The organism is Comamonas sp. BIGb0124 (assembly GCF_003752175.1).
In the GTDB taxonomy this organism is placed as follows: domain Bacteria; phylum Pseudomonadota; class Gammaproteobacteria; order Burkholderiales; family Burkholderiaceae_C; genus Comamonas_F.
The window spans coordinates 1-55,308 of sequence record NZ_RJVF01000016.1 but is presented as its reverse complement, the minus strand read 5'-3'; the positions used below and the strand labels follow the sequence as shown (position 1 = coordinate 55,308).

Below are 55,308 nucleotides of genomic sequence, written 5' to 3'. Positions count from 1 at the left end.
TTTGGGGACGGCAGCCGTTGTGCGGGACAGGCGTCACGTCCGAGATGGACGCAATGCGGATGCCCAGCGCAGCGAGTGCACGCACCGACGACTCGCGACCGGGGCCGGGGCCCTTGATCTCGACGTCGAGGTTCTTGATGCCCTGCTCGATGGCAGCGCGACCGGCGACTTCCGATGCGACCTGAGCTGCGAAGGGAGTCGACTTGCGCGAACCCTTGAAGCCTTGGCCACCCGACGAAGCCCACGACAGGGCGTTGCCCTGGCGGTCGGTGATGGTGATGATGGTGTTGTTGAAGGATGCGTGAACGTGGGCGATACCGTCCGAGATGTTCTTGCGAACCTTCTTGCGCACGCGTTGGGCTGCGCTGTTGTTAGGTGATTTAGCCATAAAGCTCTTTCAAGTTCCCGGATTACTTCTTGAGCGAAGCGGCAGCCTTGCGCGGACCCTTGCGAGTACGGGCATTGGTGCGGGTGCGCTGACCACGCAGCGGCAGGCCGCGGCGATGGCGGAAACCGCGGTAGCAGCCGATGTCCATCAAACGCTTGATGTTCATCGTGGTTTCGCGACGAAGGTCACCTTCGATGGTGAACAGAGCGATCTGGTCGCGGATCTTTTCCAGATCACCGTCGGTCAGATCCTTCACCTTCTTGTCGTAGGCGATGCCAGACGCTTCGCAGATTTGGCGAGCGCGCGTGCGGCCGATGCCAAAAATGGAGGTCAGGCCGATTTCCGCATGCTTGTGCGGCGGAATATTGATACCAGCAATACGTGCCATTTTGTTCCTCTATACCTTGTATCAGCCTTGACGCTGCTTGTGGCGTGCGTCGGTGCAGATCACGCGCACCACGCCATGGCGGCGGATGATCTTGCAGTTGCGGCAGATAGGTTTGACCGAAGCCGAAACTCTCATTGTCGTTTCTCCTAAAACTTTACGCTGTACCTGACATGCCGCTTCTTGCAGCACACCAGGTCAAATGGGGTTAACTCAACCGTGATCCGGTCACTTGCCGGTTGCGAGGGTCTGCACCCTGGCATCCGGTGGGGCATGTGACCCAGAACCACATGACCGATTCGAGCTGAACTCGAGCCTTGCTGCGGACGGAGCCATACGACACTCCGCCTGCATCTGGATGACGTCATCCCTTGCCTGGGATGGCCTGGATCTTCAAGCGCCCGGTGTGGAGCGGAAGTTGGCCTTCTTGAGCAAGGATTCGTATTGCTGCGACATCATGTAGTTCTGCACTTGCGCCCAGAAGTCCATGGTGACGACCACAATGATCAGAAGCGACGTGCCACCGAAATAGAACGGCACGTTGTACTCCAGGATCAAGAACTCGGGCAGCAGACACACGAAGGTAATGTACAGAGCACCCACCAACGTCAAGCGGACCAAGATTCTATCAATATATCGCGCAGTCTGCTCACCAGGGCGGATGCCCGGGATGAACGCGCCGCTCTTCTTCAGGTTGTCTGCAGTTTCCCGGCTGTTGAAGACCAGGGCCGTGTAGAAGAAACAGAAGAAGATGATGGCTGCTGCATAGAACATCACATAGATCGGCTGTCCGGGCGTCAGGGCTGCGGCGGCGTCTTTCAGACCCCGCTGGAACCAACCGTCACCGGTGCTCAGCCAACCCACGATCGTCGCGGGCAACAGGATGATCGAGGACGCAAAGATCGGCGGGATCACGCCAGCCATGTTCAGCTTCAGGGGCAGATGCGACGATTGACCGCCATACACCTTGTTGCCGACCTGACGCCGTGCATAGTTGACGAGGATCTTGCGCTGACCCCGTTCGACAAACACCACGAAGTACGTGACTGCAGCCACCAGTGCCACCACGATGATGGCCACCGGAATGCCCATGGCACCCGTGCGAACCAGCTCGAAGAGACCGGCGATGGAGCTCGGCAGACCTGCGGCGATACCGGCGAAGATCAGGATCGAGATGCCATTGCCCAGACCGCGCTCGGTGATCTGCTCGCCCAGCCACATCAGGAACATGGTGCCAGCCGTGAGGCTGATCATGGCCGTGATGCGGAAACCCATGCCCGGTGAGAGCACCAGGCCGGCCTGGCTTTCCAGCGCGACAGCGATACTGACCGACTGAAACAGAGCCAGAAGCAAGGTCCCGTAACGGGTGTACTGCGTAATCTTGCGACGGCCGGCTTCGCCCTCTTTCTTCAATTGTTCCAGGGTGGGCACCACATAGGCAGCCAATTGCATGATGATCGATGCCGAGATGTACGGCATGATCCCCAGTGCAAACACCGTGAAACGCGACAAGGCTCCACCCGAGAACATGTTGAACAGGTTCAGGATGCCGCCTTGTTGACCATTGAAGAGCTGTCGCAGCTGGTCGGGATCGATACCGGGCACAGGGATGTGTGCACCGATACGATAGACCAGCAACGCCAGCAACAAGAAGACCAGGCGGCGACGCAAGTCGCCGAACTTCCCGGTCTTGGCCAGTTGTGCTGCGTTAGTAGCCACAGTCAAAAGCCTTTTAGTGAGTCAGCTCAGGCTTCGGCTGCAGCAACGCTGCCGCCTGCGGCCTCGATCGCAGCCTTGGCACCGGCCGTGGCGGAAACGCCAGCAGCCAGCTTCACGGCCGCGGTGATTTCACCCGACTTGATGACCTTGACGTTCTTGATCAGCTCGCCGACCAGGCCGGCGTTCTTGAGCGCCAGCAGATCGACTTCAGCCAGACCCAGCTGTCCCAGGGCGGTCAGGGTCACTTCTGCGTTGTACTTCAGCAGATGCGACTTGAAACCGCGCTTGGGCAGGCGACGCTGCAGAGGCATTTGACCGCCTTCGAAGCCCACCTTGTGGTAGCCGCCCGAACGCGACTTCTGACCCTTGTGACCGCGACCTGCAGTCTTGCCGAGGCCGGAGCCGATGCCGCGGCCGACACGGCGCTTGGCATGCTTGGCGCCTTCACCAGGCTTAATACCGTTCAATTCCATATCAACCTCTGCTTACAGAACTTTCACGAGGTAGCTGATCTTGTCGATCATGCCACGCACTGCGGGGGTGTCCTGCAGTTCACTCGTGCTGTTGAGCTTGCGCAGGCCCAGTCCACGCACGGTGGCGCGGTGGTCCTGCTTGGTGCCGATCGGGCTGCGAACCAGCTGGATCTTCACTGTTTTTTGAGTCGTCATTTCTGTTCTCCTCGATCAGTTCTCAAGCGGAGAACAGTTCTTCGACAGACTTGCCGCGCTTGGCTGCCACTTGCGAAGGCGTGGTGCTGTTACGCAGGGCGTCCAGAGTCGCACGAACCATGTTGTAAGGGTTCGAAGAACCGTGGCTCTTGGCCACGATGTCCGTCACGCCCATCACTTCGAACACGGCACGCATCGGGCCGCCGGCGATGATGCCGGTACCCTTGGGGGCAGGAGCCAGGAAAACCTTGGCTGCGCCATGCTGGCCGGTCACGGTGTGATACACGGTGCCGTTCTTCAGGGAAACCTTCAACAGGTTGCGGCGGGCTTGCTCCATGGCCTTTTGCACGGCCACGGGCACTTCACGGGACTTGCCCTTGCCCATGCCGATGCGGCCGTCACCGTCGCCGACCACGGTCAGTGCAGCGAAGCCGAGGATACGGCCACCCTTCACCACCTTGGTGACGCGGTTGACCGCGATCATTTTTTCACGCAGACCGTCGTCGCGAGCTTCGTCTTGCACTTTTGCTTGAACTTTAGCCATTTGTTTATCCTCAGTCTGCTTAGAACTGCAAGCCGGCTTCGCGGGCCGCGTCAGCCAGTGCCTTCACGCGACCGTGGTAGGCGAAGCCCGAGCGGTCGAAAGCGACCTTCTCGATGCCTGCGGCCTTGGCACGCTCAGCGATGCGCTTGCCGATCACTTCGGCTGCGGCGACGTTGCCGCCCTTGCCGGAGCCGCCCAGCGACGCACGCACTTCGGCTTCCGCCGTGGATGCGCTGGCCAGCACCTGGGTGCCGTCGCCAGAGATGACGCTGGCGTAGATGTGCAGGTTGGTACGGTTGACCAGCAGACGCACGACACCTTGGGTGGCGATACGGATGCGGGTCTGACGTGCCCGACGCAGACGCTGCTGTTTTTTGGTCAAAGACATGATGCAGGTCCTTATTTCTTCTTGGTTTCCTTGATCACGACCTTCTCGTCCGAATAACGGATACCCTTGCCCTTGTAAGGCTCGGGCGGACGGATGGCACGGATCTCGGCAGCCACTTGGCCAACACGTTGACGGTCGGCACCCTTGATGATGATTTCGGTCGGTGCCGGTGTCGCCACCGTCACGCCTGCAGGCATCTGCTTGCTGACCGGATGCGAGAAACCAACCGCGAGGTTGAGCTTGTCGCCCTGGGCTTGGGCCTTGTAGCCCACGCCGATCAGGTTCAGCTTGCGTTCGAAGCCTTTGGTCACGCCAGTGACCATGTTGTTGACGAGCTGACGCAGCGTGCCGGACATGGCATTGGCTTCGCGCGAGTCGTCGACCGGCACAAAGCGCAGCGCGCCGGATTCGTTGCTGACCTTGACCAGCGCGTTTTGCGCCACGGCCAAGGAGCCACCAGTACCCTTGATGCCGATTTCGGCAGCGGTGAGGGAGACCTCAACGCCGGCCGGAATGGCAACAGGCAATTTTCCTACTCGGGACATTCTTGTCTCTCCTTAGCCTGCATCAAGCCACGTAGCAGAGCACTTCGCCACCGACACCGGTAGCACGTGCTTTGCGATCGGTCATCACGCCCTGGGGCGTTGTGACGATGGCCACACCCAGTCCGTTCTGGACTTGGGGGATGGCGCCGCGGCCCTTGTAAACACGCAGACCGGGGCGGCTCACGCGCTCGATGCGCTCGATGACCGGACGACCAGCGTAGTACTTGAGGGTAATTTCAAGTTCGGACTTGTTACCGTCGGTCTTCACTTCGAAGCCGTCGATATAGCCCTCGTCCTTCAGCACCTGGGCGATGGCGATCTTCACTTTGGAAGACGGCACCGACACGGAAACCTTGGACACCATTTGTGCATTGCGGATGCGGGTCAGCAGATCGGCAATGGGATCACTCATGCTCATGTTTAATCTCTCCTGCCGACTTACCAGCTGGCCTTGGTGACACCGGGGATGGCGCCAACGAAAGCCAGTTCACGCACTTTTGCACGACCCAGACCGAACTGGCGGAACGTGCCACGGGGACGGCCCGTGATTTCGCAACGGTTGCGCTGGCGGGTCGGGCTCGCGTTACGGGGAAGCTTTTGCAGTGCCAGACGGGCAGCTGCGCGCTCTTCTTCGGCACGGCTCAGATCGGTCGACACGGCTTTGAGCTCGGCGCGCTTGGCGGCGAACTTGGCCACCAGCTTGTCACGCTTGAGTTCACGCTGTTTCAAAGCAAGTTTTGCCATGAATAACCTCAGTTCTTGAACGGGAAACGGAAGCCGGCGAGCAGCGCCTTGGCTTCTTCGTCGGACTTGGCCGTCGTCGTGATGCTGACATTCAGGCCGCGCAGGGCGTCGACCTTGTCGTACTCGACTTCCGGGAAAATGATCTGCTCTTTGACGCCGATGTTGTAGTTGCCACGGCCGTCGAAGGAACGACCGGACACGCCACGGAAGTCACGCACGCGGGGCAGAGCCACGGTGATGAAACGATCCAGGAATTCATACATCTGGGCGCCACGGAGGGTCACCATGCAGCCGATGGGCAGCTGCTCGCGGATCTTGAAGCCGGCGATGGCCTTGCGGGCCTTGGTCACGACGGGCTTCTGGCCGGCGATCTTGGTCAGGTCGCCGACGGCGTTGTCCAGGATCTTCTTGTCGGCAACCGCTTCACCCACACCCATGTTCAGGGTGATCTTGGTGATGCGCGGCACTTCCATGGGCGACTTGTAGTCGAACTTCTTGACGAGTTCGGGCGCCACTTTTTCACGATAGAGTTTTTGGAAGCGAGTCATGATTACGCCACCTTGATTTCTTCGCCACTGGACTTGAAGACGCGGACATTGACCAGCTTGGTCTTGCCGTCGACTTCTTTTTCCACGCGCTTGATGCCCACACGGTCAGCCTTGCCCGTGGAAGCGTTGAAAATTGCCACATTGGATTGGTGAATCGGGGCTACCTTTTCAACAATACCGCCAGTGGTGCCCTTGAGCGGGTTGGGCTTGGTGTGCTTCTTCACCAGGTTGATGCCTTCAACCAGCAGGAAGGAGTCGTCCTTGCGCAGCGAAACGATGCCACGCTTGCCCTTGTCGCGCCCCGCGAGCACGATGACTTCGTCGCCCTTGCGAATCTTGTTCATGATGCGTCCTCAGAGAACTTCGGGAGCCAGGGACACGATCTTCATGAACTTCTCGGTACGCAGTTCACGCGTCACGGGTCCAAAAATGCGAGTGCCGATAGGCTCGAGCTTGCTATTGAGCAACACCGCAGCGTTGCCGTCGAATTTCACCAGGGAGCCGTCGCCACGACGGATGCCCTTGGCCGTGCGGACCACCACTGCACTGTAGATCTCGCCTTTTTTGACGCGACCACGGGGAGCGGCTTCTTTCACGCTTACTTTGATGATGTCGCCGACGCTGGCGTAGCGACGCTTGGAACCGCCCAGCACCTTGATGCACAGGACGGACTTGGCGCCAGTGTTGTCGGCGACTTCGAGTCGAGATTCAGTCTGGATCATTTCAATAGTTCCCAACTTGAACCAAGAAGGCAGCTCTTGAATCCCGAAGAATCGTCGAACTGCCACTCAGCCAGTCTTGGGCCCGTCGTCCACGCCGCAAACCACTTGCAACGCTTCCGCTGGGCAGATAGATTTCGCCTTTGAGAGCGAAGCCGACTATTGTCTCAGACCCCCCCTTCTACGTCAATAGCCTGGGCAGGGACCGTGACCAACTGTTGTTCCTGCAACAGCAGGGTCGGGAAGCACCTGCACATGGCCCCCGGATGCTATCTATTCAGGAATTTTCGGTGTGGTTTGTTCAGGGGTCGTGACGGCATAGGCAGCCGCCAGTGCCTGAAATTCGGCCAGCGCAGGCTCTCGCTGCAGTTCCTCGTGCAGGATGCGGGCGACCTCCGGTGCAAGCTGGGCAGCCAGACCTGCGTCGAGGAACAGCAGTCGCGAACGGCGTGCCAGGACGTCCTCCACGGTCCGCGCGTATTCGTGGCGGGCGGCATACCGCACCATGGCCTCGGTCAGGCCCCAACCCAGCTCCCGGCCGGCACCGGGCAGCGCCTCGACGTCGGCGGCATCCGCACCGTAGAGGTGCCGGCCCGGCGTGTCGCTCAAGGCCACCGGGGCCCTGCCGCCCTGGCCGGGACTGCCCTGGAGCGGCAGGCCGGTGGTGACGTCGCCGGCGCGGCGCGGCAGCAGGCGGGCATCGAAACAGTGCTCGAGCACGTCTTCGGCCATGGCCCGATAGGTCGTCCATTTGCCCCCGGTCACGGTGACCAGGCCCCCGGGGCCGACCAGAACGAGGTGTTCGCGGCTGATCTTGCGGGTGCTGCCGTCCGCACCGGAGGGCGGCTTGACCAGAGGGCGAAGCCCGACCCAGGTGCTGCGCACATCGGCCAACCGGGGCGCACGGGCCAGGTAGCGGGCCGCTTCGCCGAGGATGAACTCGACTTCGCCCGCCAGCGGACGCGGCTCGCGCGCCAGGTCCCGGCGTGGGGTGTCGGTGGTGCCGAGCACGGTCTTGCCCAGCCACGGGACGGCAAACAGCACCCGGCCATCGCGGGTCTTGGGCACCAGCAAGGCATGCCCGCCGGGCCAGAAGCTGCGGTCGACCACCAGATGCACGCCCTGGCTGGGCGCCACCAGGGGCTCCGGTGCCGGCTGACCGGCTGCACCGTCCTGGCCGCGCAGGGCGTCGACCCAGACACCGGTGGCATTGACCACGCAGCGCGCCCGCACCGTGTAGCGCTGCCCGGTCTCGCGATCGCAGGCCACCACGCCGGCGACTCGGCCGTCCTCGCGGCACAGTTGCTCGACGGCACAGTAATTCAGCACCAGCGCACCGCGGGCGGCGGCCGTCCGTGCCAGGGCAAGCGCCAGGCGGGCATCGTCGAACTGGCCGTCCCAGTACTTGACGCCGCCGCACAGCCCGGCCGGCTGCACGTTGGGCAGCAAGGTCCGCGTCTGGCGAGCCCCCAGCAATTGCGTGGATCCCAGGCCGGCCGAGCCGGCCAGCGCATCGTAGGCCTTGAGTCCGGCGCCGTAGAAAGGCGCTTCCCACATCCGGTAGCCCGGCATCACGAAGGGCAAGGGCTGGGCCAGGTGCGGCGCATTGCGCAGCAGCGTGCTGCGTTCGTGCAAGGCCTCGCGCACCAGGCCGATGTTGCCCTGGGCCAGGTAACGCACACCGCCATGCACGAGCTTGGTGGCGCGCGACGAGGTGCCTTTGGCGAAGTCGTGCGATTCGAGAAGCAGCACGGAAAAGCCGCGCGCGGCGGCGTCGAGGGCGACGCCCAGGCCGGTGGCTCCGCCGCCGGCGACCACGAGGTCGAAGACCTCTCCGTCGTTCGCGGCGCGGGCCAGCCTGGCGATGAGTTCGTTGCGTTGCATGGTCTGACACTTCCTGCAGGGTCTGGCGGTTGACCGGGCCATCATGTCGCGGTTGCCGGTTTGGGTCCAGTCAGCGCACACCCTGTGTGGCCGGGCCAAAGCCGTGCGGGTACAGGGGTCGGCAGCCACGGGCCGGCGCAGTGGCGGTGGAATAATGTGCCGTCGCGTCCCGACCCTTCCATGACCTTCTCCTGCAGCATGACTCACTCTTCCCCGTCCCATCCCATCATGGCCTTCATCGGCGGCGGCAATATGGCCGGCGCCATCATCGGCGGGCTGATCAGCCAGGGCCATCCGGCCGGGCGCATCGTCGTGGTGGAGCCCTTTGCCGAATCGCGCGAACGGCTGGCCGCCCAGGGCGTGCAGGCCCTGGCCGAGGCCGGCGACGCCCTGCGCCAGGCCGATCTGGTGGTCTGGGCCGTGAAACCTCAGATGCTGCACGAAGCGGCACAGCCGGTGCTGCCGTATGTCGGCGGCGCCTTGCACCTAAGCATCGCGGCAGGCATCGGCCTCGGGACGCTGGCCCGCTGGCTGGGCACCGAACGCGTGGTGCGCGCCATGCCCAACACCCCCGCCCTGGTCGGCCAGGGCATGACGGGGCTGTATACCCCTGCGGCGACCCCCGACGCCGACCGCGAGCTGGCCGAATCGGCGCTGCGCTCGACCGGCCAGTTGCTGTGGGTGGACGACGAGGCCCTGATCGACAGCGTCACGGCGGTTTCCGGATCCGGTCCGGCCTACGTGTTCTTTTTCATCGAAGCCCTGGAACAGGCCGGCGTGGAGATGGGCCTGACGGCAGAGCAGGCCCACCAGTTGGCGGTGGGCACGTTCACCGGCGCCTCGGCACTGGCTGCGGCCTCGAACGACACGCCGGCCGTGCTGCGGCAGCGCGTGACGTCCAAGGGCGGCACCACGTTCGCCGCCATCTCCAGCATGGAAGCCGACCGGGTCAAGGACAGCATCGTGCGGGCGCTGCATGCGGCACGCCTGCGGGCTCAGGAATTGGAGCAGGAATTCGGACGCGCCGATTGACTCCAACGACAACGGGGCTGGCGCAGCCCCCAGGAAAAACATCCGAACAGGAGTCCATCATGTCGACCGATCTGATCCTTGACACCCACGCCGCGGTGGGCATGCCGTCCGCGCCGGCCCGGCGCGCGCAGTCCGGCGCCTGGCGCTGGGCCACGCTGATCGCCGTGCTGGCGGTGCTGCTGCTGCAGGCCGGGTGCGCGTCGACCCTGCGCAGCAACGTGACGACCTTCCAGCGCTGGCCGGCCGACGCCCAGGGCGCGACCTTCGACTTCCGGACCGATCCGCGCTATGCCCAGGATCTGGAATACCAGAGCTATCAGCAACGCATCGCCGACGAATTGCAGATCCAGGGCATCCGGCTGGCGCGTCCCGGTGAGAAACCGCGTTTCTGGGTCGGCTTCGACTACGACACGGCCACGCGCCGCATCCAGGTCCAGGAACCCATCTTCGACGACCGCCGGGTCTGGGTGTCGCCGATCTGGGTGCCCAACGTGGGCTGGCGCGGGGGCTACTGGGCCAGCGATCCGTTCGGACCGCGGGTGGTGGGCTCGCGCACCGTGGAGCACGATGTGCGCACCCGGCGCCTGCAGGTCGAGATCAGCGACGGCGAGCGCCGCGTCTTCGAATCCACGGCACAGACCGAGGCCGGCGGCAGCGGCCCCATCAATACGGTCATGCCGTATCTGATCCGCAGCGTCTTCGCCGATTTCCCGGGCCGCGACGGGCAGACCCGCACGGTCGAATTCGACACCGAGACCCGCGCCATCCGCCGCTGAAGGCCCGGCCGCACGGCGCCCGACCCCGACCACCGGCGCAGGGGGTCGTGGCGGGCGACAATGCAGGCATGCCCAAGCCCCAGAACCCCGACTCTCCTGCCTATCCGTCGTCGACCCCGTCGGACGACGACACCGGGCCACCGGCCGAAGGTCATGCCTACGGCGCATTGACGCCCGATACGGTGCTCGATGCGCTGGCCAGCGTCGGGCTGTACGGCGACGGCCGCCTGCTGACGCTGAGCTCCTACGAGAACCGGGTCTACCAGGTCCATCTCGAGTCGCCCTACGACACCGGAACCGAGCACTGCGCCGCGGTGGTGGCCAAGTTCTACCGTCCCGCACGCTGGAGCCGCGAGCAGATCCTCGAGGAACACCGGTTCGCCGCAGAACTGGCGGCCGACGATGTGCCCATGGTCGCCCCGCTGGTGCTGGCCGGCGACACCCTGAACGCACATGCCGGCTTTCTGTTTTCGGTCAGTCCGCGCCGCGGCGGCCGCACGCCCGAACTCGAGGACATGGCGGTGCTGGAGTGGATCGGCCGCCTGATGGCCCGTCTGCACAACGTGGGCGCCCGCCAGCCGTTCCGCCACCGCCCGGCGCTCGACGCCGCGCAGTTCGCCCGCGAGCCGCGCGACTGGCTGCTGCAGCACGACATCATCCCGCCCGATGCCAGCCATGCCTGGCGCTCGGCATTCGAGACCGCCCTGCCCCTGATCGAACGGCATGCGGTCCTGGGCCCCCGGCCCCCGGCGACGGGACGCCTGCGCCTGCATGGCGACTGCCATCCGGGCAACATTCTGTGGACACCCGACCAGGGACCTCATTTCGTGGATCTGGACGACGCCCGCATGGGCTGCGCGGTGCAGGATCTGTGGATGCTGGTCAGCGGCGACCGCCGGCAGCGCACCCAGCAGTGGAGCGCGCTGCTCGACGGCTATGAAACCCTGCGCGATTTCGACCGCCGCGAGCTCGCCTTGATCGAGCCGCTGCGCACGCTGCGCCTGATCCATTACAGCGCCTGGCTGGCCAGGCGCTGGGACGATCCGGCCTTCCAGGCGAATTTCCCCTGGTTCGGCTCCAGCGCCTACTGGCATGGCCAGGTGCAGATGCTGCACGAGCAGATCGCCGCCATGCAGGAGGAACCCCTGCATGCCTAGTCCCGGGCTGCGGCCATGAAGCTCAAGCACATCGAAGTCTTCAACGCCGTCATGCTGACGGGCAGCGTGAGCGCGGCGGCACGCCTGCTGCACGTCACCCAGCCGGCGATCACCCAGACGCTGCAGCACGCCGAGCTGCAACTGGGCTACGCGCTGTTCACGCGCCAGCGCAACCGGCTGGTGGCGACGCACGAGGCCCAGACGCTCTACCCGGAGATCCAGCGCCTGATGTCGCAGCTCGAGGCGGTGCGGCGCCTGTCCCTGGCCCTGGGCCGGCAGGGGGGCGTGGGCCTGCGCATCCTGATCGTGCCGTCGCTGGCGGTGCGGGCCCTGCCCGAGGCGCTGGCGCGGTTCCGCAAACGCCATCCCGAGATGCCGATCTCGGTGCGCAGCCTGCACTCGCGCGAAGTGGCGCAGTCGATGGCGCTGCAGGAAGGCGACGTCGGCATCGTCTACGGCCGCATCACCCATCCGGCGCTGCATGTCGAGAAGCTCGCCACGGGCCGCCTCGTGTGTGTCTCGCGGGCCCCCGAGCCGCGCGGGCGGGCCCGGGCGACGGCGAGCACGCGCACCGCCACGGTGGCCCTGGAAGACGTGCTGCGGGCCCCGTTCATCCGCATCGACGAAAACGACCCGCTGGGCGCGATGCTCGCCGAACAGTGGTCGCGCCACGGCCTGCAGAAACTGGCCGAGCGCAGCGCCGACATCACCGTGCAGACCCACCACATCGCCATGCTGCTGGCCGAGCAGGGCCTGGCGCCCGCCATCATCGACTCGTTCACGGCCCGGGCCAGCACCGCGCCGGCGCTGCGCGCGCGGGTGATCCAGCCCGAAGTGCCGGTCGAGCTCAGTGCGCTGCTGCCGCAGAACATCCGTTCGCCACGGCCCGTGGCCGAGTTCCTGGACGACTTCCGCGCCGTGGTGGCCGAAGATTGAAGGCCCCCGCGTCGTCCCCCCGATCAACCTTCCTGGAGATCCCCATGCCCATGACCCCCGTCTACGCCGCCGTCGAGCCTCTGCGCGACGAGGTCGATGCCCTGGCGCGGCAAGGCGCCGTGCTGGTGGAGTTCGGCGCCCCCTGGTGCCCCCACTGCCAACGCGTGCAGCCCTTGCTGCAGGACGCGCTGGAGAGCCGTCCGGCGCTCACGCACCTGAAGATCGAGGACGGCAGCGGCCGCCGGCTCGGCCGCAGCTTTCGCGTCAAGCTCTGGCCCACCCTGGTGCTGCTGCGGGAAGGCCAGGAGGTCGCCCGGGTGGTGCGCCCGACCACGGCCGGCGACCTTGCCCCGCTCTTCGCGCCGCAGGAGGATGACGGCTCCGGCGGCCGCTCGCCACCCACCGCTGCATGAGCCGGCCTGGCCATTTGCGTTAACCTGCGCCGGTTTGTCCTGCCACCCCAAGAAGCATCGCCCCAGCATGCCGCCCCAGGAGACAGGTGGCCCCGTTCCGACCCGTTCTCCCTGATGGATATGCCTGCGACCCCGACTCCTCCCCCTTTTCTGCTGCGTGTGCTGGGCCTGGCGCCCGCCGGCCTGCGTCATGGCCTGCGCCTGGCGCTGGCCGCCTGGCTGGCGTTTGCCCTGGCCACCGCGCTGGGACTGCCCAACGCATTCTGGGCCGCCATGCCGATCTGTGGGTGGTGGCCCAGGCCTCGCGCGGTCTGCTGATCGAAAGAGGCATCTGGCGCGTGGCCGGCACCTTGCTGGGGGCTGCGGTCGGGTTTGCCTTGCTGCGGCTTTTGCCTGACCCGGTGACCTCGGTGCTCGCGCTGGCCCTCTGGGTCGGCCTCTGCGGATGGGGCATGCACCGGGTGCGCGGGGTGCTGTCGTACGGCGTGATGCTGGCCGGCATGACGGCCTCGGTGGTCATGCTGCCTGCGCTCATCGTGCCCGAACACGCCACGGCGCTGGCGTTGTCGCGCGTGGCCTGCACCTTGATCGGCGTCTTGATGGTGACGCTGGTCACCGGCCTTTTCACGCCGCCCGCGCCACGCCAGGACTACGAGGCCCAATGGGCTGGGCTGGCCCACGAGGTGACGGCACAGGCCGGCCAGCCCCACGACCCCGTCCGGGAAAACGAGCGACTGGCGCAGTTGGTTCGGCTGGAAGGTCAACTGCCGTTGATGACGGCGGGGACGCTGTCGGCCCACCGTTCGCGCCCGGCCATCGAAGCCCTTCTGCGCGCCAGTGTCGCCGTGCTGGCCGAATGGCGCCGGCTGGGGCGTCGCTCGGCCGATGACGCCGGTCGGCCCGACCGGGATCCGGTCCGCGCACGATTGGCCACCGAGCTCGAGCGCCTGGCAGCGGCCAGCCGGGCTCTGGCGGCCGCCCGTTCGGACGCAGAGGCCACCACGGGCCACTTGCAGGCGCAAGGCGCCCTGCCCGGCCTGGCGGCCTACCACGACCGCACCCGCGCACGGTATGCCGGTCTGCTGACGGGCGGAGCCACGCTCGTGGCCGCCCTGCTGGGCCTGCTGTGGCCCGGTCCCGAAGGCGAGCTCATGGCGCTGGGCGTGTGCATCTTCTCGATGGTGCTGGGTTCGCTGCCGATGCCGCGGGCGGTCGCGCCCAAGCTGCTGACCGGCGTGGCCGTCGGCGTGGCCCTGGCGACGGCCTACCGCCTGCTCGTGCAGCCCTATGCCGACAGCGGCCTGCTGCCGCTGCTCCTGACCCTCGTCCCCTTCCTGATCGCCGGCGGACTGGCCCGCGCCAGCCTGCGACCGGGCATCGCCCTGCCCGCGCTGGACGCCAACATGTGCTTCATGCTGGCCAGCCAGGCCGGCATGCCGGTGGCCGGCACGGCGGCCATCCTCCATGGCAGCCTGGCACTGATGCTGGCCGCCGCGCTCACGGCGATGGTGGCCTGGGTCTTGCCCGAACACCCCAGGCGCCATGCGCGCGAGGCCATGGCGGCACTGAACACCGGCATCGAGCGGCTGTTGGCCCACCGGCCCCTCCCCGCCGGCTCCGATGGTTGGACGGCCTACGGCGCCCGCCACACCTTGCGGCTGGCCGCCTACTGGTCCCATGTCGATGCCGGGGGCTCGTCCAGCCCGCAAACGCCAGGCGGTCCGCTGGCCTGGTTCAACCTGGGGCTGGCCGTGCAAGACCTGCAGCACCTGGCCGCATCGGAAGCCATGTCGTCGCCCTTGGCTCGGGCTGCAGCCCAGGCGGCACTGGCCCGCATCCAGGCGGCGGTCGGCCAACCCGCTGCCGCGACGGCCGCGGCAAGCCATCTCCGGGGCCTCGCCGAGGATCTGCCGCAGGACGAGTCCGTAGCCCGGCTGCTGCTGCAGGACGGTGCACGCATCCTGCACGAGATCGCGGCCACGGGGGCTCCGGCATCATCACCGCCGGGCACGCGCCCATGAAAAAAGGGCCCGAAGGCCCTTGTTCAAACCGAATGCCCCCCGGCCGCCCCCTGAGCGGGCACGGACGGGTCGTCGGCGTCAGTTCTCCCAGCGGCGCAGCACCAGGCTGGCATTGGTGCCGCCAAAGCCGAAGCTGTTGGACAGTACGGTGCGCAGCGGTGCGTCGCGCGACACCTGCACCACGGGCATGCCTTCGGCTGCGGGATCGAGGTTCTCGATGTTGGCCGAACCGGCAATGAAACCTTCCTGCAGCATGTAGAGGCAGTAGATGGCTTCCTGCACACCCGTCGCACCCTGCGAGTGGCCGGTGAGCGACTTGGTCGACGAGAACGGCGGCACGGCGTTGCCGAAGACCTCGCGCAGTGCGCGCAGTTCGGGCAGATCGCCCACGGGCGTGGACGTGCCGTGCATGTTGATGTAGTCGATCGGACCTTCGACGCCGGCAATGGCCTGGCGCATGCAGGCCACGGCACCGTCGCCGGACGGGGCCACCATGTCGACACCGTCTGACGAGAGGCCGAAGCCCACGATCTCGCCCAGGATGTTGGCACCGCGCGCCTGCGCGTGCTCCAGGCTCTCGAGCACCACGGCACCGCCGCCGCCGGCAATGACAAAACCGTCGCGGCCCGCGTCATAGGGACGCGATGCCTTGTCGGGCGTGTCGTTGTAGGCGCTGGACATGGCGCCCATGGCGTCGAACAGCGTGGCCATGCCCCAGCTCAGTTCTTCGCCACCGCCCGCGAACATGACGTCCTGCAGGCCGAAGGCGATCTGCTGCGCGGCGATGCCGACGCAATGCGCGGATGTGCTGCAGGCCGAGGTGATCGAGAAGTTGATGCCCTTGATGGCAAAGGCCGTCGACAGATTCGCCGACACCGTCGAGCCCATGCAGCGGGTGACCTGGTAGGGACCGACGCGGCGGATGCCCTTGCTGCGCAGGACGTCGGCTGCCTCGATCTGGTTGGCCGGCGAACCGCCGCCCGAACCCATGATCAGGCCGGTGCGGGGGTTGGAGACCTGCTCGGGCGCCAGGCCCGACTGGGCGATGGCGTCCTTGAGCGACACGTAAGCGTACGCGGCGGCATCGCCCATGAAACGGCGCTGCTTGCGGTCGATCAGGGCGTCGAGGTCGATCTGCGGGGCGCCCGCGACCTGGCTGCGCAGGCCGAGCTCGGCGAACTCGGGCATGGCCCGGATGCCGGACTTGCCTTCGCGCAGCGAAGTCACCACGGCGGCCTGGTCATTGCCGATGCACGAGACGATGCCCGCGCCGGTGATGACGACACGCTTCATGCCGAGACTCCCGGGGCTGCTGCGTCGGTCTTGGGCTTTTCGAACAGGCCCACACGCAGGTCGTTGGCCACGTAGATTTCCTGGCCGTCGACCAGCATGCGCGCATCGCCGATGGCCATGATGAGCTTGCGCTTGATCACACGCTTGATGTCGATCTCATAGGTGACCAGCTTGGCCGTGGGCTGGACTTCGCCCGTGAACTTGACTTCGCCCGCGCCCAGGGCACGACCGCGGCCCGGCAGCTTGAGCCAGGTGAGGTAGAAGCCGATGAGCTGCCACATGGCATCCAGGCCCAGACAGCCCGGCATGACGGGGTCGGTGCGGAAATGGCATTCGAAGAACCAGAGATCGGGGCGGATGTCGAGTTCGGCACGAATCTTTCCCAGCCCATGGGCGCCGCTCTCGTCGTCGATGTGCGTGATGCGATCGAACATCAGCATGGGCGGCAACGGCAGACGGCCGCTGTCGGGGTTGAACAGCTTACCCTCACCCGAGGCAATCAGTTGTTCGTAGGAAAAAGACTCAACCATTCTCAGTAATGCTCCAGATGGGCGACCGGCTGGCCGACCGCCGCGATGTTGTGGGTCCGGGTCTTGAGTCCGGCTCGCTCCAGGGGTCTCGACTGCGGGATGCGCAGGGCACGTGCACCGCAACCCGGCTTTCAGCGCCGTTTTGGCCACGCACAGGGCTGAAGTATGCCAGCCACGCCTGATGCGACCGTGTCCGGACCGCTCGAGACCCCCATTATGACGGCCAAGTGCGTCAAAACCCGCAACGAGAACCCGTAACGGCAAGCCGTGGGGGCCTCGCCCAGCGCCCTTCCGGGCCCGGAAACGGTGGAGCCAGGCCTGCGGACTCCGGGTTATCCCGGGGGTTCAGGCCACTTGTCCGGCCGGGGCAGCGGCATGTGCGCCGCCCAGGAACAGCCGTTCGATGTGCGGGTCGTTGAGCAGTTCGCCGGCCGGCCTGTGCAGGACGAGACGGCCCGATTCCAGCGCGATCGCTTCGTCCGACACCTTGAGCGCGCTCTTGACGTTCTGTTCAACCATGAGCACGGTGGTGCCCTGATCGGCCAGACGGCGCAGCAGCTTGAAGACGTCCTGCACGACCAGGGGCGACAGGCCGATCGAGGGTTCGTCGATCAGCAGCACCTTGGGGCGCAGCAACAGGGCGCGGCCGATTTCCAGTTGCTTCTGCTCTCCGCCCGATAGCGCCGAGGCCATGCTGTGGAGGCGTTCGCGGACGCGGGGGAAGAATTCCAGCACCTCGGGGATGCGTTCGTGCGTCACCGCCGTGCCCAGGGTGATGCCGCCGAGCTCGAGGTTCTGCCACACCGTCAGCTGGCCGAACAGGTTGCGGCCCTGGGGCACGAAGGCGATGCCCTGCGCCAGCAGCGCTTTGGGGCTGGCGCCCGCAATGCTCTGGCCGTCGAGCAGGATGCGGCCCTGGCGCACCCGCAGCAGGCCGAACAGGGTCTTGAGCACGGTGGACTTGCCCGCGCCGTTGGGCCCGAGCAGCAGCGTGATGGCCCCGCGCCGGGCCTTGAAGCTCAGGTTGTTGAGGATCATGAAGTCGCCGTAGCCGGCCACCACATCGTCGAACTCGATGGCCGCCGACGCCTGCGGCGCAGGGCTTTGCGGTGCGGATGAATGCAGGGACGTGTCCATGGTTCAGCTCCCGAGATAGGCGTCGAGCACCTGTTTGTTGGCGCGGATCTCGGCCGGCGTGCCCACGGCCATGACTTCGCCTTCGACCATGACCATGATGCGGTGGCAGAGATCCATGACGAAGTCCATGTTGTGTTCGATGACCACGAACGAGCCCTTGCGGCTCTGGTTGAGTTTCTTGAGCAGGGTCGAGATCCCGCCGACCAGGCTGGGGTTGACGCCGGCGCAGGGCTCGTCGAGCAGGACCAGGTCGGGGTCGCTCATGAAGGCCATGGCGATGTCCACCAGCTTCTGCTGCCCGTAGCTGAGGCTGCCCGCCGGCTTGTCGGCCACATGGCGGATGCGGAACAGGTCGATGAGCTCGTCGGCCTTGTCGCCCAGGCCGGAATCGCCCGGGACAAACATGCGCGACCACAGGCTGCCCCGGTGCTCCTGCGCGGCCACCAGCAGGTTGTCGCGCACGGTCATCTTGCCGAAGACCTGCAGGGTCTGGAAGGTGCGGCCCACCCCGCGCCGGTTGAGCGCCAGCGGGCTCAGGCCCGCGATCGATTCGCCCTTGAGTTCGATGCGGCCCTCGTCGGGCCGGATCTGGCCGAGCACGCTGTTGAACATCGTGGTCTTGCCGGAGCCGTTCGGCCCGATGACACCGAAGATCTCGCCCGGCATGACCTCGAAGCTCACGCCGTTGACGGCCTTGATGGCCCCATAGGATTTGCGCAGGCCGCTGACTTTCAGAAGCGGATGGCTCATGGTTGCACTCCCGTGGAAGAAGGGGCGGCTGCCTGCGCCGCCGCGCTGCGGGCCGCACTGGCCTGGCGGGACTGGCGTTTGGCCCGGATGCGGTCGGGGATGCTCAGCAGGCCGTCGGGCAGCCAGGCCATGAGGACGACCACCGACACACCGAAGATGGCGAGGTACCAGGCCTGCGCGAAGCGCAGCCACTCGGGCAGCAGCACGCCGACCGCAGCACCGAGCACCGGTCCGAAGAAGTAGCCCGGGCCGCCCACGACGACCATGAGATACATCATGATGGACGAGGCCACCGTGAAGGGCGCAGGCTCGATGAACTCGACCAGCGAGGCGAACAGGCCGCCGGCGATGCCGGCATAGGCGGCTCCGATGGCAAAGCTCAGCAGGGTGTAGCTGCGCACGTCCACGCCCAGGCTTTCGGCCCGGATGGGGTTGTCGCGCAGCGCCGTGAAGGCCTTGCCCCAGGGCGAGCGCAGCAGCCCCCACAGCAGCAGGCCCAGCAGCACCGCCACCGCCAGCACGAAATGGTAGTAGGCCAGGTTGCCCGACAGCGACAGGCCCAGCAGCTCGGGCCGGGTGATGCCGTTGATGCCGAAAGTGCCGCCCGTGAGCCATTCCTCGTTGCGCATCACCAGCCATACCGCGGTGTTGAAACCCAGGGTGGCGAAGGCCAGGTAGATGGTCTGCACCCGCAGCGCCGGGAAACCCAGCACCAGCCCGGTGAAGAAACAGATCAGCGCACCCAGGGGCAGGCCGATCCAGAAGCTCACGCCGGCTTTCACCAGGATGGCCACGGTATAGGCGCCGATGCCGAAGAAGGCCGCGTGCCCCAGCGACTTCTGCCCGGCGTAACCCACCGTGAGGTTCAGCCCCATCGTGGCGATGACGAAGATCAGCCAGTAGGTCAGCAGATAGATGCCGTAGTTCTTGAAGAAGTGCGGCAGGGCCAGCAACAGGGCCAAGCCGACCAGAAGCAGGATCAGGTGGATTTTTTTCATTTGAGGGGTCTCCTGCCGGTCATACCTTGCGTTCGATCTTCTTGCCCAGCAAGCCCTGCGGCTTGAACAGGATGACCACCATGAACAGCACCAGCGCCACGGCGTCCTTGTACGACGGCGAGATGTAGGCCGCGGCCAGGTTCTCGCCCACGCCCACGATCAGCCCGCCCAGCAGGGCGCCGCGCGAGTTGTTGAAGCCGCCGATGATGGCCGCGAAGAAGGCCTTGGTGCCCAGGCCCTCGCCCATGTCGAACTTGGCCAGATAGGTCGGCGTGACCAGCAGCGCGGCCGAAGCGGCCAGCATGGCGTTGATGGCGAAGGTGTAGAAGATCATGCGCGGCACGTTGATGCCCAGCACCGAGGCGCTCTCGGTGTTCTGTGCCACGGCCTGCATGGCCCGTCCCGTCACCGTGCGCGACAGGAAGGCCTGGGTGGCGACGACCAGCAGCATCGCCAGCACGAAGGTGCCGACGTCCTGCAGGGTGATGGTCACGCCGCCGATGTTGAAGAGCCGGTCGGCGAACAGGCTGGGGAAGGGATAGGCTTCGGCGCTGTAGCCGGCCCGCACGCCGTTGCGCAACGCGATGGCCAGGCCGATCGTGGCCACCACGATGGGCATCATGCCGTAGCGAAAGAGCGGATCGACGATGCCGCGCTTGAACAGCCAGCCGAGCACGATCACCGACAGCACCACGGTGGCGGCAAAGGCCACGGCCAGCGGCGCGCCGACATGGATGAAGCCCAGCATCATGAAGGCCGGCAGCATCACGAACTCGCCCTGGGCGAAGTTGATGGTGCCACTGGCCTGCCACAGCAGCGTGAAGCCGAGGGCGGCCAGCGCATAGATCGCGCCGGTGGACAGCCCCGAGAAAAAGAGTTGTACGAAATCGGTCATCAGGACTCCCTGTTGTCATGGGCCTCGCGCAGGGCGCTGCCAGCCCGGTGCCTGGCGCGGCATCCGGGCGGCCCGCCTCGGGCCGGCAAGCTCAGCGCTTGATGGGGGTGAGCGGCGGCACGGTGGCAATCACTTCCTGCTTGCCGTTCTTGACCTCGACGATGAAGCTCTCGCGGTCGAGATCGCCCTTGGCATCGAACTGCACGTCCATCAGCACGCCCGGCTGCTGGTCGGCGCGGACCGTCAGCGTGTGGAGGGTCTTGGCCACCGCCTCGCGGTCGAACTTGCCGGTCTTCTCGACCGCCGCCTTCAGGATGTAGACCGCCGAATAACCTTTCATGCCGTTGTGGTCGGACACGTAGTTGTAGGCCTTCTCGAACTTGGCGCGGAAGGCGCGCACGGCAGGCAGCGGCGCGTCGACCGTCAGGCCCACGTGCGCGATGGCGCCGTTGGCCGCTTCGCCGGCCAGATCGATGACCTTCTGGCCGGTCAGCGTGGTCTCGCCGACGATGGGCTTGTTCCAGCCCTGCTTGCGCAGTTCGCGCAGCGCGCGGGCGGACTCTTCCTCGTTGGTGTAGACGAACACGCCGTCGGCGCCGCTCTGTTTGGCCTTGAGCACCGCCGCCGAGAAGTCGACCTGCCCGCTGTCGGTGGAGATCTCGCTGACGATGCGGGTGCTGCCGCCGCTCAGCGCTTTCTTGATCGAATCCAGCCCGCCCTTGCCGAAGTCGTTGTTGACGAAGATGACGGCGATGGACTGCAGCTTGAGCTGGTCGCGCATGTAGCGGGCCACCTTGGGCATGGCCGTTTCCTGCGTGAAGCTGGTACGGAACACGTAGGGGTTGCCTTGCTGGGTGATGCTGGCCGCTTCTCCGCCCGTGAAGTTGGGGATGCCGGCACGCTTGGACTCGGTCATGCTGACCATGATGGAGCCCGAGAACACGGGACCGAAGATGGCGAAGACATCGTCGTCCACCGCTTTCTGCGTCAGGCCCTTGGCGACACCGGGGTTGCTCTGCGTGTCGCTGCTGACATAGTCGATGCGGCGGCCGAGGATGCCGCCTGCGGCGTTGACCTCCTTGATGGCGAGCTCCACCCCGTTCTTGAAATTGGTGCCGGCCGTCGCGCCCGCGCCGGAAAGCTCGACGATGTTGACGACCTTGACGCTCTGCTGCGCCCAGGCGCCCAGGCTGCAGGCTGCGATGGCGCATGCTGCCATCGTTTTCAGGGCAAACCGCTTGTTCATGTTGATGTCTCCTCGGTGGTCCATGGGATGCAATCGCTGCCGCGAGGCGGGCCGCCTCGCACGGCATGTCCGCTTCGCTGGCTGAAATGTAGGCTCGCCCCCCACATCGCGACAGGGCACGTAAACGCTAATAACGATCGATCACCGAACGCTTGCGTGCGATGATCGATCGACTTCAGGGTTTCGCCCAATACGCGGGCCGACGTACCCGCCAGCGCCGAAGACCAGGGAAAGCACGGGCTGTCGCAGGCTTCGACGGCCTGGTCTGCGTTCGATAATCGCGCCATGGGGGCGATCAGCAGACGCCCCTTCCCCTACTGCGGAAGAGGGCCTATGGCCGAGATGCTGGATAAACAGAACTGGATAGCCGGGCTGGAAAAAGGGCTGGCACTGATCGAGTCCTTCAACGACCTCAACCCCCGGCTGACCGCCACCGAAGCCGGCCGGCGCTGCGGTCTGACGCGCACGGCGGCGCGCCGTTACCTGCTCACGCTCAACCATTTGGGTTATGTCGAGACCGACGGCAAGCAGTTCTGGCTCACGCCGCGCATCCTGCGGCTGGGTCAGGCTTACCTGGTGTCGGCCCGATTGCCGGCCATCGTGCAGCCGTTCCTGCAGCGCATCACCAGCGGCACCCAGGAGGTGGCCTACGTCAGCGTGCTCGACGGCGACGACATCGTATGCATCGCCCGCAACGGCACCAACCGCGAGATGAACACGGGCTATATCCTGGGCTCACGCGTGCCGGCGCAGGTGACCGCGGCCGGCCTGGTGATCCTGTCGATGATGGCCACCCCCGACATCGACGCCTGGCTGGCCGTGCACCCGCCCAAGATCTACACCGCCTTCACCCACGCCACCTCGGCCCTGCTGCGCCAGCAGATCATGCAGGCACGGGCCCAGGGCTGGGCGCTTTCGGAGCAGCAGTTGCAGCTCAAGCACCGCGGCATCGCCGTGCCGCTGCGCGACCACCATGGCGTCGTCCTCGGCGCCATCAACGTCACCATGCCCATGGGACGCGAAACCGCCGACGAGGCGCTGGCCCGCGTGCTGCCGGCGCTGCAAGAGACGGCGCAGTCCATGCGCAGCCTGCTTTGAGAGCGGCCGAATGGGCGTGCCTGCAACTTTCCGCGGTAACCCAGGTCGCACAAACAACCTGTCAAAATAGAAACAAAATTACCAACCCAGACCCATGGAGACTTCGAACATGAGCCGCGCCCGCCACGCCACCAAGATTGTTGCCACCCTCGGCCCCGCTTCCAGCGACGCCAAAATGCTCGAACGCATGATTGCATCGGGCGTGAACGTGGTGCGGCTGAACTTCAGCCATGGCACGGCACAGGACCACATCGAACGCGCCCGCCTGGTGCGCGAAGCCTCGGAACGGGCCGGCCGCGAAGTCGCCATCATGGCCGACCTGCAGGGCCCCAAGATCCGGGTCGGCAAGTTTGCCGAAGGCCGGGTGATGCTGGTTTCCGGTACCAAGTTCGTGCTCGACGCCACCCGCACCGAGCCCGGCGACCTCGACGGCGTGGGCCTGGACTACAAGGGCCTGCCGCGCGACGTGAAGGCCGGCGACACCCTGCTGCTCAACGACGGCTTGATCGTGCTGTCGGTCGACAGCGTGATCGGCGAGACCGTGCACACCACCGTGGTGGTGGGCGGCGAACTCAGCAACAACAAGGGCATCAACAAGCAGGGCGGCGGCCTCACGGCCCCGGCGCTCACGGCCAAGGACATGGAGGACATCAAGACCGCGATGAGTTTCCAGGCCGACTACGTGGCCGTGAGTTTCCCCAAGAACGCCTCGGACATGGAGATGGCGCGCCAGCTCGCCAACATCGCGGGGGCCGAGTTCAACCATCGCCCCGGCATGATCGCCAAGATCGAGCGGGCCGAAGCCATTCCCCGCCTCGAGGAGATTCTGCTGGCCAGCGACGGCATCATGGTGGCGCGCGGCGATCTGGCCGTCGAGGTCGGCAACGCCGCGGTGCCCGCCTTGCAGAAACGCATGATCAAGCTCGCGCGCGCCAACGACAAGCTGGCGATCACCGCCACGCAGATGATGGAAAGCATGATCACCAACCCCGTGCCGACGCGCGCCGAGGTGAGCGACGTGGCCAACGCGGTGCTCGACGGCACCGACGCCGTGATGCTCAGCGCGGAGACAGCCACCGGCCGCTACCCGCTCGAGACCGTGCAGGAGATGGGCCGCATCTGTGCCGCCGCCGAGCAGGCCGAGCATGTGGAACTCGATGCCGATTTCAGCAGCCGCACGGTGCGCCGCATCGACCAGAGCATTGCCATGGGTGCGCTGTTCACCGCGCACCAGCTCGGCGCCAAGGCCATCGTTGCGCTGACGGCTTCGGGCTCGACCGCGCTGTGGATGAGCCGCCACCGCATCGACATCCCGATCTACGCCCTGACCCCCAGCCTGGCCACGCAGCGGCGCATGGCACTGATCCGCAACGTGCGCCCGCTGCTGATGGACGAAAGCGACGATCGCGACGTGGCGCTGGCGCAGGCCGAAACCCACCTCAAGAAACGCGGCATCGTCGACACGGGCGATGTCTACGCCATCACCTGCGGTGAACCCATGGGCTCGCCGGGCGGCTCCAACATGCTCAAGATCTGCCGCGCAGGCTGACGGCATCGCCATGGACGACATCGTCAGACAGGCCATGGCCAAATGGCCGAACGTGCCCGACTGCCATGACTGGCTGGGCCTCGATGCACGTGGGCACTGGTACATGCGCGACGACCGGGTGCAGGCCGCCGGCCCTTTCCCCGAGGTCAAGGGTTCGCTGCTGCGCCATGACAAGCTGGTCGCGTTCATCGGCCGCAACTACGCGGCCGACGAGCGAGGCTGCTGGTTTTTCCAGAACGGCCCGCAGCGCGTGTTCGTCGAGCTGGAAAGCACGCCGTGGGTCTGGCGGCTCGATGCGGGCGATGCAGCCGATGGCGCGCCGCGCGTGACGAGCCACACCGGCCTGACCGCCGCCGTGCGCGCCTGCCTGGTGGACGAGCAAGGTCACGCCTACCTCGACACCGAGCGGGGACTGGGCCGGGTCCACAGCCAGGACATGGGCCTGCTGGCCGATGCGCTCGAAGCCGGCTTCTGGACGGCACGCGACGTGCGCGCTGCGGATCTGCCGGCGGCACGGGGCTATGTGCTCAGCCCCTCGGCGCTGGAGAAGAACGGCCGGCGCTGACCGGCCGGCCGGCACGCCCTACGGCAGGGCCTGCCGGTCTGCTAGAGCAAGGGCGAGGCCAGGCGCGCCAAGGCTTCCGGAAAGCGCTTGGCGATGGTGCGGCGGGGCTGGCGAACGATGAGCTCCTGGGCTCCGGCCATGTCGGCTTCGAACTGGGCGGCCAGCGCGGCCGCGGCCTCGGGCTCGTAGTTGAGCACCGCCACCTCGAAGTTCAGCCGGAAACTGCGGTTGTCGAAGTTGTCCGTCCCGACAAAGCTGTAGAGGTCGTCGACCACCAGCGACTTGCTGTGCAGCATGCAGGGTCCGTACTCCCAGATGCGCACGCCCACCCGCAGCAGCTCGCCGAACCAGGACCGTGCGGCCAGCGTGACGAGCAGGTTGTCGCTGCGCCGGGGCACCAGGATGCGCACATCCACGCCCCGCAGGGCGGCCGAGGTCAGCGCGAACAGCGCGGGCTCGTCGGGCACAAAATACGGCGTGGTCAGCCAGATGCGTTCGCGGGCATGCTCCATGGCCGTGATCTTGGCCCGCAGGATGGGGGCATGCAACTCGTCCGGCCCGGCCGGGATGATCTGCACCACCTGACCGCCCCCGCCCGCCGGCAGCTCCGGCGGCGGCAAGGACGCACCGGACACCTGGCCGGTCGAGTAGTGCCAGTCCTCGAGGAACATCTGCTCGAGCCAGTACACCGCCGGCCCTTCGATCTGCAGATGCAGGTCGTGGTAGGGCTCGCGGCAGCGGCGCTGATCCTGTTCGTCGGTCACGTTGATGCCACCGGTCAGCCCGATCGCGCCGTCGACCACCACGATCTTGCGGTGGGTGCGCATGTTGAGCACGGGCCGGAAACGCCGCAGCGAGGTGGCATGGAAAAACGCCAGCTCGCCGCCGGCTTCGATGAGCGGCCGCATCCAGCGCCGCGTCACCCGGGCCGAGCCGAGCGCATCGACCAGCAGGCGCACCTGCACGCCCTCGCGCGCCTTGGCGACCAGCAGGTCGCGCAACGCGGTGCCGGTGTCGTCGCGTTCGTAGATGTAGTACTCGAGATGGATGCTGCGGCGGGCTTGCCCGATGGCCGCGAAGATGGCCTCGAAGGTGGCTTCGCCGCCCGACAGCAGCGTGTGCGCGGTGGCGATGGTGGGCGGATAGCCGCTCGCGCCGTAGATCAGGCGCCCCATGCTCGAGGCATGCGGCAGGGCCTCGGCCTCGAGCCGCTGCCGCCAGTCTTCGCGCTGGCTTTCGACGGCGCGGCGGCTGGCCTGGCGATTGAGGCGGCGGCGTTCGACACGCTGCGGCCCGAACAGGTAGTAGATGAAAAAACCGATGTACGGCAATGCACCCAGCGCCAGCAGCCAGCCGAGGGTGGCGACCGGCGAGCGTTTCTGCAGCACGATCCAGCCCCCCAGCAACAGCAGGTAGGCGATCCAGATGGCCGACAGTGTCCAGGCAAGCGAGGGTTGGTCCATGGTGCGCTAGTGTGCCGTGCGTGGACCGCCGGCCCGACGGCCGCGTGTCGGCTCGCGGCGGGGGCTCGGGCCGGACAGCCCCGACACCGCGCGGCAGCGGCGCGTGCCAGGCCGCCGAAAGAAGCCGCGCATGGAGACCATTGCATCCATGCGCGACCCGGCCGGCATGCTCAGGGCTGGGCGCCCGTACGCGGACCGACGGTGGGGCCGGCTGCTGCCGCGCCCGTGGCTGCGGCCGGGGTGGACTCGGCCGTCCAGCCGCCGCCCAGCACCTTGTAGAGCGTGACCTGGTTCTGCAACTGAGCCAGTTGCACCGTGATCGCCGTCTGCTGGGTCGTGAACAGCGTGCGCTGCGCATCGAGCAGATCGAGGTAACTCGACACGCCGTTGCGGTAACGCAGGTCGGAGAGCTGGAAGGTGGTCTGCGCCGCCTTCAACTGCGCCTGGGTGGCGCGCAGTTGTTCGTCCCAGGTCGCGTTGCCGGCCAGCGCGTCGGCCACTTCGCTGAACGCCGACTGGATGGCCTTCTCGTAGTTGGCCGTCGCGATGTCGCGGTCCACCTGGGCGACGTCGAGGTTGGCCCGGTTGGCGCCCCAATCGAAGATCGGCACGCTGAGCTGCGGCGCAAACGACCAGGCCTTTGTCGACTCGTCGAACAGGTTCGAGAGACCGGTGCTGGCACGGCCGAACGATCCCGTCAGCGTGATGCGCGGGAAGAAGGCGGCACGGGCCGCGCCGATGTTGGCGTTGGCGGCGAGCAGGCTCTGTTCCGAGGCCACGATGTCCGGGCGATTGACCAGCAGGTCCGAGGGCAGGCCGACCGGGATCTTGGCCAGCAGATCGGTCTGTCCGCCCAGTGCCCGACCGTCGAGCGGCACGTCGGCCGGCCATGTCGGGGTCCCCAGCAGCAGCACCATGGCGTTGAGATCCTGGGCACGCTGGCGTTCGAGCTGCGCCAGGCTGGCGCGAGCGCTTTCGACCAGGCCTTCGGATTGGCGCAGGTCCAGCTCCGAACTCACGCCGTTGTCGAACTTGAGCTGCGTCAGCTTGAACGAATCCTCGCGCGTCTGCAGCGTGTCGCGCGTCACCCGCAGCAACTGGTCGTCGGCCAGCAGCGTCAGGTAACCCGTCGCCACGGAAGAGACCAGGCTGATCTGCGCGGTCTTGCGGGTCGCTTCGTTCGCCAGGTAGGTCGACAGCGCGGCGTCCTTCAGGCTCTGGATGCGGCCGAAGAAGTCGAGCTCGTACGAGGTGATGCCGACGCCGATCGTGGCCACGTTCTCGCTGCCGCCCGGGCTCTGCCGGCTCTCGGTGATGGCACCGTTGAGCGTCGGCAACTGGGCCGCGCGCTGGATGCGGAACTGCGCCTGCGCACGCTGCACGTTGAGTGCGGAGACCTGCAGGTCGCGGTTGTTGTCCAGCGCGATCTGGATCAGCCGCTTGAGACGGGCGTCGGCAAAAAAGTCCTGCCAGCCGATGTCGGCGGCAGCGGCCTGGCTGGCCACGGCGGCCGGCGCCTGCGGGAAGGTCGCGGCCACGGGGGCCGCCGGACGTTCGTACTTGGGCGCCAGCGAGCAGCCGGCCAGCACCAGGGCCGCAGCCAGGATGCTCAGGCCCTGCAGCGCAGGCCGGCTCGTCTTGGAAGAAATCGACATAAAAGAATTACTCGGCACGGTTGGCTTCCTCCATGTGCTGCTTGGCTTGCTTGGCGTCGAGCGAGCGCTGGCGCTCGCTGCCCTTGAAGTAGCCACGCACCAGCACAAAGAACACGGGCACAAAGATCACCGCGAGCACCGTTCCGGTGATCATCCCGCCGATCACGCCCGTTCCGATGGCCTGCTGGCTGGCCGAGCTGGCGCCGGTGGCGATGGCCAGCGGCAGCACACCCAGCGTGAACGCCAGCGAGGTCATGATGATGGGACGGAACCGCAGATGGGCGGCTTCGAGCGCGGCTTCGACCACGCTCTTGCCCTGGGCCTGGAGGTCCTTGGCGAACTCGATGATCAGAATCGCGTTCTTCGCCGACAGGCCGATGATGGTGATCAGCCCGATCTGGAAGTAAACGTCGTTGGAGAGCCCGCGGCCCAGCGTCGCCAGCAGCACGCCCAGCACGCCCAGCGGCACCACCAGCAGCACCGAGAACGGAATCGACCAGCTCTCGTAGAGTGCGGCCAGGCACAGGAACACGGCCAGGATGGCGAAGCCGTACAGCACCATGGCCTGCGAGCCGGCGAGCTTTTCCTCACGCGACTGGCCGGTCCACTCGTAGCCGAAGCCCTGCGGCAACTGGGCGGCCAGGCGCTCCATCTCGGCCATGGCATCGCCCGTGCTGTAGCCCGGCGCGGCATCGCCGGCGATCTTGGCTGCGGAATAGCCGTTGTAGCGCACGGTCTGCACCGGGCCCACCTCCCAGCGGGTGGTCGCGAACGCGGACAGCGGAACGACCTGGCCCGCGCTGTTGAGCACCGGCAGATCCAGGATCTGTCCGGGCTGCATGCGGGCGCTGGCATCGGCCTGCACCACGACACGCTGCAGGCGGCCCTGGTTGGGGAAGTCGTTCACGTACGACGAGCCCAGCGAGGTCGACAGCGCCGTGCTGATCGAATCGAAGCTCACGCCCAGCGCGTTGGCCTTGGCGCGGTCGATGTCGATGTGCATCTGCGGTGCGTCTTCCATGCCGTCGGGACGCACGCCCGCGAGGACCGGGCTTTGCGCCGCCATGCCCAGCAACTGGTTGCGTGCCGCCGTCAGGGCCGCATGACCCTGGCTGCTGCGGTCCTGCAACCGGAAGGTGAAGCCGGTGGCGTTGCCCAGTTCCGGAATGGGTGGCGGGCTCAGCGCAAAGATGAAGGCATCGCGGATGCCGGCCAGCGCGCCGAAGGCCCGGCCGGCGACGGCCTGGGCGGAATGCTCCGCACCGCTGCGTTCGCTCCAGTCCTTGAGAATCACGAACGCCAGGCCCACGTTCTGGCCCTGTCCGGAGAACGAGAAACCGGCAACCGTCACGATGTTGGCGACTTCGGACTGATCGAGCATGTACTTCTCGATCTGCGTCAGGACCTCGGTCGTGCGTTCCTTCGAAGCGCCCTCGGGCAGTTGCACGTTGGTGATGATGTAGCCCTGATCCTCGTTCGGCAGGAAGGAGGTCGGCAGGCGTGTGTAGACCAGCGCCACCACACCGACCAGCAGCGCGTAGATGATCATCATGCGGCCCGAACGGCGGACCAGCTTGGAGAGGCCGGACTCGTAGCGCTTCGAGGTCCGCGTGAAACCGCGGTTGAACCAGCCGAAGAAACCCTTCTTCTCGTGGTTGTGGCCGGCGGCCACGGGCTTGAGCAGCGTCGCGCACAGAGCCGGTGTCAGCGACAGCGCCAGGAACGCGGAGAACGCGATCGAGGTCGCCATGGTGGCCGAGAACTGGCGGTAGATGTTGCCGGTCGAGCCCGCAAAGAAGGCCAGCGGCACGAACACCGAGATCAGCACCACCGTCACGCCGATGATGGCGCCGGAGATCTGGCCCATTGCCTTGCGTGTGGCCTGCAGAGGCGGCAGGCCCTCCTCGCTCATGATGCGCTCGACGTTCTCCACCACCACGATGGCATCGTCCACCACGATGCCGATCACCAGCACCATGCCGAACATGGTCAGCACGTTGATCGAGAAGCCCAGCGCCAGCAGCGCACCGAAGGTGCCCAGCAGCGCCACCGGCACCACGATGGTCGGGATGATGGTGTAGCGGAAGTTCTGCAGGAACAGGAACATCACCAGGAACACCAGCACCACGGCTTCGATCAGCGTATGGACCACCTTTTCGATGGACACCGAGATGAAGGTCGTGGTGTCGTAGGGCACCGTGTACTGCACGCCGGCCGGGAAGAACTGCTTGAGTTCCTCGAGCTTGGCCTTGACGGCCTTGGCGGTTTCCAGCGCATTGGCATCCGGCGTGGGCTGCACGCCCAGGCCCACCGCGTCCTGTCCGTTCAGACGGGCGCTGGTGTTGTAGGACTGCGCACCGAGGTCGATGCGCGCGACGTCCTTGAGCTTGACGGTCGAGCCGTCGGTGTTGGCGCGCAGCACGATCTCGCCGAACTGTTCGGCGGTGTTGAGCTGGCCCTTGACGACGATGGTCGCGGCGATGGACTGGTTGGCTTCGCTCGGCAGATCACCCAGCGAGCCGGCCGACACCTGCAGATTCTGTGCCGCGATGGCCGCCGTCACGCTGCTCATGGCCATGTTGTAGCCCTTGAGCTTGGCCGGATCGACCCACACGCGCATAGCCCGTTCCGCACCGAACTGCGTCACCGTACCGACGCCGGCAATGCGCTGCAGCTCGGGCAGCACGTTGCGGGCGGCGTAGTCGTTGAGCTGCTCCACGCTGGTGTCCGGACTGGACGTCGAGAGCATGGCGAACAGCAGGAAGTTGGAGCGCGACTGCTCGACGCGCACACCCTGCTGCGTCACCGCCGACGGCAGGCGCGGCGTGGCCCGCGACAGGCGGTTCTGCACGTCGACCTGCGCCATGTCCACGTCGGTGCCGGGCTCGAAGCTCAGCGTGATCGTGCCGGTGCCGTTGGACTGCGCAGCGGTCTCCATGTAGGCCAGGCCCTGCGCGCCGTTCATCTCGCGTTCGACCACGGCCAGCACGCTCTGCTCGAGCGTTTCGGCATCGGCGCCGGGGTAGGTCGCCGTCACCAGAATGGTGGGCGGCGCCACGGCCGGGTACTGCGCAATCGGCAGCTGGGTGATGGAGACAGCCCCCAACACCATGATGAAGATGGACACGACCCACGCAAAGATGGGCCGTTCGATGAAAAATCTTGCCATGTCCGTTCCTTACTGCTTGGCGGCGGGCGCGCCCTGCCCTTGGGGCGCGGCGGCAGCCTTCCAGTCGACCGGCGTGACGGTGACAGGCTGGCCAGGTGCGCCACGGGGCAGCTTCTGGAAGCCGTCGACCATGACTTTCTCGCCGTTCTTCAGGCCCTCGAGCACGACCCAGTTGGAACCCTGTGCCGGGCCCAGCTTGACCGAGCGGGTCTCGAGCTTGTTTTCAGCGCCGACCACCTTCACGCTGTCGCCCGAGGCGGCACGCGAGACGGCCTGCTGCGGCAGCAGCACGGCGTTGTCCACGGCCGCCTGCTCGAGCTTGACGCGCACGTACAGGCCGGGCAGCAGCAGACGTTCGGGATTGGGGATCTCGGCCCGCAGCGTCACCTGGCCGCTGGTGGAATCCACGGTCAGGTCGCTGAACAGCAGCTTGCCGGCATGGGCGTATTCGGTGCCGTCGTCGAGCACCACCTTGACGCTGGCTGCCCCGTTGCCGGCCTGCTTGAGCTGGCCGGAGGCCACGCCGCGCTGGAGCCGGAGCGCATCCGAAGCCGACTGCGTGAAGTTCACGTACAGCGGATCGATCTGCTGCACCACCGCCAGTTGCGTCGCATCGCCCTGGCCCACCAGAGCCCCTTCGGTGACCAGCGCCCGGCCGATGCGGCCGGAAATGGGCGAGGTGACCGAGGCATAACCGAGGTTGATGCGTGCCGTGGTCACCGAAGCCTTGGCCGAGGCCACGTTGGCTTCGGCGGTCTTCTGGGAAGCCACCGCGTTGTCGTAATCCTGCTTGCTCACGGCATTGACGGCCACCAGCGGCTTGTAGCGGTCGGCCTGCGATTTCGCCTGTGCCAGCGTGGCTTCGGCCTGGGCGACACTGGCCTGCGCGCTCTCCAGCGAGGCACGGTAAGGCGCGTTGTCGATCAGGAACAGCTGCTGGCCGGCCTTGACCTCGCTGCCTTCACGGAACAGACGCTTCTGCAGAATGCCGGAAGCCCGTGCACGCACTTCGGCCACACGCGAGGCTTCGAGGCGGCCCGGCAGTTCGTTCTGCAACCCGATGGTGCCCGGCGTCACCGTCACCACACCCACCTGGGGTGGCGGCGGAGCCTGCTGCGCCTGGGCCGGATCGGCCTCTTTTTTGCCGCAGGCTGCCAGCACCACGGCCACCGCGACAACGGCATATCGCCAAGACAGGAAATGGCGCGAAGGCGCCTGATTGACCGGATGACGGCTCACTGACATGCGTATCCCCAAAAGAAAATCACAGTGCCGCTCCCCGCTGCGCACACGTTCCGTGCGGCCTCGCTGTTCGGCGGCCCTGCTGGACTGTACCGGACACGGTCAAGACCGGAAATAACCCGGGCACGACGTATCCCCAATTCGACAAGTGCGGCGAGTATACATACAATCAAGAATGTATGCTGCATTGCAGTATCGATAACACTTCGAGACGACACCCATGACTCCCCCACTCTCCAGCGTCCGCCCGTCCTATGGCTCGTAAAACCAAGGCCGACGCCCAGATCACGCGCGATCAGCTGCTCGATGCTGCCGAGTTTCTGTTTCAGGAACGTGGCGTATCCCGCACATCCCTGCAGCAAATTGCGGACCAGGCAGGACTGACGCGCGGCGCCATCTATTGGCACTTCAAGGACAAGGGGGAACTCTTCTGCGCCATGGTCGACCGTGTGCACCTGCCGTTCGAGGAGATCATCGAGCAGTTGCAGCAGGATGCGAGCCACAGCCCGCTGACGCGCCTGCGCCAGATCATGCTGAGGGGTCTGAGCCATATCCAGTCGGATGCACATACCCGGCGGGTGTTCGAGATCGTGACGCAGAAGGTCGAACTGGTCGACGAGATCCGCACCGTGATCGACCGCTTCCAGGAATGCCGCCACGAGTTCCTGACGCTGATCGAGGACGAGATCAAGGCCGCGCAACAGAACGGCGACCTGCGGTCCGACATGCCGGCCCGCATGGCCGCGATCACGCTGCACAGCCTGATCGACGGCATGATCTACAACTGGCTGCTCGACCCGACGGACCACGATCTGTTCGAAACCGGCAACCACGCCTACGAAATTTTCGAGGCCGGTCTGCGCACGCAGCGCCCCGGCTGAAGCCGCCGGGCGGGCCTGGCCCGTTGCCGACGCCGGGATGCCGGGATGCCGCGGCAAATTGGCGGGCAGAAGCCGTGGCTGCGTCTGCCTGCGGGTATACTGCTGCGCTTGGCGTTGATTGCGCCAGTCTCATGTGCGGCTGTAGCTCAGTGGATAGAGTATTGGCCTCCGAAGCCAAGGGTCGTGGGTTCGATTCCCCCCAGCCGCACCAGTCGATCGAATCGGCACGTCATCGACGCACCCTCCTGCAAGGACGGTGCGTTTTTTTGTCGATGGGACTCCCGTTGCCCAGGTACAACGGACACGTTGCCGCCCCTGCCGCTAGCCCAGGTGCAGCCGCGACGAGTTCTTGACCTCTTCCATCACCGCATACGTGCGTGTCTCGCGCACCCCCGGCAGCTGCCACAGCACGTGGCCGGCAAACGCGCGGTAGGCGGTCATGTCGGCCGTCCGGGTCTTGATCAGGTAGTCGAAGCCGCCGGCCACCATGTGGCACTCCATGATCTCGGGCCGCAGTTGCACGGCGACCTTGAACTGCTCGAAGACATTGGGCGTGGTGCGGTCGAGCAGAACCTCCACGAACACCAGCATGCCGGCCTGCAGCTTGAGCGGATTGAGCCGGGCCTCGTAGCCCAGGATATAGCCCTCGCGGGTCAGCCGCTGCACGCGTGCAAGCACAGCCGTGGGCGAAAGCGCCACCGCCTCGGCCAGCTTGAGGTTGGCCACGCGGCCATCCTCCTGCAGCAGGTTGAGGATGCGCAGATCGATGCGGTCGAGTTCGTGGTCGGAGCGGCTCATGCCGGATTATTCACCACCGAATTGACAAAATAAAGCGAATTATTAACCATCCATTCTGGGAGCATTGTCAAATCCTCAATCCATCGCTCTCCTCGCGGACGATCATGAACCCGAACAGCCCGCTTCCCTCCGATCCAGCGCCGGCCGCCCCTGTCGCCGGCCGCTTCGTGGCCATCACGCCCCTGGCTTCGCACGGCGCTCTGCGCCAGCGCATCACGCAGGCCTGGCGCAAGCCCGAGCCGCAGGCCGTGGCCGACCTTCTCGAAGAAGCGCGCCTGCCGCCGGCCGTTGCCGCGCGCGCCCAGGCCCTGGCCACGCACCTCGTGCAGGCGTTGCGTACACGACGGTCGGCATCGGGCAAGGCCGGCCTCGTGCAGGGTCTGCTGCAGGAGTTCTCCCTGTCGTCGCAAGAAGGCGTCGCCCTGATGTGCCTGGCCGAGGCCTTGTTGCGTATACCCGACGGCGCCACGCGCGATGCCCTGATCCGCGACAAGATCAGCCACGGCGATTGGCGCGGCCATGTGGGGCAGAGTCCGTCGGTCTTCGTCAATGCGGCGGCCTGGGGGCTGATGCTGACGGGCAAGCTGGTGGCCACCCACAGCGAGCAAGGACTGGCCGGCTCGCTGGGCCGCCTGATCGCACGCGGCGGCGAGCCGCTGATCCGCAAGGGCGTGGACATGGCCATGCGCCTGATGGGCGAGCAGTTCGTCACGGGCGAGACCATGGCACAGGCACTGGCGCACGCGCAGTCTCTCGAGGCGCAGGGCTTTCGTTACTCGTACGACATGCTCGGCGAGGCCGCACTGACGGCCGCCGATGCGCAACGCTACAACCAGGACTACGAAAACGCCATCCACGCCATCGGCCAAGCCGCCAACGGCCGCGGGGTCTACGAAGGCCCCGGCATCTCGATCAAGCTCTCGGCGCTGCACCCGCGCTACTGCCGGGCCCAGTACGCGCGCGTCATGGACGAGCTGTACCCCCGCGTGCTGCATCTCGCCCAGTTGGCCCGCAGCTACGACATCGGACTCAACATCGATGCCGAAGAGGCCGACCGCCTGGAGCTTTCGCTCGACTTGCTCGAGCGGCTGTGTTTCGAGCCCTCGCTGCAGGACTGGCAAGGCATCGGCTTCGTGATCCAGGCCTACCAGAAGCGCTGCCCTGCCGTCATCGACTACCTGATCGACCTGGCACGACGCAGCGGCCACCGCCTGATGATCCGGCTGGTCAAGGGGGCCTACTGGGACAGCGAGATCAAGCGCGCCCAGGTCGACGGCATGCCCGATTACCCCGTGTACACCCGCAAGCCCTACACCGACCTCTCGTACATCGCCTGCGCGCGCCGTCTGCTGGCGGCGCCCGAGGCGGTCTATCCGCAGTTCGCCACGCACAACGCGCAGTCGCTCGCCGCGATCCACGAACTGGCCGGTCCCGCGTCCTACCAGCCGGGCCAATACGAGTTCCAGTGCCTGCACGGCATGGGCGAGCCGCTGTATGAACAAGTCGTGGGCCCCGGCAAGCTCGGCCGGCCCTGCCGCATCTATGCCCCGGTCGGCACGCACGAGACGCTGCTGGCCTACCTGGTGCGCCGGCTGCTGGAAAACGGCGCCAACACCTCGTTCGTCAACCGCATCGCGGATCCCGATGTCGCCATCGCGGATCTGGTTCGCGACCCGGTCGACCAGGTCGAAAACGACGCACGCCGCGAGGGCGCGCTCGGCCTGCCCCACCCCGGCATCGCGGCACCGCGCCACCTGTACGGCACGCAGCGGCTCAACGCGTGGGGACTCGACCTCGCCAACGATCAGCAACTCGCTGCACTGACGCGTGCGCTGCAGGCCGGCAGCGATGTGGCGCTGGCCGCCGTGCCGCTGCTGGCCGAGGGCATCGACGCGCAGCCCGATGCCGTGGCGCAGCCGGTGCCGAATCCGTCGGACCATCGCGATACCGTGGGCACGGTGCGCGAAGCCAGCCCCGCCGAAGTCGACGCGGCCCTGCAGGCAGCCCACGCCGAAGCGCCGCAGTGGGCCGCCACGCCGCCCACCGCACGCGCGCAGATCCTGCGCCAGGCGGCAGAGGCCCTGGAAGCCGACCTGCCGGCCCTGCTCGGCACGCTGGTGCGCGAGGCAGGCAAGACCTATGCAAACGCCATGGCCGAGGTTCGCGAAGCCGTCGATTTCCTGCGCTACTACGCAGCGCAGGCGCAGGCCGGATTCGACACCGCCACCCACCGCCCGCTCGGTCCGGTGCTGTGCATCAGCCCCTGGAATTTTCCGCTGGCCATCTTCACCGGCCAGATCGCAGCCGCCCTGGCCGCGGGCAACACGGTGCTGGCCAAACCCGCCGAACAGACCCCCTTGATCGCCACCCTGGCCGTGCAGCACCTTCACCGGGCCGGCGTGCCGCGTGCGGCCCTGCAACTGCTGCCGGGCCGCGGCGAGACGGTCGGCGCCCGCCTCACCGGCGACGCCCGGATCCAGGGCGTGATGTTCACGGGCTCGACCGAAGTCGCCCGTCTGCTGCAGAAGACCCTGGCCCGGCGCCTGGGCCCCGAGGGCAAGCCGATTCCGCTGATCGCCGAGACCGGCGGCCAGAACGCCATGATCGTGGACTCCTCCGCCCTCACCGAGCAGGTGGTCGGCGACGTCGTCAGCTCGGCCTTCGACAGTGCCGGCCAGCGCTGCTCGGCGCTCCGGGTGCTGTGTGTCCAGGAGGACGTGGCCGATCGCGTCATCGAGATGCTCAAGGGCGCCATGGCCGAACTCGCGCTGGGCAACCCCGAATGGCTGGCCCATGACATCGGACCGGTCATCGACGCCGAGGCGCGCGACGGCATCGACCGCCACATCGACCGCTTGCGCACCCAGGGCCGCACCGTCCATCAGGCCGGCCGGACCGGCTCGCCCGCCGCGCTGGCCCATGGCACCTTCGTGCCGCCCACGCTCATCGTTCTGGAGAGCCTGGCCGAACTCGAGCGGGAGGTCTTCGGCCCCGTGCTCCACGTCGTGCGTTACCCGCGCAGCCAACTGCCCCGACTGCTCGATGAAATCCGCGACACGGGCTACGGCCTGACGCTGGGCCTGCACACCCGCATCGACGAAACCATCGCGCAGGTGGTGGAGGCCGCCCATGCAGGCAACGTCTACGTCAATCGCAACATTGTGGGCGCCGTGGTGGGCGTGCAGCCCTTCGGCGGCGAGGGCCTGTCGGGCACCGGCCCCAAGGCGGGCGGACCGCTCTATCTTTACCGCCTGCTGGCCAGCCGGCCCGCCGAGGCACTCGACCGCCCGTTCGGCACACGGCCGCCCGCCACGGCTATCGCATCCGCATCCGCATCCGCATCCGCACCCGCACCCGCACCCGCACCCGTGCCACGCACGCCCTCCCCCGCCAGCCAGGCGCTGGCAGCCTGGACGGGCAAGCCGGCGGCAGCCGCCGACCTCGCATTCGGTTTCCTGACCGCCGGCCCCTTCGAGCTACCCGGCCCTACCGGCGAATGCAATACCTACCGCGTGCTGCCGCGCAACGCCGTGCTCTGCCTGGCCCGGCGCGACGACGACCGGCTGGCGCAACTGGCCGCCGTGCTGGCCGTGGGCAGCCGCCCGGTCTGGCCCACCGACGACGCCCGGGCCCGCGCGCTGCACGCGCGCCTGCCGCCTGCCGTCCAGGCCGCCATCCTCTGGGACGACGACCGCAAGCAGACCTCGGTCGACGCGGTACTCCACCAGGGCGACGAAACCAGTCTGCGCCAGACGCTGGAACGCGTGGCCCGGTGGCCCGGCCCCATCGTGGGCGTGACCGCCCTGCCGGAAGGCGATTCCGGCATTCCGCTCGAACGGCTGGTCGTCGAGCGTGCGCTGAGCGTCAATACCGCAGCGGCCGGCGGCAACGCCAGCCTGATGACGATGGCCTAGCGCCGCGTGCCCGGGCTCAGGCCCGCGTTCCGGCGCCCGGGGGGTTCGAGCCGTCGGTCACCCGGCCGATCATGCGCTGGGCGATCTCGTCGCGCCACACAAAACGATGCACGACGACCATCAGCACGTGGCCCGCGATCAAGGCCAGCAGCACCCACGCCAGCAGGCCGTGGGCGGCATTGGCCGGTGCCATCATCCAGGGGATGGGGTCGCTCGGCCCCATCAGCGGCACGCCGAAGGGCGCGAACGGCCGGCCCGAGCCGTACTGGCGCATCAGCCCGATCAGGGGCACGACCAGCATCAGTCCATAGAGCGCCAGATGACCCAGCACCGCCAGCAGGCCCACGAGGCCGGGCTGGTGGGACGGACGCCGGCGCAGGTTGTAGAGCCCCCACAGGCCGCGCAGCAGCAGCAGCACGAACAGCACCAGGCCCACATCGCGATGCACGCCGACGAACACGCCGCTCAACGGCGTGCGGCCGATCGTGACCTTGAGCACCATGCCCACGAACTGCCACAGGAACAGCAAGGCCATGGACCAGTGCAGCCAGCGGCTGATGCGGCCGAAACGGCCGGGACTGTCGATCCAGGGGCTGGTCGCCGCCAGGGCGGCCGAGCGGCGGGAAGAGGAAGGCATGGCAGTCATCGTGTTGGGCTCGTGGAAAATCTCAAGGGCCGGACGGCGCCTGCCCTGCGGCGGCACGGACGTCCTGGCGCTATGGTAGTGGCGAACCGGGACGGCGGCGCGTGCGCTGGCGCACATCCCGCCCGGCAGCCGCCGGCCGTCTGGGCGTCATCAGCCAGCGCGATAGCTGCCCGACTTGCCGCCATGCTTTTCCAGCACACGCACGCCTTCGATGACCATGCCGCGATCCGCCGCCTTGCACATGTCGTAGATGGTGAGCAGGGCGACCTGCACGGCAGCCAGGGCCTCCATCTCCACGCCGGTCGGGCCCACGGTCTCGGCGGTGGCCGTGCAGGTCACGGCAGCCGGCCGGCCCGGCGCCGACAATTCGAATGCCACGGCCACGCGGGTCAGCGCCAACGGATGGCAGAGCGGAATGAGATCGCTCGCTTTCTTCGCCCCCTGGATACCCGCGATGCGCGCTACCCCCAGCACGTCGCCCTTCTTGGCGTTTCCCTGCGCGATGAGCGCCAGCGTCTCGTCGCGCATGGCGATGCGCCCCTCGGCCACGGCCACGCGGTGCGTGTGCGCCTTCGTTCCCACGTCCACCATGTGGGCCTGGCCCTGCGGGTCGAAATGCGTGAGAGGGGATGGCGAGGGAGCGGATGCAGTCATGGCGGGGAAGGAAACGAAACTGAACGGATCGGGCGGGTGCCGCACGGAGCGACCGGGTCAATCGCACACCGGCGAAGGAAACCTTGCGGCGGCTCGTGCATCATAGGGGGAATCCGCCAGGCGAATGGCCGGCTTCTGGTCGTCGCGCCAGACGGCATGCTGCCTGCCCGTCGACGGTTCGTGCCGGCATCCGGCCTGCACGCCGCCACCCAGTCCTCGCGTCCTTATGTCCGCTCTTTTCCGCATCAAATCGTTCGTGATCCATGGCGTCGTGGCGGCACTGATGGCCGGCGCGCTCTCGCCCGCTGCGGCCCAGTTGCCGTCGCTGGGCGACGCGGGCTCCATGACCGTCAACGCCGAACGCAAGCTCGGCGACCGCGTGGTGCGCGAGATCTACCGCGACCCGACCCGCATCGACGACGTCATCCTGACCGACTATGTCGACGACATCTGGCAGCCCCTGCTGGCCGCCTCGCGCGAGCTCGGCGAGATGACGCTGGAGCAGGACGGCCGCTACGCCTGGCGCGTCTTCCTGTTCCGCGACCCCACCATCAACGCGTTCGCTTTGCCCGGCGGCTACTTCGGCCTGCACCTGGGCCTGCTGCGCATGGTGGATACACGCGACGAACTGGCCTCGGTGCTGGGGCACGAACTCAGCCACGTCACCCAGCGCCACATCGCCCGCATGATGGAGTCCAGCGGACGGCAGGCGCCCTGGCTGATCGCCGCGATGATTCTCGGTGCCCTGGCGGCCGGCAGCAGCCGCAACACCAGCGACCTGGGCATGGCGGCCATCGCCGGCGGCCAGGCCCTCGCCATCCAGAACCAGCTGGATTTCTCACGCGACATGGAACGCGAGGCCGACCGCATCGGCTTCACCACCATGCTCAAGGCCGGCTTCAACCCGCGAGCCGTTTCCAGCATGTTCGAGAAAATGCAGGCGGCCAATCGCATCAACGACACCGGCAGCTACCCTTACCTGCGCAGCCACCCGCTGACCACGGAACGCATCGGCGCGGCCCAGCAGCGCATCCAGCTCGATGTCGACAAGCTGCCGGCCTTGCAGTCCGACCCGCTGGCGCTGATGATGGCCGCGCGCGCCGACGTGCTGCTCGACTCGGGCATCGATGCGTTGCGCGGCCTGTCCACCCGCGGCCAGGCCGCTGCGCTCGAGAGCCTGAGTCCGGCACGGCGCGCGGGTGCGCTCTACGGTGCGGCGCTGGCACAGGCCCGCATGCGCGACTTCACGCAGGCCCAGGCGACCGTGCAGCAACTGGATACCGCCCTGGCCGGACTGCGGGGCAACGCCACGCGCCACGACGAGCTGGTGCGGACGGCAGGACGCCAGCTCGAAGCCGAAATCGCCTTGATGCAAGGCGACTGGAACCGCGCACTCTCACGCGTCGACCTGCAGTCGGACGACCGTGCCAACGTGATGCTGGCGGCACGCGCCCATGTGGCGGGCGGCCAGGGACAGGCGGCCATGCAGCGCCTGCAGAGCTGGGTCACATCCCACAAGCAGGATGCCGGCGCCTGGCGTGAGCTGTCGGCCGCACTGGCCTCCCAGGGCCTGCGCCTGCGCGCCCTGCGCGCCGACGCCGAAGCCAGCCTCATCGAGCTCGACTACACCGCGGCCCTGGATCGCCTGCGTGCCGCGCAAGACCTCGTGCGCAGCGGCCAGATCCCGCGCGACGACATCGAGACCGCCATCGTCGACACCCGGGCCCGCGAGGCGCAGGAGCGGCTACGGCAGCAAACGCTCGAGGATCGCGTCGATCAGTAATTGCAGGGCCGAATAGATCAGCGAGCCCAGCACGGCGGCCCAGAAGCCGTTGACGTGAAAACTCTGCATCAGGCCCGAGGCCGACCAGAACATCAGGGCGTTGATGACGAACAGAAACAGGCCGAGCGTGACCAGCGTGACCGGCAGCGTGAGCACCACCAAGACCGGCCGCAGCACGGCATTGAGCAAGCCGATGACGGCCGCCGCGATCAGAGCCGAGCCAAAACCGGCGACCTGCACACCCGAATAGAGCGAGGCCACCACGATCAGCGCCAAGGCGCTGAGCAACCAGCGGAGGAGGAGTTTCATGCTGCCAGCATACTGCAGCGCGGCGGCCGCGGGCCAGGGCGCGCAGCGCCGCCCGTCGTTTATTCGAAAACGACGAACGAGAAAGCCAGCAGGGCCGAGAGCAGGCCCGGCACGCGCCAGTTGCCCGCCACGCCGCGCGATTGCTCCGGTGCCTTGGGCTTGCGTGCATCGATGATGCGGGCGGCACCGTGCTGTTCCTGCAATTGCGTCGTCAGCTCGGGCAGCGGCTCGCGCGCCACCACTTGCCGGACTTCGCCGGTGCCGCGTCCCAGCAGCGGGGACATGTCGGCAAACAGGCGGCTCGCCCACTTGGCACGCCACTTTTCACGCGAACCATGACTCGCCCACTTGCTCACGCGCTGGGTCATGCGCGGGGCACAGGCGACCAGCGTCCAATGCATGTCCTCGGCGGGCGCGCCCAAGGTGCCGGAGAGCACCTGGCCCGCGTAGTCGGCGTCGTCGATGTAGACAATGATGTGGTTCATGGCAGTCCTTGAAGAGGGCTGCGCCAAGATAGGCGCCTGTGGGGTCGATCGGTTTGTATTGGATTCTTTTTAGCACACAAAGTGCCGTTTATGGCGCCTTGATTCGCAAAAAAGGCGTCAAATGGCGATAAAACCCGCCATTTAGACGCCTTCAGGGGTCAGCGGACCCGCTCGAGATTACGCTGCGGCGACCTGCGCGCGCTTCTTGCGCAGCCAGCCGGCGCCCAGCACGGCCACCACCACCAGCAACGCGACGCCCCAGTACAGCACGGGCTGGTCGGCGAAGAAGCCCTTGATCTTCCAGGGTTCGTTGAGGATCATCTTGGCGGCCGTCAGCGACAGCACGCCGGCGCCGATGTAGATGATGGAGGGGAAACGCTCGACGAGCTTGAGCACCAGCGTGCTGCCGAACACCACGATGGGCACGCTGATCAGCAGACCGATGACCACCAGGTCGAAGCTGCCATGGGCCGCACCGGCCACACCCAGCACGTTGTCGATGCCCATCAGCGCATCGGCCACGATGATGGTCTTCATCGCGCCCCAGAACGTGTTGGCACCCGTGCCATGGGCATCCTCGCCGCTCGGATCATCCGCCAGCAGCTTGTAGGCAATCCAGATCAGTCCCAGCCCGCCGACCAGCATCAGGCCCGGGATCTGGAGCAGCCAGACCACGACCAGCGTCATGGCGGTCCGCACGGTGATGGCGCCGACCGTGCCCCAGATGATGGCCTGGCGCTGCAGGTTCTTGGGCAGCGAACGGGCGGCCAGCGCGATCACGATGGCGTTGTCGCCGGCGAGCACGAGGTCGATGACGATGATGGCCGCCAGCGCGGTCCACCAGGGTGCGGATAGAAATTCCATGTGGGCAAGACTCCAGAACAGTGTTGTTTTTAAACCTGCAGGAACTGGACCGGCCTGTGGATGCCGCTGCAAACGAAACCCGGGCGGGCGGTCATGGACCACGCACACACCGACAGGCACCACCTTGCAGGGCGGACACTCCGGCGCCACCTCCCTTGAGGCAACGTCGAAGGTCTTGCTCGGCGGCTCTGCAGGCTGGGCCTGCGAGACACCCGACCGGCCGGAGTGCCTGGCCGGTAAGCCAGACGTCTCGTATTGACGACAGGTCGATGACACCCGCAGGCCGTAAGGCACGCGGGCAAACGGGAGCTACTCCCCTTCGTAGACGCGGATTAAAGCACGGGCACAAGCACGCCATGTGAAATCCGAGAAGGTTCAGGGTTATTGGCCATGAACGGCGGTCTCTCGAAACGCTTTGTCCTTGAGCTCCGGCAGCTCATTATTCAATAGCAAAGAAAAACAACCTCCGCCTTTTTCATGCTCACGATCCCCGCTTGCGATGAAAAATCAAGCATGTCCATGCGCCTTGGTGCGTTGACACGGGGCCGCTCGGCAGGCCCGCGCCGGGCGGCGCATGATGCGGGACTTCTTCCATCGGTTCCCCATCCACGGCCGGCCGGCACGACGCCCTCTCGAGGCGCCCCGGCCCGTGGTTTCCCGCTGGCCCTGGCGAACCCGGGGCCCATCTTTCGACATGCGCGATCTCTCATCGGCCGCCCCGCCCCGTGTGGCGGCCTCTGCCATCCTGCCGCCTGCGGCGGGCAACCGCAGCGATCTGGCACGCGGCACGGCCGAATCCCTGCCGGCCTCCCCCCTGGTCCGAATCCTGGGTGTGATGGTGTTCAACTTCCTGAGCTATCTGGCGGTCGGCCTGCCCCTGGCGGTGCTGCCGGCCTTCATCCACGACCAATTGGGCTACGGCGCGATGGTGGCGGGGGCGGCGATCAGCGTCCAGTATCTCGCCACGCTGCTCTCGCGACCCCATGCGGGCCGTCTGGCCGACTCGGTCGGCGCCAAGCGGACCGTGCTGGTCGGGCTGCTGTCCACCACGCTGGGCGGCGCATTGCTGCTGGCCGCTGCCTGGCTGACCGCCTGGCCCCTGTTGAGCCTGATCGTCATCGTGGGCAGCCGGCTGGCCATCGGTTTCGGCGAAAGCTGGATCGGCACGGGTTCACTGATGTGGGCCATGGGCCGCATGAACGGCGAGCAAAGTGCACGCGTCATTTCCTGGAGCGGCATCTGCACCTATGGCGCACTGGCCGCCAGCGCCCCGTTGGGCGTGGCGATTTCGGCCACCGCCGGCTTTGCGTGGCTGGGCGCGGCCATGGCCGTGATCGGAGGTCTGGGCTACTGGCGTGCGCGACGCATTGCGCCTGTCCCCGTGGTCATCGGCGAGCGCATGCGGTTTTCCAGCGTCCTGCTGCGGGTCGCCCCGATGGGCATCGCCCTGGCGCTGGGCGCGGCCGGCTTCGGGGTGATCGCGACCTTCATCACGCTGTTTTACTCCGCCCAGCAATGGGGGCAGCCGGCCTGGGCGCTGACGGCCTTCGGCGCAAGTTTCATCGTGGGCCGACTGCTGTTCTCGCACACCATCCGGCGCTGGGGAGGCTTCCGGCCCGCGTTGGCCTCGCTGGCCTGCGAGGCGCTGGGACTGCTGCTGCTGGCCGCGGCACCCGATGCCGCCTGGGCCCTGGCTGGCGCCGCGCTCACCGGCCTGGGCTGGGCCCTGGTCTTCCCCGCGTTGGGCGTGGAAGTCGTGGCCATGGTGCCGCCGGCCAGCAAAGGCGCGGCGATTGCCGCGTTTTCCGTGTTCTTTGATGTGGCGATGGGCCTGACCGGGCCGGCCGCCGGACTGGCCGCCGAGCTGTGGGGTTTCCGGTCCGTGTATGCACTGGCCTCGGCGGCTTGCATCGTGGCCCTCGCCCTGGCCTGGATGCTGTACCGTCGCCATCGGCAATCGGCCGCATCGCCCCGGCTGGCGAGCCATCCGTCCTGAGCGGCTGGGCGCCCCGCCGCCCGGGTCGCTACGCGCCAGCCCGACCTGTCACTCGACGACGACGTCGAAGTGTTCCACCACGGGCGGTGCGGCAAAGAACGGCCCGACGATGGCACGCCATTGCGTGAACGCCTCGGACTGGCGGAAATCGACGGTGTGGTTCTCGAGCGTTTCCCAGCGGATGCGCAAAAGGTAACGCTCCGGGGTCTCGATGCTGTGCGTGACGCTGTAGCCCAGGAAACCCTGGGCATGGGCGATCACGCTGCTCACGCCATGCTGGATGGCCTGCTCGAATGCGGCCTGCTGGCCGGGCTGGATGCGGATGTCTGCAACTTCGTAGATCAACGGTCTCTCCTGGAATGATCGGGATCACGACGCGCGTGAAAGACCGCGTCGTGGCCAGGCCGCCGAGCTTACCGGAAGCCGCAGGGCCTGTCGCGCTGCCCCGCTTCGTGCCGCCGGGCCGGCCGCCGACAGGCGCCACGCGCACCTTGTGCACCGATCACTTCCAGCGCACGCACTCGATGTCGACGCTGCCGCGTTCGCTGCCCAGGCTGAGCACACCCTCCTGGATCGTTGCCTGCAGCTGCATGCTGCGCTCGGCCAGTGCGGCCAGGCTCTGTGCCGCTTCGGTCGGTACACGCCAGACCGTGAGCTTGTCCAGGCGCGTGAGCTTGCCCTGGATGCCGCGCCACCAGACATCGGCCGCGGAACTGAACGCGTAGACGACCACGGCATCGGACTTGCTGCAGGCCTTGGCCAGCGGCTTGTCCTCGGGCTGCCCGACCTCGATCCACAGGCGCGAAGCGCCGGTGAAGTCCCGCAGGCTCACGTCCGGGTCTTCGGGGTTGGACAGGCCGGCGCCGAACGTCAGCGTGCCGTCGCCACCGCAGTCGTCGTGCAGGCGGTGCGCCTGCAGCGCCAGCGCGGCCAGCCGCACCATCATGCGTTCATCGGTCTCGCTCGGATGGCGAGCCAGCGTCAGGGCATGGTCGGCGTAATAGCCGTGATCGATGTCGGCGATGGCCACATGGGCCTTGAAGATCGTGGATTTGAGGGCCATGCGGGACCGTTCGGTGAAATCAAAAAAACAGCCACTCGCCTGATCGACCTCGGCGGGGAGGTCGGCGAGTGGCGGCGAGCCCTGCGGCGGCCCTTGCCGGGCCTGCCGCAGCGCAAGACTAGGCGCGGTTGGCCAGCTCGGCGGCCTTGCCCACGTAGCTGGCGGGCGTCATGGCCAGCAGGCGCTCTTTTTCCGTCACCGGGATGTCGAGGCTGCGGATGAGCCGGTGCAGATCGGCAGCGGCCACGGTCTTGCCGCGCGTGACTTCCTTGAGCTTCTCGTACGCACCCTGAACGCCGTAACGGCGCATCACCGTCTGGATGGGTTCGGCCAGGACTTCCCAGGCGTTGTCGAGATCGGCCGCCAGGTTTTCCTCGTTGAGCTCGAGCTTGTCCAGGCCGACCGACAGCGAGCTGTAGGCCAGTTGGCTGTAGCCCAGGGCCACGCCCATGTTGCGCAGCACGGTGGAATCGGTCAGGTCGCGCTGCCAGCGGCTGACGGGCAGCTTTTCGGCCAGATGGCGCAGCAGCGCGTTGGCGATGCCCAGGTTGCCTTCGGCATTTTCGAAATCGATCGGATTGACCTTGTGCGGCATGGTCGACGAACCGATCTCGCCGGCCTTCAGGCGCTGCTTGAAATACCCCAGGCTGACATAACCCCAGACATCGCGCGACCAGTCGGTCAGGATGGTGTTGAGGCGCGCCACCGCATCGAACAGCTCGGCCATGTAGTCATGGGGCTCGATCTGGATGCTGTACGGCTGGAACGTCACGCCCAGTCCCCAGGGGGCGGCACTGGTGGCGGCGTCCGCACCGGGTTCCGGCGACTCGATGACCCGGCGGCTGAAAGCCTCCCAGTCGAACTCGGGCCAGGCCGAGAGATGGGCGTTGTAGTTGCCCACGGCGCCGTTCATCTTGGCCAGCAGCTTGACGCCGGCGATCTTGGCGCGGGCAGCCATCAGGCGCACCACCACGTTGGCGATCTCCTTGCCCACCGTGGTGGGGCTGGCGGTCTGGCCGTGCGTGCGGCTGAGCATGGGCACCTGCGCATAGGCCTGGCTCATGGTGCGCAGCTTGGCGATGATCTTGTCGACCGCCGGCAGGATGACCTGTTCACGCGCGGCCTTGAGCTGCAGGGCGTGGCTGGTGTTGTTGATGTCTTCGCTGGTGCAGGCGAAGTGCACGAACTCGCTGGCGGCCAGCAGCGCCGGGCGGCCTTCGAACTTCGACTTGATCCAGTACTCCACGGCCTTGACGTCGTGGTTGGTGACTTTTTCGATGGCCTTGATGGCCTCGGCATCGGCTGCGCTGAACTGCTGCACCAGCGACAGCAGGTAGGCGCGGTCGTCGGCGCCCAGACGCGGGAATTCGTTGAAGCCGGCTTCGCTGAGGGCCACGAACCAGGTGATTTCGACCTGCACGCGGCGATGCATGAAGCCTTGTTCCGACATCAGCGGGCGCAGGGCATCCACGCGGCTGGCGTAACGGCCGTCCAGCGGCGAGAGGGCGGAAATGGCGGCAAAAAGGTTGGAGGAGCTCATAGGGCGCTATTGTAGAAGGCAGGCATCTCTTCCCGCACCTCAGGGCCCCGCAAAACCGGCGGCCCGGCGGCCGGACGGCGCTGCGCACGCGTCGCACCGGAGCGGCCACCGCTCCCGGTACAATGAATACATTACTGTACAAAATGCCAGCCTACCGGCCTTTGCCGACACGCGGCAGCCCTGGCGATGCAGCGGCGCCACACCGGCACATCTGCGCCACGGCACAATCGACGTGCAGAAGATCGCACACCCCACCTGCCCACCCGTTGTAGATCACCATGAAACTCATTGGATCCCCTGCCAGTCCCTATGTGCGCAAGGTACGTGTCGTTCTGGCCGAGAAGAAGCTCGACTACCAGATGCTGCCCGATGATCCCTGGAGCGCCACGGCCCAGGTGCCTGCCTACAACCCCCTGGGCCAGGTGCCCTGCCTGGTCATGGAAGGCGGCGAAGCGCTCTACGACTCGCGGGTCATCGTCGAATACCTCGACACGCTGTCGCCCGTGGGCAAGCTGATCCCGGCGACGGGACGCGAGCGTGCGGCGGTCAAGACCTGGGAAGCCCTGGCCGACGGCGTGCTGGACGCCGGCGTGCTGGCCCGTCTCGAGCGCCACTGGCCGGGCCGCCAGGACGGCGAACGCTCGCAGGCCTGGGTCGACCGCCAGTTCGGCAAGATCGAGGCCGGACTGGCCGCCATGGAGCGCCAGCTCGGTGCTCAGCCGGCCCATGTCCAGCCCTATTGCAGCGGCATCCACCTCAGCCTGTCCGACATCGCCGTCGGCTGCGCGCTGGGCTGGCTGGATTTCCGGTTCCCCGAGATCGACTGGCGCACCGAGCACCCCCATCTCGCCCGCCTGCACGACAAGCTGGCCCTGCGCAGCAGCTTCGCCGACACCGTCCCGCGCTGAATCCGGCCGCCGACGGTGCGATTAGGTTTGAAAAAGTCACGAATCGATTGCCACAAGACCTCTTAATCTCTACGGCAGTATCAAATACAGTGGGGCCAAGAGACTGTGTTCCTGTGTTCATTCCATCCTGAGGGCAACCACCCATGACCGATCGCACCACCGTCCACGGCTTGCACGTGGCCACCGAGCTCTACCGCTTCATCGAAGACGAGGTCCTGCCCAAGGTGGGCGTGGCCAGCGCCGCGTTCTGGCAAGGCTTCGATGCCATCGTGCACGACCTGGCCCCCAGGAATGCCGCCTTGCTGGCCGAGCGCGACCGCCTGCAGGGCGAGCTCGATGCCTGGCATGCAGCGCATCCCGGCCCGATCGCCGATGTGCCCGCCTACCGTGCATTTCTCGAAGGCATCGGCTACATCCAGAAGCCTCCTCAGGGCGTCAAGGCCACCACCACCCAGGTCGATGCCGAACTCGCCACCCAGGCCGGCCCGCAGTTGGTCGTGCCCATCCTGAACGCGCGCTACGCCCTCAACGCCGCCAATGCACGCTGGGGCTCGCTCTACGACGCGCTGTACGGCACCGATGCGATTGCCGAGACGGACGGCGCTGAAAAGGGCAAGGCCTACAACCCTGTCCGGGGCGCCAAGGTGATTGCCTATGCCCGCGAGGTGCTGGATCAGGCCGCCGTGCTGGCCCGCGGTTCGCACAAGGACGCCACCGGCTACCGTGTCGAGAACGGCCGGCTCGTCGTGCTGACGGCCGACGGCGGCACGGGCCTCCAGCAGCCCGATCAGTTCATCGGCTACCAGGGCGAGGCCGGCTCGCCCACGGCCATCCTGCTGCGCCACCATGGCATCCACATCGAGATCCGCATCGATCCGGCCACGCCCATCGGCCGCAGCGATCCGGCCGGCGTGAGCGACGTGCAGCTCGAGTCCGCGCTGTCGACCATCCTCGATCTCGAGGATTCGGTCGCGGTGGTGGACGCATCCGACAAGGTGCTGGCCTATCGCAACTGGCTGGGACTGCTCGACGGTTCGCTGACCGAAACGCTGAACAAGGGCGGCAAGACACTCGTCCGCAGCCTGAACGCCGACCGCCACTACACCGGCGCCGACGGCCAGCCCGTGGCGCTGCACGGCCGCTCGCTGCTGTTCGTCCGCAACGTCGGTCATCTGATGACCAACCCGGCCGTGCTCTACGGCCCGGAAGGCCGCGAGATTCCCGAAGGCATCCTCGACGCCGTGGTCACCGTGACCATCGCCCTGGTCGACCTGCAGGGCCAGGGCCGCCTGCCCGACGGCCAGGCCGTGCGCAACTCGCGCATCGGCAGCGTCTACATCGTCAAGCCCAAGATGCATGGCCCGCAGGAAGCCGCCTTTGCCGACACCTTGTTCGCACGGGTCGAGCAGGTGCTGGGCCTGGCGGCCAACACCGTCAAGCTGGGCATCATGGACGAGGAACGCCGCACCAGCGTCAACCTCAAGGCCAGCATCGCCCAGGCCGCCGCACGCGTGGCCTTCATCAATACCGGTTTCCTCGACCGCACCGGCGACGAGATCCACAGCGCCATGCGGGCCGGCCCGATGCTGCGCAAGGGCGACATCAAGGGCACGCGCTGGATCGCCGCCTACGAAAAGAACAACGTGCTGGTCGGCCTCTCGCTGGGCCTGCGCGGCAAGGCACAGATCGGCAAGGGCATGTGGGCCATGCCCGACCTGATGGCCGACATGCTCAAGCAGAAGATCGCCCATCCGAAGGCCGGCGCCAACACCGCCTGGGTGCCCTCGCCCACGGCGGCCACGCTGCACGCGCTGCACTACCACCAGGTGAATGTGGCGCAGGTCCAGCAGGCACTGGAGCAGAGCGATGCGGATGCACAGTACGACGCGCTGATCGACGACCTGATCCAGATCCCGGTGGCCGCCCAGGACACCTGGAGCGCCGCCGAGAAGCAGCAGGAACTCGACAACAACGTGCAGGGCATTCTCGGCTACGTGGTGCGCTGGATCGACCAGGGCGTCGGATGCTCCAAGGTGCCCGACATCCACAACGTGGGCCTGATGGAAGACCGCGCCACACTGCGCATTTCCAGCCAGCACATCGCCAACTGGCTGCTGCACGGCGTGATCACCGAAGACCAGGTGCGCGAGACTTTCGAGCGCATGGCCAGCGTGGTCGACCAGCAAAACGCGGGCGACCCGCTGTACCTCCCCCTGGCCGGCAACGCCCAGACCTCGTATGCCTATCGCGCCGCACTCGACCTGGTGTTCAAGGGCATCGAGCAGCCCAGCGGCTACACCGAACCGCTGCTGCACGGCTGGCGCCTGAAGTTCAAGCAACAGGCCTGAGGCCAAGCGGGCCCTCGCCGCGCAGCGTCGTCCCGAACGTCGCTGCGCCACGCCGGGCCTGCTGCACCGCTCTCACTCGCCCTCGCGGGCCTTGCGTGCGCGCCCGGATGTCGCGCGGTCGAACAGACCGTTGGGCAGCAGCCGCAGCAGCCGGGCCACCCAGGCCATTTGCCACGGGATGATGCGGTGGCTGTCGCCCGCCTCGATCGCCTTCAGGGCCCGGTCGGCAAAGTCGGACGGCTGCATCAGGAAGGGCATGGCGTAACGATTGCTGCGCGTCAGCGGCGTATCGATGAAGCCGGGCGAAATCGTCACCACCCGAACCCCCGAACGCCGCAGCTCGACACGCAGGCTTTCGCAATAGCTGATCGCCGCGGCCTTGCTCGAACAATAGGCCGCACTGCCCGGCAGGCCGCGGATTCCGGCCACGCTGGCGATGCCGACCAGACGGCCGCTGCCGCGTTCGCGCATGGGGGCCACGAAGGGGTGGAACGTGGCGGCCAGGCCCAGATTGTTGGTGGCATAGATGCGCGCCATCACGTCGAGATCGCCGCGCACGGCGGTATCCATGCCGATGCTGATGCCGGCATTGGCAACCACCACATCCGGCAGACCTTGCCGCGCGATGCAGGACCGCGCGGCAGCCACGATCTGCTCGATGTCGCTCACGTCGGCCGCATAGATCCGGCAGCGCGACTCATCCATGCCCTGGCTCAGGCGCCATGCCTGCAGCGTCTCGCCGCGCCGCGCCACCAGAGCCAGATCGTAGCCGGCCTGCCCCATGCGCCAGGCCAGCGCCTGCCCGATGCCGCTCGATGCGCCGGTGATGAAGGCCAGAGGCCGGCGGGCCGTGACCACGGCGCCCGTCGCCGGCGAGGTCACCGTGCGCCGCCCGCAGGCTCGCGCGGCTGGATCACGCTGCGCACCCGTCCCTGCAGGTCGACCACGCGGGTGTTGTGGTCGTAGTCCAGCCGATCGGCGGTGATGCGGTCCTGGCCCCTGATGATGAGCACGGGCAAGTCGGACTTGACCTGGTTGAGGTCGGGAAAAGCCTTGAGCTGATCGCCGTGGAACTCCATGCGGGGCTGCATCTGGCCCTGGGCGTTCGGCCCGGCCTCGCGCACGACGACGGCATTGCCCTTGAGCTCGACTTCCTCGCCGTTGCGCAGGCTCACGGCCTCGCGGCCGGAAGCCGTCGTCAACTGGCCTGCGTCATCGAAGGCCCGGATGCGGGCACCGTCGACCTCCAGGCGGTCGGTATCCGTGAAATGGCGGCCCTGGTCGCCCTCGATCTCGGTCTTCAGATGGCCGTCGGCACGGTAGGTGCGCATGGCGAAGTCCTGCATGCGGTAGTCCGGATCGCGCCGTTCCTCGCGCGCCGAATGCGGCTCCTGAGGTGCAGGCGTGTTGCGGACCAGCCAGAAGGTGCCCAGCGCCAGCACACCGATGATGAGCACCGGGAGATAGAGGCTGACCGCATCGCGCAGCCGGTTCAGGTGAGAGCCGCGCGGCTTCGGTCGCCCCTTGCCGGTCGGCCGGGGGGTGGGAAGATCGGGCCGGACGGCCTGGGCGTTCATGCGGCGTACTCCTGAAGCAGATCCACATAGCGGCCGCTGGCCACCAGCAGCAGATCGCAGTACTCGCGTGCCGCGCCCTCGCCGCCCGCCAGACGCGTGACATGGTGGGCCACGGCCTTGACCTCGGCATGTGCATTGGCCGGCGCGCAGGCAAATGCGCAACGCCGAAGCGCCGGCAGATCCGGCCAGTCGTCGCCGATCCAGGCGGCCTGTGACCAAGTCAGTCCCAGCTCGGCCAGGATGGCTTCGGCAGCCGGCTTCTTGTCTTCCGTGCCGTAACGCACATGCGTCACGCCGAGCGCCGCCAGACGGACACGCAGTGCAGGAGAATCGCGCCCCGTCACCACGGCCGGCGTGATGCCCGCACGCGCCAGCAATTTGATGCCATGGCCGTCGAGCGTGTTGAAGCGTTTGAGCGTCTCGCCTTCGGCTCCGAAGTAGAGGCTGCCATCCGTCAGCACGCCGTCGACGTCGAAGAACGCCACGCGTACGCCTTGCGCGCGCAGCAGCAGTTGCGGCACCACCGCCAACGCAGGCGTCAGCGATGCAAGCGGCGCAACGGCGGGGGCAATGGCGGGTGTGGTGGCGTCGGCCACGGGCCGGGGATCCCTGCGCCGCGACTCGTGAACCGAGGACTCGGTGGCCACGGAACGGGTCTGCCGAGGCGCCGGGTCGCCAGGCGGACGGGCGCGGGCCGACGAAGAAGGCGGCGACGTCAGGGCGGGTTCCGAAGAAGTCTCGGAAGCCAGGACAGCCGACGGCCGCGGCGGATTTGCCGGCACCGATGAATTCTCGGCGGATCCAGCGTCGACGGACCCCGTGGCCGCTGCCGGCCCGGCGGCGTCTTCTGTCTCGCCGGAAGATATCGGTGCGGCAGCAGGCAAGACGTCGGCCCCCGAGGGCGCGGCTGCGGCGGAAGACACCGTTTTGCGCGCCGACCGGGCGCGGCGCGGCCGGGCTGCCCGGGTGCCGGCCTCGCCGGATGCCTCTGCGGACTCGGAACCCGGGACAGGGGCTTCGCCGGCACCTGCCGGCACCGTCTCGTCAGGCCCGGTTGCCGCAGGCGTTTCCTGGCGCTCCCCGGCAAACAGGCTGGCTTGCGAGGCGATTCCTTCGACCGACGGGTTCTGCCCGGACACGCTCGTTTCGTGAGCCGGCTTTTCGGAGGCCGTCGACTCGGATGCCTGGCGGCGGACCCGTGGGGTGGACTTGCTGCTTTTTCTCATATCACCTTGGCCTGCATCAGGTCTTTGCTGGTTACCATGCCCACGAGCGTCTGGTCGGCATCGACCACCAGCACGTCGCTGATCCGATAGCGCTCCATCAGCGCAGCCGCTTCCGCAGCCAGCACATGGGGCGCGATCGTACGCGGTCCGGTCTTCATGACCTCTTCGGCCGTGAGCGCACGCAGATCCGTTCCCTGCGACACCAGGCGCCGCAGATCACCGTCCGTGAAAACACCCAGTACCTTCCGATGCCCATCCACGATGGCGGCCGCGCCCAATCCTTTGAGGCTGATCACACGCATCAGTTCAATCAACGGCGTCTGCGGGCCCACGCTGGGCACGGCGTCGCCTTTGCGCATGACATCGGAGACATGGGTCAGCAGGCGGCGTCCGAGCGCACCGCCCGGGTGCGAGCGGGCAAAGTCATCCTTGCCGAAGCCCCGCACGTCGAGCAGGACCACGGCCAGCGCATCGCCCAGGGCCAGTTGGGCCGTGGTGCTGGCGGTCGGTGCCAGATTGAGCGGACAGGCTTCACGTTCGACGCTGCTGTCGAGCACGATGTCGGCATGACGGGCCAGCGAAGACTGCAGACCGCCCGTCATCGCCATCACCTTGACGCCCTGGCGCTTGAGGACCGGCAGCAGCACCAGCAGCTCGTCGCTTTCGCCGCTGTTGGAGATGGCCAGCACGATGTCGTCGGGCTGCACCATGCCCAGGTCGCCGTGTGCGGCCTCGCCCGGGTGCACGAACAGGGCCGGCGTCCCGGTGGAGGCCAGTGTCGCGGCAATCTTGCGGCCCACATGGCCCGCCTTGCCCATGCCCATGACCACGACCCGGCCGCGGCTCTCCAGGATCGTCTGGACGGCCGACACAAAAGGCGTGCCGAGCCTGGCTTTGAGCCCCGTCACTGCGGCGGCCTCGATGTCCAGCGTGTCTTGTGCAAATGCCAAGATCTTTTGAGCGTCTAATATCATGACCGTATTTTATCGGCTGCCCGCCGCTTGCCCCGGTCCTGTCCATCTCCGTTCGTGAGTGACCGGCATCGGATTGAACCGCAGAAAACGGCAGACACCGGGCCGCATGGCCTGCCCCGCGCCATGCGCGATCCCCTTTTGATTGAATGAAATGGCCATGGACGACCCGATTGCCCTGATTCGCCGCCACATCCGCACCGTGCCCGACTGGCCGGCGCCCGGCGTGCAGTTCCGCGACATCACGCCGCTGCTCCAGGATGCACAAGCTTTTCGTGTGCTGATCCAGACCTTTGTCGAGCGGTATCGCGCCATGAAGATCGATGTGGTGGCCGGCCTCGACGCCCGGGGATTCATCATCGGTTCGGTGGTCGCCTATGAGCTGGGCGTCGGATTTGTGCCCATCCGGAAAAAGGGCAAGCTGCCCTTCACCACCGTCGAGGAAACCTACGAACTGGAATATGGCAGCGCCACGGTGGAATTGCATGCCGATGCCGTTCTGCCCGGACAGCAGGTTCTGCTGATCGACGACCTGATCGCCACCGGCGGCACCATGATGGCCGGCAAACGGCTGCTGGAAAAGCTCGGGGCGCAGGTGGTCGAAGGCACGGCCATCGTCGACCTGCCGGAGCTGGGGGGCTCGAAGCGGCTGCGCGAAGGCGGGTTGACCGTGCACACGCTGGTGGATTTCTCGGGTCACTGATATTGGGTCACCGATCCACCGAACCCCACCCTAAACACAAACAAAAACGCCTGCTGGGTATCCGGCAGGCGTTTGTGGGGGTGGTTTTTTGTTTTCCCAAAGCAAAACGCCCAACCTTTTGAGGGGTTGGGCGGTTTGGTTATAAGAGCCTGACGATGACCTACTTTCACACGGGAACCCGCACT

Annotated in this window: 57 protein-coding genes and 1 tRNA gene (1 of these 58 only partly in view); 18 read left to right on the top strand and 40 right to left on the bottom strand. The window is 66.9% G+C overall.

Annotation, left to right across the window (positions count from 1 at the left end):
* From rpsK to EC845_RS21125, 15 genes are all read right to left on the bottom strand, one after another.
* On the bottom strand, positions 1–388 hold the 5' portion of the coding sequence (rpsK, locus tag EC845_RS21195; RefSeq protein ID WP_123300324.1) for a 30S ribosomal protein S11. The gene continues 17 nt to the left of window position 1, outside the view; the window shows 388 of its 405 coding nt (coding positions 1–388); it begins with the start codon at positions 386–388; its stop codon lies beyond the left edge, outside the window.
* A gap of 22 nt (positions 389–410) precedes the next feature.
* The gene (rpsM, locus tag EC845_RS21190; protein WP_123300322.1) at positions 411–776 is read right to left on the bottom strand and encodes a 30S ribosomal protein S13; all 366 of its coding nucleotides are present in this window, start codon (positions 774–776) and stop codon (positions 411–413) included.
* Between the two features lie 21 nt (positions 777–797).
* The gene (gene rpmJ, locus EC845_RS21185) at positions 798–911 is read right to left on the bottom strand and encodes a 50S ribosomal protein L36 (protein WP_123300320.1); all 114 of its coding nucleotides are present in this window, start codon (positions 909–911) and stop codon (positions 798–800) included.
* 255 nt (positions 912–1,166) lie between these two features.
* Positions 1,167–2,492, bottom strand: a complete 1,326-nt coding sequence (gene secY / locus EC845_RS21180; RefSeq protein ID WP_123300318.1) for a preprotein translocase subunit SecY — start codon at positions 2,490–2,492, stop codon at positions 1,167–1,169.
* A 26-nt stretch (positions 2,493–2,518) separates the two neighbouring features.
* Positions 2,519–2,965, bottom strand: a complete 447-nt coding sequence (rplO, locus tag EC845_RS21175) for a 50S ribosomal protein L15 (RefSeq protein WP_123300316.1) — start codon at positions 2,963–2,965, stop codon at positions 2,519–2,521.
* A gap of 12 nt (positions 2,966–2,977) precedes the next feature.
* Positions 2,978–3,160, bottom strand: coding sequence for a 50S ribosomal protein L30 (rpmD, locus tag EC845_RS21170; RefSeq protein WP_123300314.1), 183 nt, complete (start codon positions 3,158–3,160; stop codon positions 2,978–2,980).
* Positions 3,161–3,182: 22 nt separating this feature from the next.
* A complete protein-coding gene (gene rpsE, locus EC845_RS21165) occupies positions 3,183–3,704 on the bottom strand; it encodes a 30S ribosomal protein S5 (RefSeq protein ID WP_123300311.1) in 522 nt (173 codons plus the stop codon).
* Positions 3,705–3,723: 19 nt separating this feature from the next.
* The gene (gene rplR / locus EC845_RS21160; RefSeq protein WP_123300309.1) at positions 3,724–4,092 is read right to left on the bottom strand and encodes a 50S ribosomal protein L18; all 369 of its coding nucleotides are present in this window, start codon (positions 4,090–4,092) and stop codon (positions 3,724–3,726) included.
* A gap of 11 nt (positions 4,093–4,103) precedes the next feature.
* A complete protein-coding gene (gene rplF / locus EC845_RS21155) occupies positions 4,104–4,637 on the bottom strand; it encodes a 50S ribosomal protein L6 (RefSeq protein ID WP_123300307.1) in 534 nt (177 codons plus the stop codon).
* 22 nt (positions 4,638–4,659) lie between these two features.
* Entirely contained in the window at positions 4,660–5,055 is a 396-nt protein-coding gene (gene rpsH, locus EC845_RS21150; protein WP_123300305.1) for a 30S ribosomal protein S8, read from the bottom strand.
* Positions 5,056–5,075: 20 nt separating this feature from the next.
* Positions 5,076–5,381 carry a 30S ribosomal protein S14 gene (gene rpsN, locus EC845_RS21145; protein ID WP_123300303.1) on the bottom strand — a complete coding sequence of 102 codons (306 nt, stop codon included), beginning with the start codon at positions 5,379–5,381 and terminating at the stop codon, positions 5,076–5,078.
* A gap of 8 nt (positions 5,382–5,389) precedes the next feature.
* The gene (gene rplE, locus EC845_RS21140) at positions 5,390–5,929 is read right to left on the bottom strand and encodes a 50S ribosomal protein L5 (RefSeq protein ID WP_123300301.1); all 540 of its coding nucleotides are present in this window, start codon (positions 5,927–5,929) and stop codon (positions 5,390–5,392) included.
* A 2-nt stretch (positions 5,930–5,931) separates the two neighbouring features.
* A complete protein-coding gene (gene rplX / locus EC845_RS21135; protein ID WP_123300298.1) occupies positions 5,932–6,273 on the bottom strand; it encodes a 50S ribosomal protein L24 in 342 nt (113 codons plus the stop codon).
* Between the two features lie 9 nt (positions 6,274–6,282).
* Complete coding sequence (rplN, locus tag EC845_RS21130; protein ID WP_123300296.1) at positions 6,283–6,651, bottom strand: 50S ribosomal protein L14; 369 nt, start codon at positions 6,649–6,651, stop codon at positions 6,283–6,285.
* Between the two features lie 270 nt (positions 6,652–6,921).
* Positions 6,922–8,532 carry a glycerol-3-phosphate dehydrogenase/oxidase gene (locus EC845_RS21125; protein ID WP_123300294.1) on the bottom strand — a complete coding sequence of 537 codons (1,611 nt, stop codon included), beginning with the start codon at positions 8,530–8,532 and terminating at the stop codon, positions 6,922–6,924.
* Positions 8,533–8,730: 198 nt separating this feature from the next.
* Between EC845_RS21125 and proC the strand changes: the two genes are divergently transcribed.
* The 7 genes from proC (at position 8,731) to EC845_RS21095 (ending at position 14,867) form a co-directional block, all read left to right on the top strand.
* Positions 8,731–9,564, top strand: coding sequence for a pyrroline-5-carboxylate reductase (gene proC / locus EC845_RS21120; protein ID WP_123300614.1), 834 nt, complete (start codon positions 8,731–8,733; stop codon positions 9,562–9,564).
* 59 nt (positions 9,565–9,623) lie between these two features.
* Positions 9,624–10,340, top strand: a complete 717-nt coding sequence (locus EC845_RS21115) for a DUF4136 domain-containing protein (protein WP_123300292.1) — start codon at positions 9,624–9,626, stop codon at positions 10,338–10,340.
* A gap of 68 nt (positions 10,341–10,408) precedes the next feature.
* A complete protein-coding gene (locus EC845_RS21110) occupies positions 10,409–11,497 on the top strand; it encodes a serine/threonine protein kinase (RefSeq protein ID WP_123300612.1) in 1,089 nt (362 codons plus the stop codon).
* 15 nt (positions 11,498–11,512) lie between these two features.
* Positions 11,513–12,433: a LysR substrate-binding domain-containing protein gene (locus tag EC845_RS21105; RefSeq protein WP_123300289.1), complete on the top strand. Its 921-nt coding sequence runs from the start codon at positions 11,513–11,515 to the stop codon at positions 12,431–12,433.
* A gap of 44 nt (positions 12,434–12,477) precedes the next feature.
* A complete protein-coding gene (locus tag EC845_RS21100; protein ID WP_123300287.1) occupies positions 12,478–12,846 on the top strand; it encodes a thioredoxin family protein in 369 nt (122 codons plus the stop codon).
* A gap of 114 nt (positions 12,847–12,960) precedes the next feature.
* Entirely contained in the window at positions 12,961–13,164 is a 204-nt protein-coding gene (locus EC845_RS22435; RefSeq protein WP_158615749.1) for a hypothetical protein, read from the top strand.
* Positions 13,137–14,867, top strand: coding sequence for an FUSC family protein (locus EC845_RS21095; protein ID WP_158615748.1), 1,731 nt, complete (start codon positions 13,137–13,139; stop codon positions 14,865–14,867). Before EC845_RS22435 ends, EC845_RS21095 begins: the two co-directional genes overlap by 28 nt.
* 78 nt (positions 14,868–14,945) lie before the next feature.
* On the opposite strand, the gene fabB is transcribed toward EC845_RS21095, so the two are convergent.
* The 7 genes from fabB to EC845_RS21060 form a co-directional block, all read right to left on the bottom strand.
* On the bottom strand, positions 14,946–16,160 hold the full coding sequence (gene fabB, locus EC845_RS21090; protein WP_123300282.1) for a beta-ketoacyl-ACP synthase I: 1,215 nt from the start codon (positions 16,158–16,160) through the stop codon (positions 14,946–14,948).
* Positions 16,157–16,690, bottom strand: a complete 534-nt coding sequence (gene fabA, locus EC845_RS21085) for a bifunctional 3-hydroxydecanoyl-ACP dehydratase/trans-2-decenoyl-ACP isomerase (protein WP_123300280.1) — start codon at positions 16,688–16,690, stop codon at positions 16,157–16,159. Before fabA ends, fabB begins: the two co-directional genes overlap by 4 nt.
* Before the next feature lie 345 nt (positions 16,691–17,035).
* The gene (locus tag EC845_RS21080) at positions 17,036–17,827 is read right to left on the bottom strand and encodes an ABC transporter ATP-binding protein (RefSeq protein WP_123300278.1); all 792 of its coding nucleotides are present in this window, start codon (positions 17,825–17,827) and stop codon (positions 17,036–17,038) included.
* A 3-nt stretch (positions 17,828–17,830) separates the two neighbouring features.
* Positions 17,831–18,577: an ABC transporter ATP-binding protein gene (locus EC845_RS21075; protein WP_123300276.1), complete on the bottom strand. Its 747-nt coding sequence runs from the start codon at positions 18,575–18,577 to the stop codon at positions 17,831–17,833.
* A complete protein-coding gene (locus EC845_RS21070) occupies positions 18,574–19,575 on the bottom strand; it encodes a branched-chain amino acid ABC transporter permease (protein ID WP_123300274.1) in 1,002 nt (333 codons plus the stop codon). Before EC845_RS21070 ends, EC845_RS21075 begins: the two co-directional genes overlap by 4 nt.
* A 19-nt stretch (positions 19,576–19,594) precedes the next feature.
* Entirely contained in the window at positions 19,595–20,470 is an 876-nt protein-coding gene (locus EC845_RS21065) for a branched-chain amino acid ABC transporter permease (RefSeq protein WP_123300272.1), read from the bottom strand.
* Between the two features lie 91 nt (positions 20,471–20,561).
* Positions 20,562–21,716, bottom strand: a complete 1,155-nt coding sequence (locus EC845_RS21060) for an ABC transporter substrate-binding protein (RefSeq protein WP_123300270.1) — start codon at positions 21,714–21,716, stop codon at positions 20,562–20,564.
* Between the two features lie 333 nt (positions 21,717–22,049).
* Between EC845_RS21060 and EC845_RS21055 the strand changes: the two genes are divergently transcribed.
* The 3 genes from EC845_RS21055 to EC845_RS21045 all read left to right on the top strand — a co-directional run bounded on the left by EC845_RS21055 (position 22,050) and on the right by EC845_RS21045 (position 24,928).
* Positions 22,050–22,814: an IclR family transcriptional regulator C-terminal domain-containing protein gene (locus EC845_RS21055; protein WP_123300268.1), complete on the top strand. Its 765-nt coding sequence runs from the start codon at positions 22,050–22,052 to the stop codon at positions 22,812–22,814.
* Positions 22,815–22,923: 109 nt separating this feature from the next.
* Positions 22,924–24,363 (top strand): pyruvate kinase, encoded by a 1,440-nt coding sequence (gene pyk, locus EC845_RS21050; protein ID WP_123300266.1) that lies wholly within the window; start codon positions 22,924–22,926, stop codon positions 24,361–24,363.
* 10 nt (positions 24,364–24,373) lie between these two features.
* A complete protein-coding gene (locus EC845_RS21045; protein ID WP_123300264.1) occupies positions 24,374–24,928 on the top strand; it encodes a DUF2946 family protein in 555 nt (184 codons plus the stop codon).
* A 41-nt stretch (positions 24,929–24,969) separates the two neighbouring features.
* Here the strand turns inward: EC845_RS21045 and cls are convergent, their stop codons facing one another.
* The 4 genes from cls to EC845_RS21025 all read right to left on the bottom strand — a co-directional run bounded on the left by cls (position 24,970) and on the right by EC845_RS21025 (position 32,460).
* Positions 24,970–26,391, bottom strand: a complete 1,422-nt coding sequence (gene cls, locus EC845_RS21040; protein WP_123300262.1) for a cardiolipin synthase — start codon at positions 26,389–26,391, stop codon at positions 24,970–24,972.
* A 170-nt stretch (positions 26,392–26,561) separates the two neighbouring features.
* On the bottom strand, positions 26,562–28,046 hold the full coding sequence (locus EC845_RS21035; protein ID WP_123300260.1) for an efflux transporter outer membrane subunit: 1,485 nt from the start codon (positions 28,044–28,046) through the stop codon (positions 26,562–26,564).
* Between the two features lie 7 nt (positions 28,047–28,053).
* Entirely contained in the window at positions 28,054–31,215 is a 3,162-nt protein-coding gene (locus EC845_RS21030; RefSeq protein ID WP_123300258.1) for an efflux RND transporter permease subunit, read from the bottom strand.
* A 9-nt stretch (positions 31,216–31,224) separates the two neighbouring features.
* Positions 31,225–32,460: an efflux RND transporter periplasmic adaptor subunit gene (locus EC845_RS21025; RefSeq protein ID WP_123300256.1), complete on the bottom strand. Its 1,236-nt coding sequence runs from the start codon at positions 32,458–32,460 to the stop codon at positions 31,225–31,227.
* 251 nt (positions 32,461–32,711) lie between these two features.
* Between EC845_RS21025 and EC845_RS21020 the strand changes: the two genes are divergently transcribed.
* Together EC845_RS21020 and EC845_RS21015 are read left to right on the top strand one after the other, a co-directional pair.
* Positions 32,712–33,338, top strand: a complete 627-nt coding sequence (locus EC845_RS21020; protein WP_123300254.1) for a TetR family transcriptional regulator — start codon at positions 32,712–32,714, stop codon at positions 33,336–33,338.
* A gap of 135 nt (positions 33,339–33,473) precedes the next feature.
* Positions 33,474–33,549 (top strand) — tRNA-Arg (locus EC845_RS21015).
* A gap of 110 nt (positions 33,550–33,659) precedes the next feature.
* Here the strand turns inward: EC845_RS21015 and EC845_RS21010 are convergent.
* Positions 33,660–34,136, bottom strand: coding sequence for an Lrp/AsnC ligand binding domain-containing protein (locus EC845_RS21010; protein WP_123300252.1), 477 nt, complete (start codon positions 34,134–34,136; stop codon positions 33,660–33,662).
* 104 nt (positions 34,137–34,240) lie between these two features.
* On the opposite strand from EC845_RS21010, the gene putA reads away from it, so the two are divergent.
* Entirely contained in the window at positions 34,241–38,050 is a 3,810-nt protein-coding gene (gene putA / locus EC845_RS21005; protein WP_123300250.1) for a trifunctional transcriptional regulator/proline dehydrogenase/L-glutamate gamma-semialdehyde dehydrogenase, read from the top strand.
* A 16-nt stretch (positions 38,051–38,066) separates the two neighbouring features.
* On the opposite strand, the gene EC845_RS21000 is transcribed toward putA, so the two are convergent.
* Both EC845_RS21000 and moaC read right to left on the bottom strand, forming a co-directional pair.
* On the bottom strand, positions 38,067–38,687 hold the full coding sequence (locus EC845_RS21000; RefSeq protein WP_123300248.1) for a cytochrome b: 621 nt from the start codon (positions 38,685–38,687) through the stop codon (positions 38,067–38,069).
* Between the two features lie 159 nt (positions 38,688–38,846).
* Positions 38,847–39,350, bottom strand: coding sequence for a cyclic pyranopterin monophosphate synthase MoaC (moaC, locus tag EC845_RS20995; protein WP_123300246.1), 504 nt, complete (start codon positions 39,348–39,350; stop codon positions 38,847–38,849).
* A 226-nt stretch (positions 39,351–39,576) separates the two neighbouring features.
* Between moaC and EC845_RS20990 the strand changes: the two genes are divergently transcribed.
* Complete coding sequence (locus tag EC845_RS20990) at positions 39,577–41,133, top strand: M48 family metalloprotease (RefSeq protein ID WP_123300244.1); 1,557 nt, start codon at positions 39,577–39,579, stop codon at positions 41,131–41,133.
* Here the strand turns inward: EC845_RS20990 and EC845_RS20985 are convergent.
* The 3 genes from EC845_RS20985 to EC845_RS20975 all read right to left on the bottom strand — a co-directional run bounded on the left by EC845_RS20985 (position 41,095) and on the right by EC845_RS20975 (position 42,791).
* Positions 41,095–41,442, bottom strand: coding sequence for a phage holin family protein (locus tag EC845_RS20985; protein ID WP_123300242.1), 348 nt, complete (start codon positions 41,440–41,442; stop codon positions 41,095–41,097). The genes EC845_RS20990 and EC845_RS20985 overlap by 39 nt on opposite strands.
* 59 nt (positions 41,443–41,501) lie before the next feature.
* Positions 41,502–41,927: a hypothetical protein gene (locus tag EC845_RS20980; protein WP_123300240.1), complete on the bottom strand. Its 426-nt coding sequence runs from the start codon at positions 41,925–41,927 to the stop codon at positions 41,502–41,504.
* A gap of 177 nt (positions 41,928–42,104) precedes the next feature.
* On the bottom strand, positions 42,105–42,791 hold the full coding sequence (locus EC845_RS20975) for a TerC family protein (protein WP_123300238.1): 687 nt from the start codon (positions 42,789–42,791) through the stop codon (positions 42,105–42,107).
* A 694-nt stretch (positions 42,792–43,485) separates the two neighbouring features.
* Here EC845_RS20975 and EC845_RS20970 point away from each other — a divergent pair.
* The gene (locus tag EC845_RS20970; RefSeq protein ID WP_123300236.1) at positions 43,486–44,787 is read left to right on the top strand and encodes an MFS transporter; all 1,302 of its coding nucleotides are present in this window, start codon (positions 43,486–43,488) and stop codon (positions 44,785–44,787) included.
* A 48-nt stretch (positions 44,788–44,835) separates the two neighbouring features.
* Here EC845_RS20970 and EC845_RS20965 read toward each other — a convergent pair whose 3' ends face one another.
* The 3 genes from EC845_RS20965 to purB all read right to left on the bottom strand — a co-directional run bounded on the left by EC845_RS20965 (position 44,836) and on the right by purB (position 47,390).
* A complete protein-coding gene (locus EC845_RS20965; protein WP_123300234.1) occupies positions 44,836–45,132 on the bottom strand; it encodes an antibiotic biosynthesis monooxygenase in 297 nt (98 codons plus the stop codon).
* Between the two features lie 157 nt (positions 45,133–45,289).
* On the bottom strand, positions 45,290–45,850 hold the full coding sequence (locus EC845_RS20960; protein ID WP_123300233.1) for a YaeQ family protein: 561 nt from the start codon (positions 45,848–45,850) through the stop codon (positions 45,290–45,292).
* A 118-nt stretch (positions 45,851–45,968) separates the two neighbouring features.
* Complete coding sequence (gene purB, locus EC845_RS20955; protein ID WP_123300232.1) at positions 45,969–47,390, bottom strand: adenylosuccinate lyase; 1,422 nt, start codon at positions 47,388–47,390, stop codon at positions 45,969–45,971.
* Between the two features lie 278 nt (positions 47,391–47,668).
* Between purB and EC845_RS20950 the strand changes: the two genes are divergently transcribed.
* Together EC845_RS20950 and EC845_RS20945 are read left to right on the top strand one after the other, a co-directional pair.
* Positions 47,669–48,298 (top strand): glutathione S-transferase N-terminal domain-containing protein, encoded by a 630-nt coding sequence (locus EC845_RS20950; RefSeq protein ID WP_123300230.1) that lies wholly within the window; start codon positions 47,669–47,671, stop codon positions 48,296–48,298.
* A gap of 143 nt (positions 48,299–48,441) precedes the next feature.
* Positions 48,442–50,646: a malate synthase G gene (locus EC845_RS20945; protein WP_123300228.1), complete on the top strand. Its 2,205-nt coding sequence runs from the start codon at positions 48,442–48,444 to the stop codon at positions 50,644–50,646.
* 72 nt (positions 50,647–50,718) lie between these two features.
* Here the strand turns inward: EC845_RS20945 and EC845_RS20940 are convergent, their stop codons facing one another.
* From EC845_RS20940 to EC845_RS20925, 4 genes are all read right to left on the bottom strand, one after another.
* Complete coding sequence (locus EC845_RS20940) at positions 50,719–51,528, bottom strand: SDR family oxidoreductase (protein WP_233598210.1); 810 nt, start codon at positions 51,526–51,528, stop codon at positions 50,719–50,721.
* Positions 51,525–52,223, bottom strand: coding sequence for an LPS export ABC transporter periplasmic protein LptC (gene lptC / locus EC845_RS20935; protein ID WP_123300226.1), 699 nt, complete (start codon positions 52,221–52,223; stop codon positions 51,525–51,527). Before lptC ends, EC845_RS20940 begins: the two co-directional genes overlap by 4 nt.
* Positions 52,220–52,795 (bottom strand): HAD family hydrolase, encoded by a 576-nt coding sequence (locus EC845_RS22705; protein ID WP_233598222.1) that lies wholly within the window; start codon positions 52,793–52,795, stop codon positions 52,220–52,222. Before EC845_RS22705 ends, lptC begins: the two co-directional genes overlap by 4 nt.
* Positions 52,796–53,445: 650 nt before the next feature.
* The gene (locus tag EC845_RS20925) at positions 53,446–54,423 is read right to left on the bottom strand and encodes an SIS domain-containing protein (protein WP_123300222.1); all 978 of its coding nucleotides are present in this window, start codon (positions 54,421–54,423) and stop codon (positions 53,446–53,448) included.
* 157 nt (positions 54,424–54,580) lie between these two features.
* Between EC845_RS20925 and EC845_RS20920 the strand changes: the two genes are divergently transcribed.
* Positions 54,581–55,123, top strand: a complete 543-nt coding sequence (locus EC845_RS20920; RefSeq protein ID WP_123300220.1) for an adenine phosphoribosyltransferase — start codon at positions 54,581–54,583, stop codon at positions 55,121–55,123.
* Here EC845_RS20920 and EC845_RS22700 read toward each other — a convergent pair.
* A partial coding sequence (locus tag EC845_RS22700) for a hypothetical protein (RefSeq protein ID WP_233598209.1) occupies positions 55,117–55,308 on the bottom strand: 192 nt, incomplete at its 5' end. The genes EC845_RS20920 and EC845_RS22700 overlap by 7 nt on opposite strands.

Excerpts from the sequence above, each read along its gene's own strand:
- rpsM (WP_123300322.1), bottom strand. The coding sequence starts at position 776 with ATGGCACGTATTGCTGGTATCAATATTCCGCCGCACAAGCATGCGGAA.
- rpmJ (WP_123300320.1), bottom strand. The coding sequence starts at position 911 with ATGAGAGTTTCGGCTTCGGTCAAACCTATCTGCCGCAACTGCAAGATC.
- rplO (WP_123300316.1), bottom strand. The coding sequence starts at position 2,965 with ATGGAATTGAACGGTATTAAGCCTGGTGAAGGCGCCAAGCATGCCAAG.
- rpmD (WP_123300314.1), bottom strand. The coding sequence starts at position 3,160 with ATGACGACTCAAAAAACAGTGAAGATCCAGCTGGTTCGCAGCCCGATC.
- rpsE (WP_123300311.1), bottom strand. The coding sequence starts at position 3,704 with ATGGCTAAAGTTCAAGCAAAAGTGCAAGACGAAGCTCGCGACGACGGT.
- rplR (WP_123300309.1), bottom strand. The coding sequence starts at position 4,092 with ATGTCTTTGACCAAAAAACAGCAGCGTCTGCGTCGGGCACGTCAGACC.
- rplF (WP_123300307.1), bottom strand. The coding sequence starts at position 4,637 with ATGTCCCGAGTAGGAAAATTGCCTGTTGCCATTCCGGCCGGCGTTGAG.
- rpsH (WP_123300305.1), bottom strand. The coding sequence starts at position 5,055 with ATGAGCATGAGTGATCCCATTGCCGATCTGCTGACCCGCATCCGCAAT.
- rpsN (WP_123300303.1), bottom strand. The coding sequence starts at position 5,381 with ATGGCAAAACTTGCTTTGAAACAGCGTGAACTCAAGCGTGACAAGCTG.
- rplE (WP_123300301.1), bottom strand. The coding sequence starts at position 5,929 with ATGACTCGCTTCCAAAAACTCTATCGTGAAAAAGTGGCGCCCGAACTC.
- rplX (WP_123300298.1), bottom strand. The coding sequence starts at position 6,273 with ATGAACAAGATTCGCAAGGGCGACGAAGTCATCGTGCTCGCGGGGCGC.
- rplN (WP_123300296.1), bottom strand. The coding sequence starts at position 6,651 with ATGATCCAGACTGAATCTCGACTCGAAGTCGCCGACAACACTGGCGCC.
- EC845_RS21125 (WP_123300294.1), bottom strand. The coding sequence starts at position 8,532 with ATGCAACGCAACGAACTCATCGCCAGGCTGGCCCGCGCCGCGAACGAC.
- proC (WP_123300614.1), top strand. The coding sequence starts at position 8,731 with ATGACTCACTCTTCCCCGTCCCATCCCATCATGGCCTTCATCGGCGGC.
- EC845_RS21115 (WP_123300292.1), top strand. The coding sequence starts at position 9,624 with ATGTCGACCGATCTGATCCTTGACACCCACGCCGCGGTGGGCATGCCG.
- EC845_RS21110 (WP_123300612.1), top strand. The coding sequence starts at position 10,409 with ATGCCCAAGCCCCAGAACCCCGACTCTCCTGCCTATCCGTCGTCGACC.
- EC845_RS21105 (WP_123300289.1), top strand. The coding sequence starts at position 11,513 with ATGAAGCTCAAGCACATCGAAGTCTTCAACGCCGTCATGCTGACGGGC.
- EC845_RS21100 (WP_123300287.1), top strand. The coding sequence starts at position 12,478 with ATGCCCATGACCCCCGTCTACGCCGCCGTCGAGCCTCTGCGCGACGAG.
- EC845_RS22435 (WP_158615749.1), top strand. The coding sequence starts at position 12,961 with ATGGATATGCCTGCGACCCCGACTCCTCCCCCTTTTCTGCTGCGTGTG.
- fabB (WP_123300282.1), bottom strand. The coding sequence starts at position 16,160 with ATGAAGCGTGTCGTCATCACCGGCGCGGGCATCGTCTCGTGCATCGGC.
- fabA (WP_123300280.1), bottom strand. The coding sequence starts at position 16,690 with ATGGTTGAGTCTTTTTCCTACGAACAACTGATTGCCTCGGGTGAGGGT.
- EC845_RS21080 (WP_123300278.1), bottom strand. The coding sequence starts at position 17,827 with ATGGACACGTCCCTGCATTCATCCGCACCGCAAAGCCCTGCGCCGCAG.
- EC845_RS21075 (WP_123300276.1), bottom strand. The coding sequence starts at position 18,577 with ATGAGCCATCCGCTTCTGAAAGTCAGCGGCCTGCGCAAATCCTATGGG.
- EC845_RS21070 (WP_123300274.1), bottom strand. The coding sequence starts at position 19,575 with ATGAAAAAAATCCACCTGATCCTGCTTCTGGTCGGCTTGGCCCTGTTG.
- EC845_RS21065 (WP_123300272.1), bottom strand. The coding sequence starts at position 20,470 with ATGACCGATTTCGTACAACTCTTTTTCTCGGGGCTGTCCACCGGCGCG.
- EC845_RS21060 (WP_123300270.1), bottom strand. The coding sequence starts at position 21,716 with ATGAACAAGCGGTTTGCCCTGAAAACGATGGCAGCATGCGCCATCGCA.
- EC845_RS21055 (WP_123300268.1), top strand. The coding sequence starts at position 22,050 with ATGGCCGAGATGCTGGATAAACAGAACTGGATAGCCGGGCTGGAAAAA.
- pyk (WP_123300266.1), top strand. The coding sequence starts at position 22,924 with ATGAGCCGCGCCCGCCACGCCACCAAGATTGTTGCCACCCTCGGCCCC.
- EC845_RS21045 (WP_123300264.1), top strand. The coding sequence starts at position 24,374 with ATGGACGACATCGTCAGACAGGCCATGGCCAAATGGCCGAACGTGCCC.
- cls (WP_123300262.1), bottom strand. The coding sequence starts at position 26,391 with ATGGACCAACCCTCGCTTGCCTGGACACTGTCGGCCATCTGGATCGCC.
- EC845_RS21035 (WP_123300260.1), bottom strand. The coding sequence starts at position 28,046 with ATGTCGATTTCTTCCAAGACGAGCCGGCCTGCGCTGCAGGGCCTGAGC.
- EC845_RS21030 (WP_123300258.1), bottom strand. The coding sequence starts at position 31,215 with ATGGCAAGATTTTTCATCGAACGGCCCATCTTTGCGTGGGTCGTGTCC.
- EC845_RS21025 (WP_123300256.1), bottom strand. The coding sequence starts at position 32,460 with ATGTCAGTGAGCCGTCATCCGGTCAATCAGGCGCCTTCGCGCCATTTC.
- EC845_RS21020 (WP_123300254.1), top strand. The coding sequence starts at position 32,712 with ATGGCTCGTAAAACCAAGGCCGACGCCCAGATCACGCGCGATCAGCTG.
- EC845_RS21010 (WP_123300252.1), bottom strand. The coding sequence starts at position 34,136 with ATGAGCCGCTCCGACCACGAACTCGACCGCATCGATCTGCGCATCCTC.
- putA (WP_123300250.1), top strand. The coding sequence starts at position 34,241 with ATGAACCCGAACAGCCCGCTTCCCTCCGATCCAGCGCCGGCCGCCCCT.
- EC845_RS21000 (WP_123300248.1), bottom strand. The coding sequence starts at position 38,687 with ATGCCTTCCTCTTCCCGCCGCTCGGCCGCCCTGGCGGCGACCAGCCCC.
- moaC (WP_123300246.1), bottom strand. The coding sequence starts at position 39,350 with ATGACTGCATCCGCTCCCTCGCCATCCCCTCTCACGCATTTCGACCCG.
- EC845_RS20990 (WP_123300244.1), top strand. The coding sequence starts at position 39,577 with ATGTCCGCTCTTTTCCGCATCAAATCGTTCGTGATCCATGGCGTCGTG.
- EC845_RS20985 (WP_123300242.1), bottom strand. The coding sequence starts at position 41,442 with ATGAAACTCCTCCTCCGCTGGTTGCTCAGCGCCTTGGCGCTGATCGTG.
- EC845_RS20980 (WP_123300240.1), bottom strand. The coding sequence starts at position 41,927 with ATGAACCACATCATTGTCTACATCGACGACGCCGACTACGCGGGCCAG.
- EC845_RS20975 (WP_123300238.1), bottom strand. The coding sequence starts at position 42,791 with ATGGAATTTCTATCCGCACCCTGGTGGACCGCGCTGGCGGCCATCATC.
- EC845_RS20970 (WP_123300236.1), top strand. The coding sequence starts at position 43,486 with ATGCGCGATCTCTCATCGGCCGCCCCGCCCCGTGTGGCGGCCTCTGCC.
- EC845_RS20960 (WP_123300233.1), bottom strand. The coding sequence starts at position 45,850 with ATGGCCCTCAAATCCACGATCTTCAAGGCCCATGTGGCCATCGCCGAC.
- purB (WP_123300232.1), bottom strand. The coding sequence starts at position 47,390 with ATGAGCTCCTCCAACCTTTTTGCCGCCATTTCCGCCCTCTCGCCGCTG.
- EC845_RS20950 (WP_123300230.1), top strand. The coding sequence starts at position 47,669 with ATGAAACTCATTGGATCCCCTGCCAGTCCCTATGTGCGCAAGGTACGT.
- EC845_RS20945 (WP_123300228.1), top strand. The coding sequence starts at position 48,442 with ATGACCGATCGCACCACCGTCCACGGCTTGCACGTGGCCACCGAGCTC.
- lptC (WP_123300226.1), bottom strand. The coding sequence starts at position 52,223 with ATGAACGCCCAGGCCGTCCGGCCCGATCTTCCCACCCCCCGGCCGACC.
- EC845_RS20925 (WP_123300222.1), bottom strand. The coding sequence starts at position 54,423 with ATGATATTAGACGCTCAAAAGATCTTGGCATTTGCACAAGACACGCTG.
- EC845_RS20920 (WP_123300220.1), top strand. The coding sequence starts at position 54,581 with ATGGACGACCCGATTGCCCTGATTCGCCGCCACATCCGCACCGTGCCC.